The organism is Chryseobacterium sp. II3a, assembly GCF_057815135.1.
The window spans coordinates 57,672-115,342 of the sequence record NZ_JBYPZJ010000008.1 but is presented as its reverse complement, the minus strand read 5'-3'; the positions used below and the strand labels follow the sequence as shown (position 1 = coordinate 115,342).

Genomic DNA, 57,671 nt, shown 5'->3' with positions numbered 1-57,671 from the left:
GTCTAAATAAGCGAATTGAGTAGAACTTTCATCGCCCGGACGAATTCCTGCTCCTTTATTAAGTTCATAGAAATTACTTAAATTGTTTGTATTCAGAATTTCATAAACAGACTTACAGCCATTGCAGCAGAAAGTCTTTTCATCAAACAAAATTCTCTCTTTTTCTATTCCTTGACCACAATGAAAACAGTTCTCGCTCACCTCCCTAAATTATTGAACTACAAAATTATAACAATTTTTTTTGTTTATCGAGTTAAAAAGTTCTATTTTTGTGATAAATATCATATAAAATGCCGCAGGAACAACAGATAGCCATTGAAGAGAGGTTCGCCAGAGTTTTTAATGATAAATCATTTAAGGAAAGACTTTCTAGCGCAGATTTTGAAAAATATATTAACGGTAAAAAAAGATTGAGTTTTCAGAAACACGATACTATTTTCGAGGATGGAGAGACTCCAAAAGGGGTGTTCGTTCTTGAAAAAGGAGCCGCTAAACTTTCAAAATCAGGAGCATTTGGGAAAGATCAGATTTTAAGATTTATCAAAGAAGGGGATATTATCGGCTATCGTTCTTTGCTTTGCGGGGAAAATTTCCAGGCCAAAGCAGAAGCTATGACAGACATTGAATGTGTTTTCTTACCAGCAGATATCTTTATGTATCTTTTGGAGGTAGATCCGCAATTGTCTTTCGTAATGCTTCAGAAAATTTCTTACGAATTAGGAGAATCTTCCAATACCATCACGTTCCTTGCCCAGAAAACGGTAAGAGAAAGGCTGGCTGAAATATTGCTGCTTCTAGAACAGAAATTAGGGGTAGACCCGGAAGGGTTTATCAAGATCTCTTTAACCAGAGAAGAAATTGCCAACATTATTGGTACTGCTACAGAAAGTGCCATCCGTCTGATCTCAGAGTTCAAACAGGATAACCTGATAGAAGTTGACGGACGAAACATTAAGATTCTGAATCACGATAAACTCATGAAACTCGGTCACGTAGTTTTGTAAAAATCATAAAAACTTAAGTCGGCTAAATGGCCGACTTTTTAACTTTTAAAAATAGATAAATTATGTCTGTTCACTCTGAAATTAAAAAAGTTACGACTGAAACCTTGCGTAGAATGAAATTCGACAAGGAAAAAATAACAATGCTTACTGCTTATGATTTTACCACGGCAAAGATGGTAGATGCAGGTGGAGTAGATGCTATTTTGATTGGAGACTCTGCAGCCAATGTAATGGCAGGTTTTGAAACTACATTACCTATTACATTAGACCAAATGATCTACCATGCTCAAAGTGTGGTAAGAGGAACGGACAGAGCTTTAGTAGTAGCAGACCTACCATTCGGAACATATCAGAGTAACCCTGAAAAAGCCTTAGAGTCTGCTGTAAGAATGATGAAAGAAGGAGGCGCTCATGCCGTGAAAATTGAAGGCGGAAAAGAGATCTCAAAATCTATTAAAAAAATTATCAATGCTGGGATTCCGGTAATGGGACATTTAGGATTAACTCCACAGTCTATATATAAATTCGGAACGTATAAAGTAAGAGCAAAAGAAGAAGCAGAAGCTGAAAAACTGATTGCTGATGCACAGCTTTTAGAAGAACTGGGATGTTTTTCTGTAGTATTGGAAAAAATTCCTGCTGAACTTGCTAAAAAAGTGACTGAGAGTATTTCTATTCCTACTATTGGAATTGGAGCCGGAGCTGATTGTGATGGTCAAGTGTTGGTATATCATGATATGGTAGGAATGAACAAAGGTTTCAGCCCGAAATTTTTAAGAAGATACCTAGACCTTTACACAGAAATTACAGGAGCTGTTTCTCAATATGTAAAAGATGTGAAGAGCGTAGAGTTCCCTAACCAAAACGAAAGTTATTAAAATTAATTCATGCAAAATCAACAACAATCTGCCCAGGGAATATTATCTATTGCAGCATTAATCTGTCTTGCTATAGGCTGGTTCAATTTATTTTCACCTGAAATCAATCACTTGCTTTCCAGAAAAGTATTTTATGTGCTGATAGGAGCAAGTTTCTTTATTCAGGCGCCAATGCTTACCAATAAAAACTTTATGTATGCAATGTATGCAGCAGCAGGAGTTTGTGTAGTTGGAGCATTGCTTCCGGACAGTTCAATGATTGCAGGACTTAAAACAATTGGTCTTTTGGCGGGGATTATCCTTTCAATGTCAAATAGAAACAGAAATAGATAGACTGAATGAAGGAGCAGATTGTATATGAAGACAACCACCTTCTGGTAGTGAATAAGAAAGTCGGTCAGCTTGTACAAGGTGATAAGACCGGTGATGAATCACTATTGGAATCTATCAAGAATTTTATAAAAATAAGAGATGCTAAGCCGGGGAATGTTTTTCTCGGCTTGGTTCATCGTATAGATCGCCCCACTTCAGGCTTGGTGATTTATGCCAAAACTTCAAAAGCGCTTTCCCGTCTTACTCAAATGGTGAAGAATCGTGAAGTTAAAAAGACGTATTGGGCGGTAGTGGGAAAGGAGATGATTCCACAGAGCCAAAGACTCGTTCATTATTTAAAGAAGAATGAGAAGAATAATAAGGCAATTGTTTTCCCAAAAGCGACAGAAGGAGCTAAAGAAGCAATCCTGACTTATAACGTGATCAAGACTTTAGATAACTATTTGCTTCTCGAAATAGATCTTGAAACCGGAAGACATCATCAGATCCGGGCTCAGCTATCTAAGACAGGTATTCCTATCAAAGGAGACTTAAAATACGGTTCTCCACGTTCCAATCCGGATGGAGGAATTAATCTTCATGCAAGAAAATTGGAATTTATTCATCCTGTTACCAAAGAAAACATTGAAATTATAGCTCCTGTTCCACAGAATGATGCGGTTTGGAGAGCTTGCGAAGAATAAAAAAGAAAATTCTGCTGAAAAGCGGGATTTTTTGTTTCCGGAAAATTTGATTTTGCCCATTCTCAAAAAATAACTAACTTCGTCCCACACTTTAGGGGTGTCTGTTCATACAGACTGAGACTTTACCCTTTGAACCTGATCTGGATCATACCAGCGTAGGGAAAAGTAGATGACTTTTGCTGTACATTCTATTGTACAATAATGGCCATTCCTAAAGTATATTTAAATCATTAGGAATGGAACTTATAATCAACCACACCCGAAAAACATTTGATATACTTCCTGAAAATCTGGAAGCATTATTGGCTATGGAGTTACCTGGAAAGAAGAAAGGTATTGCTGTAGCCATCAACAATCGTATTATTCCGCTGTCTGCCTGGGCGGAAACTTCCCTTAATAATCTGGATTCAATTTTAATCATTACTGCCACTCAGGGCGGATAATTCTCATACTTAATACCCATATTTATGGCTCATTCAATTACATGTTCGCCATTTCCGAACTCAAAGAAAATTTATGTTGAAGGAAAAATTCATCCTATCAATGTAGCAATGCGTGAAATACAACTTAGCCCTACCAAGCTGACTAATGGAAATTTTGAAGAAAATGCTCCGGTAACCATTTATGATACGTCAGGGCCTTACACTGATGAAAATGCAACCATCGATATTCAGAAAGGACTTCCAAGAATAAGAGAGCAATGGATTCTGGACAGAGAAGATGTTGTGATTTTGGATGGAATTACCTCAGAATACGGTAAAGCACGTCTGGCAGATCCAAAACTTGATGCATTACGTTTTTCCTACGATCATAAACCTAAAGTGGCTCAGGAAGGAAAAGAGCTTACCCAGCTTTATTACGCGAAGCAAGGCATTATCACCCCTGAAATGGAATATATCGCCATCAGAGAAAACCAAAGAATAGAACAATTGCAGTCGGTTCCGAAAGAAATGGCCTGCCAGCATATTGGAAATAGCTTTGGTGCTAATACTCCTAAAAGTAAGATCACTCCGGAGTTTGTAAGAGACGAAATTGCGGCTGGAAGAGCCATTATTCCAAATAACATCAATCACCCTGAAAGTGAGCCGATGATTATTGGAAGAAACTTTTTAGTGAAAATCAATGCCAATATTGGAAACAGTGCTGTTTCTTCAAGTATTGATGAAGAAGTGGAAAAGGCAGTTTGGGCTTGCCGATGGGGAGCAGATACCATTATGGATCTTTCCACAGGAAAAAATATCCACGAAACAAGAGAGTGGATTATCAGAAACAGTCCGGTTCCCATTGGTACCGTTCCTATTTACCAGGCACTTGAAAAGGTAAAAGGAGTACCGGAAGATCTAACGTGGGAGGTTTTTAAAGACACATTGATTGAACAGGCTGAACAGGGAGTTTCTTATTTCACTATTCATGCCGGAGTTTTGCTAAGATACATTCATTTAACGGCAAACAGAGTAACAGGAATCGTATCCAGAGGAGGCTCTATTATGGCGAAATGGTGTCTTTACCATCACAAGGAAAACTTTTTATACACTCATTTTGAGGAGATTTGTGAGATCATGAAGAAATATGATGTGGCTTTCTCTTTGGGAGACGGTCTACGTCCGGGCTCTATTGCTGATGCCAATGATGCTGCACAGTTTGCAGAACTGGAAACATTAGGTGAGCTGACAAAAATTGCCTGGAAGCATAATGTACAGGTGATGATTGAAGGTCCAGGACACGTTCCGATGCACATGATTAAAGAAAACATGGAAAAACAATTGGAAGTGTGTGATGAAGCTCCTTTCTATACATTAGGGCCTTTAACCACAGATATTGCACCGGGCTATGATCATATTACATCAGGAATCGGGGCTGCTATGATCGGATGGTTCGGATGTGCAATGCTTTGCTATGTAACACCAAAAGAACATTTGGGTCTTCCGAACAAAGATGATGTGAAAGTGGGGGTAATTACTTACAAATTAGCTGCCCACGCTGCAGATTTAGCAAAAGGACATCCAGGCGCACAATACAGAGATAACGCATTAAGTAAAGCAAGATTTGAATTCAGATGGGAAGACCAGTTCAATCTTTCATTAGATCCGGATACGGCAAGAGCTTATCATGATGAAACGCTTCCTGCTGATGGAGCTAAAATCGCTCACTTCTGTTCTATGTGCGGACCAAAATTCTGTTCTATGAAGATCACTCAGGAAATCCGTGAATCTGCTGAACAGGGAATGTTCGATAAATCGCAGGAGTTTATAGAAAATGGAAAGGAAATTTATATATGATTCTCGTCATCACTCCTGAAAGTTCAGTTCCTAATGAATCAGCGATCATCAATCAGATGTTTCACGATGGGCTGGATTTGCTTCACATCAGAAAACCATGGATCAGCCGGAATGAAATGATTGAATTTATCAACAGTATTGATTCTTTATTTTATGGACAATTAGTGCTACACAGTTATTATGACCTTGGAAAAGACTATGGAATTCCAAGATTTCACTTTAGAGAAGAAGACCGAAGGGAGGGAAAATATAGACCTTTTATGAATGGAAATACAATTTCAACCTCTGTTCATGATATGACCACTTTTAATGATTTGGAAAAAGAATGGGAATATGCTTTCATAAGCCCATTCTTTCCAAGTATCTCCAAAAAAGGATATGGAATTGATTCAAAAGTGATTGAACGTTTGAAACAAAGAAACAATCCGGATGTAAAGCTGATGGCTTTAGGAGGAATTGATGTGGATCGTATTCAGGAAGTCTTTGATCTTGGAGTAGATGGTGTAGCTTTATTAGGAGCGGTTTGGGAAAGTGATGAACCTTTATCTGTTTTTAGAAAATGCAGGAGAATTATATAGAGAATAATTTTATAAATCAGCCCTCTTTATTGGGAACACATTCATAGTTAATATGGAAAAATTACAATATATCTCACAAGGAAATACGAGGCAGGAACAGGAAGTAAATATCCGAAAAGCCTTAGATCATGGGATAAAATGGGTACAGATCCGTTGGAAAAATGCCCCTGAAAATGAATTAATGAGCCTTTGTGAAGTTTCAAAACAGCTTTGTTCAGAATATCAATCAATTTGTATCATCAATGATAATGTTCAATTAGCAAAAATCATAGATGCTGATGGGGTTCATTTAGGATTAAGTGATGGTTCTACTGAAGAAGCAAGAATTATTTTAGGCGAGAGTAAAATCATTGGCGGAACAGCTAATACGATTTCAGATGTTCTTCAAAGAATGAATGAATCATGTGATTATATTGGTTTGGGACCATTAAGATATACTTCTACAAAAGAAAAGCTCAGCCCTATTCTTGGATTTGAAGGCTATCAGGAAATTATAGATCAGCTTCATGAAAAGGGAATGATGATTCCTAAAATATTTGCGATTGGAGGAGTGAGCCTTGAAGATATTCAATTGTTACAACAGATCGGAGTTTATGGAGTAGCGGTTTCAGGTCAGATTACTAACCGTCCGTCTATCATTAATGAATTTAAAAAAGCAATGATATATGCATAATCAAAAATTAATAATAGCAGACAGAACCTTTGAGTCGAGATTGTTTTTAGGAACAGGAAAATTCGGAAGTCTTGAAGATATGGCAGCCTCTGTTGTTGCTTCAGAATCTAATATGGTCACAATGGCGTTGAAGAGAATTGATGCTCAATCGGCCGAAGATGATCTGCTAGACTCGTTAAAAGGAACGAATGTTCATCTTTTACCCAATACTTCAGGGGCAAGAACAGCGAAAGAGGCAGTATTGGCAGCACAATTAGCTAGAGAAGCCTTAGAAACCAACTGGGTAAAACTGGAAATTCATCCGGATCCGAAATATTTATTACCCGATCCTATTGAAACGTTGTATGCTACCGAAGAGTTGGCCAAATTAGGTTTCGTCGTAATGCCTTACATTCATGCTGATCCGGTTTTATGCAAACGTCTTGAAGATGCGGGAACAGCTGTAGTAATGCCTTTAGGTGCGCCTATTGGAACGAATAAAGGGTTGAGAACATTAGATTTCTTAGAAATTATCATCAGCCAAAGTAATGTACCTGTTGTTGTAGATGCCGGAATTGGAGCACCATCAGATGCGGCAAAGGCAATGGAGATGGGAGCAGATGCTGTTTTGGTGAATACCGCTATTGCAGTGGCCAGGAATCCTGTAAATATGGCTGTTGCATTCAAAGAAGGTGTGATTGCCGGAAGAAGAGCCTTTGAATCAGGTTTAGGAGCTATAGCAAATCACGCCGAAGCATCAAGCCCGCTAACGTCATTTTTGTTTGAATAAAAATAAGAGTAATGAATAGTTTTAAGGAGGTTTTCGAGCAATACCAATGGGATGAAGTAAAAACCAGACTTGAAAAAGTAACCCTATCTGAAGTTCGAAATAGTCTCCAGAAGAGAAACAGAACATTGGATGACTTTCTGAATCTGCTTTCTCCGGCAGCATCACAGGAGCTGGAATTGATGGCTACTATGACAAGAGCACTCACTCAGAAACGTTTCGGGAAGACCATTCAGCTGTATGCTCCATTGTATCTAAGCAACGAATGCCAGAATATCTGCACATACTGCGGATTCAGCCTGGATAATAGCCTTAGGAGAAAAACACTTTCAGACTCTGAACTGATGATTGAAAGTGCTGTTTTAAAATCAATGGGAGTCAATCATGTACTTTTAGTAAGTGGAGAAGCCAATAAAATCGTAGGCGTTCCTTATTTTCAGAATGCTGTTCGTTTACTGAAGCCTCATTTCTCCAATATTTCCATTGAAGTGCAGCCTTTAGAGGAGGATGAGTATAAACTTCTTCATGAAGAGGGGGTTCACTCGGTGTTAGTATACCAGGAAACTTATCATCAGGAAGTATATAAAGAGTATCACCCGAAAGGTAAAAAATCCAATTTTCATTTTCGCTTAGATACGCCTGACAGAGTTGGCAGGGCCGGAATCCATAAAATGGGACTTGGTGTACTGCTTGGGCTGGAAGATTGGCGTGTAGATAGCTTTTTCAACGCTCTTCACATCGATTATCTCCAAAAGCAATATTGGAAAAGCAAATTCTCAGTATCATTTCCAAGGTTAAGACCGGCAGAAGGAATTATTGAGCCTAATTTTATTATGGAAGATAAAGACCTGCTTCAACTGATCTGTGCCTATAGAATCTGGAATGAAGATCTAGAAATATCTATCTCCACAAGAGAAAATGAAACCTTCAGAAATCATGTTGTTGCATTGGGAGCTACAACGATGAGTGCGGGTTCAAAAACCAATCCGGGAGGATATGCTGTGGATAAGGAATCTCTGGAACAGTTTGAAACCAGCGATGAAAGAAGTATGGAGGAAATTAAAGCTATGATTAAACAATCAGGATATGATCCGGTAATGAAGGATTGGGATTCTGTTTATAGTGGTGCTTAAATAATATAGTTCAAAATGCAAGAGGATATATTTAAAAGATACAGCCGCCAGATCTTTATTGATGAAATAGGATTAGAAGGACAGAAGAAAATAATGGCTTCAAAAGTTCTTGTTATAGGTGCTGGTGGATTGGGTAGTCCAGTGATTCAATATCTGGCAGCGGCTGGAGTGGGAACCATAGGCATCGCCGATTTTGATAAGGTAGAACTGCATAATCTAAACCGTCAGATCATTCATACTGAAAGTGAAGTAGGGACACTAAAAATAAAAAGTGCTGAAAGGTTTGTGAATAACCTTAATCATCAGGTGAAAGTAATTGGTATTGAACAAAAGATTGACGCTTCCAATGCCTCAGAAATACTTTCTCAATATGATATTATTGTAGATGGTTCAGATAATTTCTCAACAAGATATCTGGTGAATGATGCCTGTGTAGAATTAGGCAAAACATTGGTGTATGGAAGTATTTTAGGATTTTCCGGACAGGTTGCTGTGTTCAATCATCTAGGAAGTAAGAACCTGAGGGATATATTTCCTGAACCTCCTCATGATGAAGAAATGCCGGATTGTGACAGCTTGGGAGTTTTGGGAGCTCTTCCAGGAATTGTAGGGAGCATGATGGCACTTCAAACCTTGAAAATCATAGCAGATTTCCCTATAAATCTTAATCAGTTGACATTGATTGATACACTGAACTGGAGATTTCAAACGTTAGATTTCTAAATGGGTTAGATTTTTTCTCGCAGATCACACAGATTTCGCAGATCTTAATGTGCTATAACTCTATAAAAAAAATGCGTTATCAGCTAAAGCTGCGTGAGATATAACTTTCATTATTATAGATCAATAGAAATAAAAATGAGGCAGTAATCGTATCACTGCCTCATTTTTGGTTATTAATCATTTAAATCTATTACTGTCCTTGCTGCATAACACCGCCGTTATCCTCTTTCTTGGTTTGGTTCAGGATGTTTGGATCCTCTTTCGCTAATTTGTTTCTTGTTGGAATTTTATAATTGATGGAAATTCCAAAGTTTCTTGTGTCATATTTACTACTGATCATTACTGGTGTTCCAGATGGTGGATTAGAACGTACCTGCATCATCTGTCCGTTGAAAATATCATTGGCAAAAACTGAAACTGTCAGACGGTTGCTCATAAATTTCTTTGTCAGCGTAAGATCAAGCGAATTGTTGAATGGCTTCTCTGCGGTAAAGTAGAAATATCCTGCTTTTGGAGTCAGATAGCTATAATTAGCGGTTAGTTTGATGTCTTTAGGTAAAATAATCTGGGTCATTAGGTTAAAAATCCAGAACCCTTTATTGTTGAGGTTATCAATGTCATGTTTCTGATATCCTGCATAAATGTACATAAAATTCATTTTGTCAGGATTGAAGTTCGACTTCATAATCTCACCTATAGACTTGGTAAAAATCTGAAACGGAACAGGAAGCCCAATATTGAAATTATGGATTTTCATATTAGAGATATTAATCTGCTCATTGAAGAGTTTTCTTCCGTCCTTTCTGATAATCTGAGCTACCTGGTTGCTTGCTGAACTTACACTATACCCGATAAATGCATAATCAAATGCCGATACTTTTATTTCATAGTTATCAAAGATCGTAGGTTGTAGATTTGGGTTACCGTTTACTTCCGTACTGGGGCCGGAGAACGTTACGTTATTTGGATTCAGGGCAGAAATGCTCGGTAAACTTATTTTCCGGTTGTAGTTTGCGGCAATATAAACCTGATTCATCATGTTGTATTGTACACTGGCATTCGGGAAAAACTTAAACTTATTGAAAGGGAGTAAATTATCTTCTTTCAGTTTTTTATCTTTAATATACCTTGTTACTCCTGAAATATCATAGTTTTCAGCACGGGTACCCAATGTGAAATCAAATTTTTTCAGTTTTGCCTGAAATTCAAGATAAGTAGAAGCGGTTTGTCTCTGGTATTCAAGATTGGTTAAACCAAAACTTTCTGTATCATAATTCTGTTTCTCATACAATCCCCCAAAGCTTACTTTTCCGCCATCCAGAAGCTTGATGGGCTGTGCATAGTCTACTTTAAAATTGGCGATGTTCATTACCGATTTATTATTCAGAATATCTTTTAAACCATTAGTAGGGCTATCAAGAGGTACAGTAGGTTCAGTTACAAATATTCCATCCTGAAAGTAATTATCCTGAGAAAACTTGTTGTCTGATCTGGTGTAGCCAAATTGGAAATCAAGTTTTTGAGATTTGTCCCCAAAACGTTTCTGATAGGTTACCACTGCCTCCTGTCTCAAAGTATTAGTATGGGCAACATCTGAAGAGGTATAAAACGCTTCTTTTAAATCCTCCAGATTTCTCTTGAAAGGTAAATCTCCGTGACCGTCACTTAAAGTATAGTTGTCATTATTATTGTGATAAATATCGTAGTTTAATAATAACCTGTCCTGACCTAAATCAAAACTTAATCCTGATTTTGCAAAATATCCACGTCCATACCTGTCAGTGTGACTTGTTAAAAGCTCATCCTGCTGACCATTCAGCATGCTTTCACGGTAATTTTGTCCTACATTCAATTGCCAACCGAAATATTTATTTCTAGCATTTAAATTCACGGAATTGGTTGTTCTGCTTCTATATTGATCATAATTCGTGAAGGAATAATTTCCCGAATAGGTGGCCGTTAAATATTTATTAGCGTTTTTGTTGGTGATGATATTCATGATTGCACCTCCCGAAGTCGCAGGAAATTCAGCTCCCGGTTGGGTAATAATTTCAATTCTTTCTACAGAATTGGCAGGCATCCCCTCCAGGAAAGCGGTCAGATCATTAGACGTAATGTTTAAAGGTCTTCCGTTAAGAAATACTTCCAACATTTTTCCTTGATACATCATCCCTGCGATGTCTGTAGCTACAAGTCCCGGAAGCTTTTTAACTCCTTCCAGAACGTTCCCGTTATTAAGCTGAGGTTGTTCAGAGAAATCAAAAACAGTACGGTCTGCTTTTTGTTCAACGGCTTTTTTAGTTTTGGTGATAACGATGCCGTCAATTTGTTTTTCTTTGTTGCTGCTATTGCCTTTTTCCTGTGAAAAAACAAAGACAGAACTTATTAAAGATAAAGTGAATATAGTTTTTTTCATAATGTATTTACTACTATCTGGTTAGACGCCCAAAAAAGAATTTTGTTACAATATGTCTAATTTATAGTTGATATTTTATTTAAAAAAGAGTCTATCCATCAACTATTAATGATAGAAAAAATATTTTCTTGTTTAAAAAAATGAAAAAGAATAAAGTAAAATTAAATTGATTATCGTCTTGTACCATGTAAGAGGTTTTAGCGCTTAAACAATTGAAAATTAAAAAAGTAAATCCGGATTTACTTCATCTTACATCAGAAGAAATTAACATTTAATAAGTAACAAAAATGAACAATAAAATAAAATTTATCCTGCCGAGATTACTAGGAATCACAGTAGTAGTAGGTGCAGCAGTGTTAATCTTATCCATAGTTTTTAAACTATTGATTGCGGGATTGGTATTAGCAGGAATTGGAATGTTTGTAGCAAAAATGATGGGAAAAAGACAGGAAAAACAAATAGCATATGGAAAAGAGACAATGGAGTTTCTTCCTTATTATAATCCCCTTCAAAAACAACAAAAAATAGCCTATTCACATATGAGAAAAGAGGATTTAGCTATTATCCCAATTCATTAAATCATAACAACACTTATCAAATAATTAAAATTATGTACACACAACACAATTATACACACAATCCATTTGGGAAACAAGGTCAATGCAATGCATTTGAAAAAAGTGGCTTTGGAAAGAAATTTAAAGAACATTTTATGGGAGGAAATCACCCTTTTAAGGAAATGTTCGATAAAAAGATCAATAACTATAAACCTGTAAATATTACTGAAAATGAAGATAATTTTACAGTACAGCTTTATGCAGCAGGTTTACATAAAGAATCTTTTAAAGTAGCTATTAAGGATCAGGTTCTTACAATATCCTATACCTATGAAGAAAAGAATCCAGGCTCTAAATTAATTTATCAGGAATTTTATGAAAGTTCTTTTGAACGTCGCTTCCAATTAACAGATAAAGTTTTTGATGATCAGGTTTCGGCACTTTATGAAAATGGTATTTTAACGGTAACGTTGCCTAAAAATCCAGAAAAGAATAAACCGGAACAAAAAGTAGATATTAAATAAGCTTTTATCAAGTTAATCTCATGGGTTTTTAGACAAAAAGACGGCTTCTATGAAGCCGTCTTTTATAATTAATAGATCTAAGAATCAATTCTTATTTCTCTTGTTGTTTAATCAGATTCAGGGCAGAGCCAGCTTTGAACCAATCAATTTGTTGATCGTTGTAAGTATGGTTGGCCATGATGATATCTTTAGTTCCGTCTTTGTGAACGAATTCTAATGTCAATTGTTTTGCTGGAGCAAACTGATCAAGATCTAAGAAGTTAACCGTGTCATCTTCCAGGATTTTGTCATAATCAGCTTCATTAGCAAAAGTGATCCCCAACATTCCTTGTTTTTTAAGGTTGGTTTCATGGATTCTCGCAAATGATTTTACCAATACGGCTTTTACTCCAAGGTGTCTAGGCTCCATGGCTGCGTGCTCTCTTGAAGAGCCTTCCCCATAGTTTTGGTCTCCTACAACAATAGTTGGAACCCCTGCCGCTTTGTAAGCTCTTTGTACAGCTGGAACTTCACCATATTCACCCGTTAATTCGTTCTTAACGTGGTTGGTTTCCATATTGTAAGCGTTTACTGCTCCAATTAACATATTGTTTGAAATATTGTCAAGATGTCCTCTATATTTCAACCATGGTCCAGCCATTGAGATATGGTCGGTAGTACATTTTCCAAAAGCTTTGATCAATACTTTAGCTCCGGTAATATTTTTACCATCCCAAGCCGGGAATTCTTCTAACAACTGAAGTCTGTCTGAAGTTGGGCTTACATTCACTACTACTTTAGATCCATCCTCAGAAGGAGCCTGATATCCGTTATCATCTACAGCAAATCCTTTTGCTGGAAGTTCATATCCTTTAGGTTCGTTAAGTTTTACCTGCTCACCTGCTTCATTCGTTAAAGTATCAGTAATAGGATTGAAATCTAATCTACCGGAGATCGCAACAGCAGCTACCATTTCAGGAGAAGCTACAAATGCATGAGTATTCGGGTTACCATCCGCTCTTTTTGCAAAGTTTCTGTTGAAAGAGTGGATGATAGAGTTTTTCTCTCCTTTTTCAGCACCTTCTCTGTCCCATTGTCCGATACATGGTCCACAAGCATTGGTAAATATTCTTGCATTTTCAAATTTTCTGAAAGAATCTAAGAATCCGTCTCTTTCCGCAGTAAATTTCACCTGCTCAGAACCCGGGTTAATTCCTAAAATAGCTTTAGGTTTAACTCCTTTAGATACGGCATCTTCTACAATAGAAGCTGCTCTTGATAAATCTTCATAAGAAGAGTTGGTACAAGAACCGATCAACGCCCATTCAACTTCTAATGGCCATCCATTTGCTTCAGCTTTAGCTCTGAATTCAGCAACTGGAGTCGCTAAATCCGGAGTGAAAGGTCCGTTTAAGTGCGGAGTCAGTTCAGAAAGATTGATTTCGATTAATTGGTCGAAATATTGTTCAGGGTTGGCATATACTTCAGCGTCACCTGTTAAGTGTTCTGCAATTTTATCAGCAGCATCTACTACATCCTGTCTTCCGGTTGCGGAAAGATATCTTCTCATTGAATCATCATATCCGAATGTAGAAGTGGTAGCACCAATTTCGGCACCCATGTTACAGATGGTACCTTTTCCGGTTGCGGAAAGAGATTCTGCTCCTTCACCAAAATATTCAACGATGCATCCTGTACCTCCTTTTACGGTAAGTATTCCTGCTACTTTTAAGATCACATCTTTTGCAGAGGTCCATCCGTTCATTTTACCGGTTAATTTTACTCCGATAAGTTTAGGCATTTTAAGTTCCCATGCCATTCCAGCCATCACATCTACTGCATCAGCACCACCTACACCAATAGCAACCATTCCTAGTCCGCCGGCATTTACAGTGTGAGAGTCAGTACCAATCATCATCCCTCCAGGGAAAGCATAGTTTTCCAATACTACCTGGTGAATGATCCCTGCTCCTGGTTTCCAGAAACCAATTCCATATTTATCACATACAGAACTTAAGAAGTTGAACACCTCAGAGTTTTTGTTAATACCTTCCTGTAAATCTTTATCAGCACCTACTTTCGCCTGGATCAGGTGATCCGCGTGAGCTGTTGAAGGAACAGCTACTTTAGCTTTTCCTGCCTGCATGAACTGTAAAAGCGCCATTTGCGCTGTGGCATCCTGCATAGCTACTCTGTCCGGTGCAAAATCTACATAAGAGTTTCCTCTTTCATATTCCTGTGTAGCATTTCCTTCCCAAAGGTGGGTGTAAAGAATTTTTTCTGAAAGGGTAAGAGGTTTTCCCACGATTTGTCTTGCTGCTGCAATTCTCTCAGGGTAACGCTCATACACCTTTTTGATCATATCAATATCAAAAGTCATATCGTATTTAGTTTTGTTCTTTTTCTATTCTATTTTCCTTTTCACTTATTTGAAAAAGAAAAATCAATTTTTTATATATCAAAAAACGTTCCTATAATGCATGAATAAGGTTGATTTCGAATATAAAAGCAAGAGATTTTATCACTTTCAATTTAAGAAAAAATAGATTCTATTTTTCCGATTTCCTCAGAAAAAAATTGTATTTCACTTAAAATAGAACGATTCTAAACAAAAAATGGAAGATTTTAGTCCGTTTGGATCTAAAATCTTCCATTGATATGATTTTCAATAGTCTTACAACTTATTGATAATGCTATTAGTGAGCACTTGTACTTGTTAATTCCTTGATAGAAGGTACAAAAGTGGTCAGGTCAATTCCTTCAACAGCTGCTTTATATTCTTCAATGCTTGGAATTCTTCCGATGATTGCAGAAAGAACAACAACCGGAGTTGATGCTAATAGAGATTCTCCTTTTTTACGTTCAGAATCTTCTACAACTCTTCCTTGGAATAAACGAGTAGAAGTAGCTAAAACCGTATCTCCTTTTGCTGCTTTTTCCTGGTTACCCATACAAAGGTTACATCCAGGACGCTCAAGGTACATTACGTTTTCGTATTCTGTACGAGCTTCACCTTTTGGAGCGTTATCATTAAATTCAAAACCAGAATATTTCTCTAATAATTCCCAGTCACCTTCAGCTTTTAGCTCGTCAATGATGTTATAAGTAGGAGCAGCTACCACTAGAGGAGCGCTGAATTCTACTTTACCATTTTGCTTTTCAAGGTTTCTCAACATCTGAGAAACGATCTTAAGGTCTCCTTTGTGAACCATACAAGATCCTACGAAACCAAGGTCTACTTTTTTCTCACCACCATAGTAAGAAAGATCTCTGATGGTATCGTGAGTATATCTCTTAGAAACATCTTCGTTGTTTACGTCCGGGTCAGCAATCATAGGTTCTACGATTACATCAAGATCTACAACAACTTCAGCATAATATTTAGCGTTAGCATCTGGAGTAAGCGCTGGTTTTTCACCAGATCTGATCTCCTCAATTCTCTTATTTGCTTTATCAATTAATCCCTGAAGAACTTTGTTGTGGTTATCCATTCCTTTATCTATCATGATCTGGATTCTGCCTTTAGCAATTTCCAATGATTCAATTAGAGTATTGTCTTCAGAAATGTTGATAGACGCTTTAGCCTTCATTTCAGCAGTCCAGTCTGTAAATGTGAACGCTTGGTCAGCAGGAAGTGTTCCAATGTGAACCTCAATGATTCTTCCCTGGAATACGTTCTCTCCTCCGAATTGCTTCAACATCTGAGCCTGTGTAGCGTGAACCACATCACGGAAATCCATGTGAGGCTTCATTTCACCTTTAAAAGTTACTTTTACGGATTCTGGGATTGGCATTGAAGCTTCACCAGTAGCTAATGCAAGAGCAACCGTTCCAGAGTCAGCTCCGAAAGCAACTCCTTTAGACATTCTCGTGTGAGAGTCACCACCAATGATGATTGCCCATTCGTCTACAGTGATATCGTTAAGAACTTTGTGAATAACGTCAGTCATTGAGTGGTATTCACCTTTCGGGTCACGAGCTGTGATTAATCCGAAATCGTTCATGAATTTCATTAGCTTAGGAATGTTCGCCTGAGCTTTTTTATCCCAAACTGAGGCGGTATGACACCCTGATTGGTATGCACCGTCAACAACTGGAGAAATTACAGTAGCCGCCATTGATTCAAGCTCCTGAGAAGTCATAAGACCTGTCGTATCCTGAGATCCAACAATGTTTACCTGTACACGAACATCAGAACCAGCATGTAACACTTTTCCTGGTGTAGTTCCTACAGCATTTCTGTTGAAGATTTTTTCAACAGCTGTAAGACCTTGTCCTTCGTGAGAAATTTCTTTTGATGGAGCAAAAACAACCGGAGCTTCAACACCTAGTGTCTGCGCTGCAAATGTCTGTAACTTCTTACCAAACACGATTGCGTAAGATCCTCCAGCTTTGATGAATTCCATCTTTTGTGGAGTGAAAGACTTCGTAAGGTCAATCAGTTCCTGATCTCCGTTATATAATTTTTTTTCTTTTGTATTAATTGTTAAAACAGTTCCTGTAGCTACTGAATAAGCTTCTTCAAGAACGATATCACCATTTTCGTTACGAACAGGGTTTCCGTTTTCGTCAACTTTCTTCACCCAGTTCTTAAGGTCAACACCAATACCTCCGGTAACATCAACTGTAGTAAGGAAGATTGGAGAAATACCGTTTGTTCCTCCTACGATTGGAGCGATATTTACGAATGGTACATATGGACTTGCTTGTTTACCAGTCCATAGAGCTACGTTATTTACCCCTGACATTCTGGATGAACCTACACCCATTGTTCCTTTTTCAGCGATAAGCATAACGCTTGCATCAGGATGTTGTGCTTGTAAAGCTTTGATTTCTTCCTGAGCTTCAGGAGTAATCATACATTTACCATGAAGTTCACGGTCTGATCTTGAGTGAGCCTGGTTACCCGGAGAAAGTAAATCGGTAGAAATGTCTCCTTCACCAGCGATATAAGTAACTACTTTAATTTCTTCAGCTACTTCTGGCAGTTTAGTGAAGAATTCAGCTTTTGCATAGCTTTCTAAAATTTCTTTAGCGATTGCATTTCCGCTGTTGTATGCCTCTTTTAAACGGTTAGTGTCCGCTTCATAAAGGAAAACCTGAGTTTTAAGAACGTCTGCCGCTTGTTGAGCGATAGCAGCATCATTACCTAAAGCCAAGTCTAATAATACTTCGATAGATTTACCTCCTTTCATGTGAGATAATAATTCGAAAGCAAAAGCCGGAGAGATTTCTTCTACTACGGATTCACCCAGAATGATCTCTTTTAAAAATTTAGCCTTTACACCAGCTGCACTTGTTGTTCCCGGTAAGGTGTTGTAGATGAAAAATTTAAGAGAATCCGTTCGATCTGCATTACCTGAGTCTTTGATTTGTGCGATGATTTCGCTTAGTAATTCAGCACCATCAATTGGCTTTGGATGAAGCCCCTGGTTTTTTCTTTCTTCAATCTCTTTGATGTAATCCTTATAAATATTCATAATAGAAGGTCTTTCAATATTAAAGGTAGAGTATTTCGCTGCTTCTTTACTGGTCTGTCTAATACCGTTAATGACATTTTGAGATCTCGCATGTGATGCAACATTAACCCCAATAAGGTCAGCATAATCTACGTTTTTTTAAAAGTTTTTTAAATGATTAAACAATTCAAAATGTTCCCCAAAATTACGAAATTTTACGATTTTATGAGAATGAAATTATTTAGATTCTTTATAAATATGAATTTGATAATTTCTATTTTTGGCCGTAATATTGCAGACAAATGATGAATATGAAAAATATCTTGAATCTTTTGTGTGTTTTTATTTCGATTTCTGTTTTCTCACAGACTAAATTTGTGAAAAAACCGGCTGTGAAAAATAGCATGAAAACTACCGTGAAAAAAGAGAAAAATGCCCTCGTCAGGCATAATCCCGACTTGGTAGTTCATAACAAAGATCTTCCACTTTTGATTCCCAAAAAGAAAGGAGATAGTTTCGGGTATGTTAATCAAAACGGAAAGTACATCATTCAACCGGAATATCATATCGCAGTTTTCTTTTATGAAGACTGCAATCTTTTGAATTCACCGAATGAAAAAGTAAGAAAATTTGGGACAAAAGATTTCGCGACTGTAGAAAAGAATATGATTTCTTATAGGATAGACCATACTGGAAAAAGAGTTTATCAATTTAAAGATTCAGATTTAGGAAAATGTAAGTTTGATGAATATAAGCAACAGCTTTTCCAGGCCTATATTCTCAATGGATTCTATGGAATAATTGAAAAATCAAAATTCGTTAATGCGGCAGACTACCGCCAATACCAGATTTATCCGCAATATCAGTACCTTTATATTATGGAAGGAGATGATGTTGCAGATCCAATGATTGTTGCATCAAACAATGATAAATTTGGAGTCATAGATGTTAATAACAAAATTATTATTCCCTTCGAATATTCAAATATTAAAAGAAACTTCAGCTGGAAGCTTGGGAAAATGTTTGAAGTGACAAAAGACGGCAAAAATTACTATTACATTGATGCGAATAATAAGACCTACTAAATGATCCGTTATAAATGATAATTGATGATCGTTCGTTACTTATGACGGTTTTATAACATCTATTGAGTCTATGTTATTAACATTCTCTGTCATTCTGAATACAGACTGAAGGCCTGAGGACGTAGTTCAGGAGTGAAATGAAGAATCTCATCAAAGAGATCCCTCTTTCGTCGGAATGACATGGTATAAATAGATTTCATAACTCTAATTTTCTCAATCAATAATATATTTTATAATTGCCTTTCTGATAATCTAGTAACTCCAAATCTCGCATCCCGAAAACATCACTATCTCATATATTTTTCGTAATTTCGCGGCTGAAATAAAGGGGTGCTTTAACAGGCTGAGATTATACCCACTGAACCTGGAACAGGTAATGCTGTTTAGGGAAGTCAACTCTACTGAGGGTTGAATTTGTATAATATCTTATCGATCCCCTTTTATTCATTAAATGTCAAAGATTTATAGAATGAAAGGATTATTTTTTTTAGGGCTTAGTGTAGGCTCTGTAGCCTTTATTCAGGCTCAAAACACAGATTCTCTGAAGATCAGAGAAATAGAAGCGGTCAGCTTTACGAAAAGACTTCCTGTTGCAAAGGAAATTATCAATGTTCAGAAAGATTTGGATGGTAAAAATCTGGGACAGGATCTTCCTATTCTTTTGAAAAATCAAACCTCAATTATTTCGACCTCGGACGCTGGAAACGGAGTAGGATATACTGGTTTTAGAATTCGTGGGGTCTCTGGAACGGCCATTAATGTGATGATGAACGGAGTTCCTTATAATGATTCTGAAAGCCAGGGAACCTTTTTTGTGAATGTTCCGGATTTAACGAGCTCTGCCTCACAGATCGTAATTCAAAGAGGCGTTGGAACATCCAATAACGGAGTTTCTGCTTTTGGGGCAAGTATCAATGTGATCTCAAAGGAACCGGAAGAGAAGTTTTACTTTAAAACCGATGATAGCTATGGTTCTTTTAATACCTATAAATACTCAGCTGAGGTAGGCTCCGGAAAATTCTGGAAAAATCGTCTTTCTGTAATGGGAAGATACACGAATATTCATTCTGATGGCTATATAGACAGAGCTTCTTCTGATCTACATTCTTATAATTTTACCGCATTGTTTGAAGAAGGAAAAACCAAATTGCGTTTAATGGCTTTCGGTGGAAAAGAAAAAACCTATCAGGCCTGGAACGGAATCAGCAGGGAAATGTGGGAGACGAATCCAACATTCAATATTTCCGGTGCCCTTAAGGATACTAATGGAAATATTACAGGTTTTTATGATAACGAAACGGATAATTACAGACAGAACCACTACCAGCTGCTTTGGGAACAGAAATTCAATGACCGTTGGAATCTTGAAACAACTTTCCACTACACGAAAGGAAAAGGATATTACGAAAATTACAAACAGAGAAGTTCTTTCTCAAAATATCAACTGCCTAATATTATTGAAGGCGGACAAACCATTACAAAAACTGATTTCATCAGGAAAAAATGGCTGGATAATGATTTCTACGGAGTTGTTTCTACTTTATATGGTAAGTTTGAAAATCTTGACCTAAACTTTGGAGCAGTAGCCAATCAGTACTATGGAAGACATTACGGAAATGTTACCGGAGTTTTTTATCCACAGATCCATGAAAGTGAATATTACAGAAATCGTTCTGTAAAGAATGAAGTTTCTGGTTTTGCAAAGACCCTATACAGAATGGATAATTTTGAATTCTTTGGGGATTTGCAGCTTAGAAGTATCAACTACAATACTAAGGTCATCATGGCTGGGGACGATGACGGTACTGATCTGGATAAAAACTGGCTGTTCTTCAATCCAAAAGCGGGGGTGAATTATAAGTTAGAGGGTGGAAAGATATTCTTGTCTTATGCCCATGCTCATAGAGAACCGAGCAGAGCAGATATTATGGCCAATAATGATGTGAAGCCTGAAAAACTCCATGATTTTGAAGCAGGTTTGGAAAAACAGTTTGGGTTTTTATCTTTAACAGCGAACGTGTATTACATGTATTATGTGAATCAGTTGGTTTTGAATGGTCAGCTTAACAGTGTTGGAGCGTTTATCAGGACCAATTCAGGAAAAAGTTACAGACGCGGAGTAGAGATTGGTGCATTGGCCAAACTTTCAAAACAATGGGAAGTTTCCGGAAACTTTACAGTAAGCCAGAACAGAAATCAGGATTTTAATATAGAAGTCGGAAAAGTACCGGTAAGTCTGGGGAATACTCAGATTTCATTTTCTCCGAATATGATTGCCAACTTAGGGGTAAGATTTAACCCAAATAAAAATTTCCAGTTTGCCTTAATGAACCAATATGTTGGAAAGCAATATCTGGATAATACGGAAGATAAAAACTTAGAACTTAAAGATTATTTATTGACAGATTTTAATGCACAATACCAGTTTAAAATCGGGAACAATGATATTGCGCTAAAACTATTGGTAAATAACCTGTTCAACAAAAAATATGTGAACAATGGTTCTGTGAGTGAAGATGGAAGTCCACTTTACTTTGCACAGGCAGGAACGAACTTCATGTTTGGAATCAGTTGGAAAATTCAATAGATTGAAAGAAAGTAATTGCTGTAAATAAGTGAATTGCAAATTTATCCCGAAAGAGACCAGAGATCATGAATAGTGAACCTGTTTTAATATGAAATACACAAAAGGCTGCTTCAGCAGTCTTTTTTTATATCCGTTAAATATCTTCAAAAAGTCATGAAAAAGTTATAAATTTGCTGCCAAATGAATATTTCAGCATACATTTTAGAATATTTAAAACAATATGGAACTGTCACGGTTCCAGGCTTTGGGGTATTTTCTCTAAAAAATTCTAAGGCTATTATCAATTCCGAAAACGGAAGTATCCTGCCTCCTGCAAGTCAGATTGAATTCGCAATTGACTATGAAGTACAGGCTGAAGATCTTACTGTTTTCATTGCCCGCGAAAAACAAATGTCTGTAGAAGCTTCCAGAAGTGATCTGAAGATACAAACTGATTTTTGGAAGAAAAAACTTCAGGCAGAGCAGGTTCTTGAAATTCAAAATCTGGGAACTATCTTTATTGAAGAGGGATATACTCATTTCAAAGGAAAAAGAGTGGAAGCAGGACGTCCGGACTTCTTCGGATTGGAAGAAATCAGATTCTCTGATATTAACAATGGTGAGAAGGTAAATGCTTCCGAAAACCGTGAAAAAGACTATAAATTCAAGAAGACCATTCTCTGGTTCTTCCTGTTGATTATTCCAATTCTTGGTATTCTATACTTTGCATATACTCAACAGGAACTTCTCTTCGGTAAAAAATCTTTTAATAAAGTATCAGTACAGACTTCTACCCACAGAATTGTAAAAGATACGGTAAAAGTTATGGTACATGCTCCTGAAACTCCGGTTTCAGATTCACTGAAGAAAGATTCATTGGTAAAATCTGCCGGAAAAGCCACGAAATCAGTTCCGGCTGCTCCAAAAAACACTAAGAATAAATGGCAAAAATAAAAACAGCGTCAGAATCCCTGACTATTATGACCAATATCGTTCTTCCGAACGAGACCAACTCTCTAAGAAACCTTTTTGGTGGTGAACTTTTAGCAAAAATGGACAGATGTGCTTCCATTTCTGCGGCAAGACATTGCGAAAGGAGAGTAGTAACAGCATCTGTGAACCACGTTTCATTCAATCATCCGATTCCTGAAGGAGGAGTTGTTGTTCTGGAGTCTAAAGTTTCCAGAGCGTTCTCTACTTCTATGGAGGTGTATGTAGATGTATGGTCAGATGATCCTATCAATCAGAAAAAAATTCATACCAATTCAGGAATTTATACCTTTGTTGCAGTAGATGAATTCAATCGTCCGATTCCAATTCCGGATATGGTTCCCGAAACAGAAGAAGAAAAAGAAAGATATGCAGCTGCCTTCCGTAGAAAAGAACTTTCATTGATCCTTTCCGGAAGAATGAAGCCTTTGGAGTCTGTAGAACTTAAGAAATTATTCCAGGAGCCAGAGGAGCCGCAAAGTTCTAAGAAGGACAAAAAATAAAAAACATAAACACTAATAACACAAATATTCGGCACAAATTTTCACAAATGATTTGTGCCCGATAAGATGAAAAAATTATACAATGGATATTTCAGAAAATGATATTTCCAGACTTGTTTATGAAGCAGGTTACCAGGTTCATAAAGCTTTAGGTCCGGGACTTTTGGAAAGTGCTTATGAAGAATGCCTATTCTATGAACTGAATAAGCATGATATTCTTGTAGAAAGGCAAAAACCAGTAGCATTGGTATATGAAGAGGTGAAGTTAGATGTTGGTTACAGACTTGACTTTTTGATTGAGAAAAAGTTTGTATTAGAAATCAAATCTATAGAATCATTGAATGATATTCATTTAGCCCAAATACTTACCTACCTTAGATTAAGTAAATGTAAACTTGGAATGTTGATTAACTTCAATACCCTTCAATTTAAAAATGGAGTAAAAAGAGTTATTAACGGCACCTTATAATTTGTGTTATTTGTGAAATTCATTAGCGTTATTTGTGTTTAAACTATGAAAATTCTCCTTTTAGATAAAAATCACCCCCTTATAACCGAGCAGCTTTTAGCTAAAAACTTTATTTTGGAAGAAGATTTTACTTCCACTTATGATGAGGTTTGTGATAAGATCAAAAACTATGATGGTATTATCATCAGAAGCCGTATTCCTTTAGATAGAAACTTTCTTGAAAAAGCGCAGAACCTGAAGTTTATTGCAAGAGTAGGAGCAGGAATGGAAAATATTGATATTCCTGTGGCTGAAAAATTAGGCATTCAATTAATAAACTCTCCGGAGGGAAACAGAGACTCTGTAGCAGAGCATGTTGTTGGAATGCTATTGGTGTTGATGAACAGGTTGTTCATTGCTTCCCAGGAAGTGAAGAACGGGATCTGGAAACGTGAAGAAAACCGAGGGGATGAATTACTTGGGAAAACTGTTGGATTGATCGGATATGGAAATATGGGGAAAGCTACAGCTAAAAGACTTTCAGGATTTGGCTGTAAAGTGATCTTCCATGACATTCTTCCGGGACTTTCTGATGAGTTTGCTACTCAGGTTACACTAGAAGAACTGAAGCAGTCTGCAGAAGTATTGAGCCTGCATATTCCTTTAACTTCTGAAACTCATTATCTTATTGATGAAACATTCATTTCTGAAATGGGAAATGACTTCTATTTCGTCAATACTGCAAGAGGGAAAAATATAGAAACTAAAAGTTTAGTGGAAGCGTTGAAATCAGGGAAAGTAAAAGGAGCTTGTCTGGATGTATTGGAGTATGAAAAATCTTCTTTTGAACATCTGGAAACGGAGAATGAAGATTTGAAGTATCTGTTGGAATCAGAAAAAGCAATGGTAACGCCCCATATTGCTGGCTGGACCCATCAGAGTAAAGAAAAATTAGCTCAGTTTATTGTAGATAAGATTCTGGCTTCACATAGTTAAATAATAAATAAAGAAATTGACTGAAGGGTTGAGAATGTAATGATATAGATTACTTTCTCAACCTTTTTGCTTTTTGTCCTTTCTTTCATTTATGTTAAATTATTCATAATGTCACCTTCATATTTATAATTTAATTTCGACTTTTATTAAATTGCCGCTCATTTTTGAACCTTATGAAGATGCGTAATCTAGTACTTGCTGTAACTGTTGCTTTATTCCTTTTTTCTTGTAAAAATAAATCTGAATCCAAAGAAGCTTCAGTTGAGAATACGACTAACCTTCCGAACTATGGAAATGTAGATTTGGGAAATGTGTTTACAAAAGCTGATGGACAGCTTTCGAATAAGGAGTCATTAACAGGTTATATAGATCAGTACTATAAAAAAATATGGGAAGGTGGAGATCTTAGTGGAGGGATTCTAGTAGCTAAAGGTGATGAAATTTTATACGAAAACTATAGAGGTTTCGGGAGAGAAGGAAATCAAATGCCTATTGATAAAAATACACCTCTACATGTAGCTTCAGTTTCAAAAACATTGACGGCAATGGCCATGATGAAGCTTGTAGAAGCTGGGAAAATAAAGTTAACTGATCATCTTACTCAATTCTTCCCTGGTTTTCCTTATCCTAATGTAACAGTCCAAACTTTATTAGACCAAAGAAGCGGATTACCCAAATACGAATATTTTATTACCAAAATACAACCTGCACCGGCAGAGCTTTCCAAACAATTTATTACCAATCAGGATGTATTGAATATGATTATTAAATATAAACCGGATCTGGCAAGAGATACTGATACCGGATTTATGTATTGCAATACAAATTTTGCCTTATTGGCTTTACTGATTGAAAAAGTAACTCAAACTCCTTTTCCACAGGCAATGAAAGAAATGGTATTCACACCATTGAAAATGACGAACACTTACATCTTTCAGGAAAAAGATATACCTACAGCTTCACAATCTTTCTACTATGGTGGAAATAAATTATACCCATTGGATAGATTAGATCTGATCTACGGTGATAAAAATGTCTACACCACACCTAGAGACCTGCTTAATTTTTCAAAAGCAATGTATTCAAAGGATTTTTTGAAGCCTGAACTGATGCAGATGGTATTTACCCCTTACAGCAATGAAAAAGCTGGAATGAACAATTATGGACTTGGCTTTAGAATGAAAATATTTGATAATGGTGAAAAACTGACGTATCATAACGGATGGTGGCATGGAACAAATTCAGTATTTGCCCATCTTTTAAAATCTAAAGTTACCATCGTAGCGATCGGAAATAAATATTCAGGTAAAGTTTATACAGCACTTGCTTTGTCAGGATTATTTGAGAATTTTCCTTTACAGCAGGAGAAACTTCAGACGGTAATGAACGATAGCAAAGATAGTTTGAACAGCGGACATGAAGTTTTTGGAGAATAATGTTTACTTTTGCTTAAACATTTTCATGAAAAGGTTTCTTTTATTATTTGTTATCAGTTTTCTTGTACATTCATGTGCAAGGGTAGGATCTCCTGTTGGAGGCCCTAAAGATACGCTGGCCCCAAAATTTTTAAGTTCAAATATTGATACAACTAGGATTAATGTAAAAAGAGATATCCACGAACTGCGCCTGGATTTTGATGAATACGTAACCTTAAAGGACATCAATAAAAATCTTATCATTTCTCCGCCTATCAAGAATATCAAACGAATTCTTCCATCGAATATTGCAAATAAATTTGTTCTTATCCAATGGACTGATACGCTTCAGGCCAATACCACTTATAATTTCAATTTTGGAAATTCTATTGCGGATAATAATGAGGCCAATATTCTCAGGTATTTTAATTTTGCATTTTCTACAGGTGATAAACTGGATGATCTGTACATCAGTGGGGAAGTAAAAGATGCCATGCAGATCAAGAAGAAGACCGGCACTAATGAAAATAAGCTCGTAGTTGGGCTGTATCAGGTAAAAGATACCATGAACTACAAACAAAAACCTTATTATATTACCAAGGTAGATGACGATGGATATTACGAACTGAATTACCTTTCTCCGGGAAAATATAAGATCATTGCTTTCGAAGATGAAAATGGAAACTCAATCTACGATCCTGGAAAGGAGAAAATTGGATTTAAGAAAGAAGTGGTTGATTTTGAGAAATCAATTTCTGGTTTAAATTTAAGTATTTATCCATCAAAAAAACCTTTAAAGTATTTGGATATGAAAGAGATTTCCGGAGGGATACTTATGACATTTGAAGGCCATCCTGAAGAAGTAAATGTTCAATCACTCAATGACAAACTTAAGGATATAAAAGTAACCCATACACCAAAATCAGATTCGGTGAGAATTTGGTTTGATGCAGTGAAGAGTAATGTAGGACAGGAAACTACTGAGAAGTTATCATTTAGCCACAATATTGGTCCGAAAAAAGATACCGTATATTCTGTTTCTTTATTCTATAAATACAATAAGAAAAATGCGATGGATGTTTTCAGTGATAATGGAGGTGGATCACTACCCCCAAAAACTGATTTTAAAATTTCATCCAATTACTTTATTGATAAGATTGATCCTTCAAAATGGAAACTGGCGGTGAAAGGAGATTCTTTGAATACTATTCCATTTACAGCTAAGATTTCAGAGACTAATCCTTATCAGATTCAGGTGAATTCTGACTTTATCAGTGGTAAAGATTATCAACTTACAATCCCTAAAGAAACAGTTTCTTCTTTCTATGCAAAGAATGCCCAATCTAAGCGTTTTGATTTCAACGTTGATAAAGTAGAGCAGTTTGGAAGCCTGGAGTTTACCCTTACTAATGCTCCCGCTTCTAACTATTGGATTCAATTATTGGATTCTTCAGATAAAGTGGTATATCAGAAATATACCAAAGGAGATAAAGTAAAATTTGATCTTCTGAAACCTGAAGAATATGTTGTCAGAATATTAGTAGATAACAATAATGACAAGTATTGGGATGAAGCAGATTTTTCTACGGAAACTTTTGCAGAAGATGCCTATGTTTACTATAAAAAAGCTTTGGTAAAAGCATTATGGGAAACAAGAGAAGAATGGGATCTGAAAGATACCAGAACACTAGATAATCCTAAAGGAACAACTCCAACGGCTCCGGTACCACCTCCTGTTTCTGACGAAAAGGAAAAGGCTGTAATACAGGAAAATAAAAAAGAGCTTAAATCTGCCAATGCAGTGATAACTCCGGTAAAATAGATTTATGAAGACGGCAAAAAAAATAGTCTTATGGACTTTGGTAGTATTTGCGCTTATGCAGCTTATCCCCATTGACAGGGTGAATAAACCTGTTGATACTAAGGTGAATTTTGTTCAGATGAAGCATACTCCGGAAAAAATAAGTACACTTCTTAAAAATGCCTGTTATGACTGTCATTCAGATGAAACGGTATATCCTAACTATGCTTATGTGGCTCCTATTTCGTGGTCTGTAAAAAGCCATGTGAATGACGGACGTCAACGACTTAATTTTTCTGTCTGGGGGACCTATAATAAAGAATTAAAAGAGAATATGCTCGATAGGTCTATGGAGGCTCTTAAGCATAAAACAATGCCGCTTCCTGGTTATATTGTTTATCATAAAGAAGCTAAGCTTTCAGAAGCAGAAAGAGTTCTGCTTATTCAGTATTTTGATGAAATGCTGAAATCAAAGACTTACTAATTCATAATATAATTCCCACAAATTTCACAAATCATCACAGAGCAAAATACATCTGTGTAATTCGTGAAATCTGTGGGAAAATTATTTTCTTACCATAAAAAACTCCCGCAGATTTTACAAAATAAGCAGTGAGAAAACCCAATAATCTGCTGTATCTGCAAAATCTGCGAGAGTATATATTTACAAAAATTATTTCTTCAGATAATCCTCAAAAAATCTCTTTTGAGAATCAAATGCAATCTCATCAAGGCTCAGTTCCTGTAAAGGAATCCATATCGCTTCTGAGATCTCTGAAAGCTCAAGATTTACCTCAAACTTTTCCGAAATAGTATACTCATAAAAGAGATCAATAGTATTGTAATCAATTTCTTTATACTGATAGACATTCGGAAGGCTGGTAAGGTATTTGAGGTTAGAAATATCAATATCAAGCTGAAGTTCTTCAAAAAGCTCTCTTTTACAGGTTTCCTCTGCACTTTCTTTAGGGTCCACGAAACCTCCTGCCAGATCCAGTTTTCCTTTTTTAGGGTCTCTGTTTCTTCGGGTAAGATAAATTTCGTCACCACATCTGATCACAACCGCTACTGCGCCTGCAACATTGTTATACAGTGTAAAACCACATTCAGGACAGCTCCATTTCTTTTCACCATCCCAATGTAAGGTCTCTTTGCCACAGCTTGGGCAATATTTCAATACTTTCATTTGTCTATAATTATTCTTCAAAGGTCAAAAGACCTTTAGCATCACTGAGCAATATTAATGTTTCTCGGGTGATAACTTAAGATAACATCCCTTAGTTCTTCTGTTTTCAGGTGAGTGTAGATCTCTGTTGTTGTAATACTGGAGTGTCCCAGCATTTCCTGGATATAACGAAGATCAGCACCATTCTGCAGCAAATGCGTAGCAAAAGAATGTCTGAATGTGTGTGGAGAAATTTTCTTATTTACTCCTGCCTTATCCGTAAGTTCCTTAATAATAAGAAATACAATAACCCTTGACATGGAAGTTCCACGGCTATTCAAAAACAGTGTGTCTTCATATTTCTTATTGATTTTTCCTTTAGAACGGACCTCTTTGATATAGCTTTCCAATAATTCTGCTGTATAATCAGCTAAAGGTACAAAACGGGTTTTATTTCCCTTTCCGTGCACCTTAATATATTGCTCTTTGAAGTTGATATTAGAAATTTTCAAATCAATCAGTTCAGAAACACGGAGTCCGCAACCATACAGTACTTCTATGATACACTGGTTTCTTTTTCCGAGATCTGTATTGACTTCAATGGCAGCAATGATTTTATTAATATCTGGCAGGCTTAACGTGTCCGGCAGATATAGTCCCAGTTTAGGACCTTCAAGTAACGCCGCAGGGTTGTCTTCACGATATTCATCTTCCAGTAGAAATTTGAAGAAGGCTTTGATGGAAGATATCCACCTTGCCTGTGATCTCTCACTGAATTTCTGTTTAGAAAGATTGAAAATGTATTCCTGCAGGTTTTCGTAACCGATAGAATCTGGACCGACGTTTTCCAGATCTTCTTCTGCGTAATCTTTTAGTTTTTTAATGTCTCGAACATAGGCGTCGAGCGTGTTGTCTGAAAAATTTCTTTCGAAGCGAAGAAATATTTCAAAATCTTTGATCTTTTCATCCCAAGTCATTTGTGCTTATTTTTTTAGTTCACAGTCCGATATTTGTTCTATTTCAATGTTATGGTCTCTTAAAAACGATATCCCATCGTCATCCGAATACTCATTGATATACACCAGTCTTGCAATACCTGCCTGCAGGATTAGTTTACTGCATTCCTTGCAAGGCGACAATGTTAAATATAACGTTGCTCCTTTTGCTGATTGGGTAGAAGCCGCCAGCTTTAAAATAGCGTTGGCTTCAGCATGCAATACATACCAGTGCGTTTTTCCTTCTCCATCTTCACAGCAGTTTTCGAATCCCATAGGAGTCCCGTTGTAACCATCTGAAATAATCATCCTATCTTTTACGATAAGAGCTCCTACCTGTTTTCTCTTACAGTAGGAGAGTTGTGCCCATTCCTGGGCCATTTTTAGATAAGCTTTATCAAACTTATTCATACCGCAGCATTAGTTTTTTCGAAATAATTTGGATTAAAATCTTTTGAAAGATTAGAAGTTCGGCTTTCTTTTCTCTAGGAAAGCAGTTACTCCTTCTTTCTTATCTTCCATTTCGAAAAGTTCTCCGAAATATTTAATTTCAGTTTCAAAACCTTTCTCTGTATCAGATAAATTAACGGCGTTAATCGCCTTGGATATTGCCATTGGTGAATTATGGGCAATAGTGTTCGCTAATTCTTTCGTTTTGGTTAATAATTCTTCAATAGGGTATACTTCATTTACCAGTCCGATCTCTTTTGCTTTTTGAGCAGGGATCATTTTGGCAGAGAAGATCATTTCGTTAGCAATACCTTTTCCGACAAGTTTGGGAAGCCTTTGAGTTCCTCCGTATCCAGGAATTAATCCCAGTGTTACTTCAGGAAGCCCTAATTTGGCGTTTTCCGATGCATATCTGATATGGCATGCCATGGCAAGCTCTAATCCTCCTCCTAATGCAAAACCGTTTATCGCGGCAATGACAGGTTTGGATAGATTTTCAATTTTGTTGAACAAAATATTTTGTCCGTTTTTTGCAAGTTCCTCAGCTTTTTCCTGTCCGAAGTCGCTGAACTCCTTAATGTCAGCTCCAGCTACAAATGATTTTTCTCCACTGCCTGTAAGGATAATTACCCTGCAGGAAGTATCAGAATTAAGCTCATCTAAAGCAGTACTGATCTCCTGAATAGTCTTTGCATTCAACGCATTTAAGCTCTCAGGTCTGTTTATTGTAATGATAGATAATTTATCTTCCTTTTTTAATAATATATTTTCGTAACTCATTTTTCCACTTTAAAATATCATCCCTTGCAAATTATGAATTTTTTGCAAAAAAAAGGAAAAAATATTATTTTTTTTTCCTTTTTTTTAATTTATTGTTCAATATGATTATTTCGAATGATTCATCATATTTGCATCAATATTGATATTTAGTTGTGAAGCTACTTTCATGCCAAGCTCAATATTAGCACGGAAAAAGTGACATAATTGTCTGTTGATAATCTCTTCTCTTTTAGGCCCGGTGATTCCCTTCATACTGCCTACAATATTTTGAATTAGATTATTTCTGTCTTCAGCATTCATAGCTTTGGAATAAAGAAGCCCAGGTTGAGTATAGTGATCGCTATCGTTATCATTTCTGTTGTAATTGGCAACATGAGCGCTATCTAATTCATATTCATAGTTTTTATAAGAGGCATCCGGTTGGATGTCATCAAAACTATTGGGGTAGTAATTCGGCTTATCCTGATATTGACTGGAATCAGCCATATAACCGTCTCTTTGGTAATTGTTAATGGCAAAAGGGCATCTATTGACTTCCAATTGATGTGAGTTTACTCCCACTCTGTATCGGTGGGCGTCCGGGTAAGAGAATAATCTTCCCTGAAGCATTTTATCCGGAGAAAAACTGATTCCATTAATAAGACTGCTTGGGGAGAATGTAGATTGCTCAACATGGGCAAAATAATTGACAGGAACTTCATTAAGCTCCATTTCTCCTACTTCAATCAGTGGGAAATCATCATGGAACCAAACCTTTGTTACGTCAAAAGGATTCCATCTGAAATCTTTTGCTTGCTCTTCGGTCATCACCTGAATGTACATTGTCCATTTAGGAAAATCTCCATTTTCGATAGCGTTGCAAAGGTCTTCCTGCGCAAAATCCGGGTTTTCTCCTGCCATTTTCACAGCATCTTCATCAGTGAAGTTTTTCACTCCTTGCTTTGTTTTGAAGTGGAATTTTACCCATACTCTTTCATTTTGATCGTTAATCATGGAGAAAGTATGAGATCCGAAACCATGCATATGTCTGTAGCCATAAGGAGTTCCTCTGTCTGACATTAATATAAGAACCTGATGAAGTGATTCTGGGTTTAAGCTCCAGAAATCCCACATCATGGTAGCGCTTTTTAAATTGGTTTTTGGGAGTCTTTTTTGGGTGTGAATAAAATCCGGGAATTTTTTAGCATCCTTGATAAAGAATACTGGAGTATTATTTCCTACAAGATCCCAGTTTCCGTCTTCAGTATAAAATTTTAAGGCAAATCCTCTCGGATCTCTTGCAGTATCTGCACTTCCTTTTTCGCCACCCACTGTAGAAAAACGGGCAAACATTCTGCAGGAGTTTCCTACTTTTGAGAATAATTTAGCCTTGGTGTATTGGCTAATGTCATGAGTTACGGTAAAAGTTCCGTATGCTCCGCTTCCTTTAGCATGTACAATTCTTTCAGGGATCCTTTCCCTAACGAAGTGTGCAAGATTCTCCTGAAGAACAAAGTCTTGCAGCAATACCGGGCCTCTTGGTCCTACCGTCTGGGAATCCTGATGCTCAAAATAAGGTGCGCCGTTGCTTAACGTTAATTTTTTAGAATCCATATGTTGATGATTTGAATAGTTGTTTTCGTATTTTCTAAATCGAAGTGTAAAGGTACTAATTATCAAATTTACTTGAATTTTTAATTGCTAATAACAAAAACGTTATATCTTTGTAATAGATAATATTAATCAAATGAACATTCAACAATTGGAGTATCTTATCGCGGTTGATAAGTATAAACATTTTGGTAAAGCAGCTCAGGCGTGCTTCATTACCCAGCCTACCTTAAGTGCCATGATACAGAAATTTGAAGATGAATTGGATGTGAAGGTTTTCGACAGAACTACACACCCGATCCGTACCACAGATGTAGGTCTTCAGATCATCGATCAGGCGAAGGTGATTATAGAATCTGTCAATGAGCTGAAAAATAAAGCTAACCTGTTGAATAACATTTTAGGAGGAACCATTAATCTTGGAATTATTCCTACCGTTTCATCATTTATTTTACCTACTGAGATCTTCAAATTCCTTGAAGCGAATCCAAAGATTCAGATGAATGTAAAGGAAATGACTACGGATAATATTATTAAAGCTTTAAAAGCAGGAGAACTGGATGCGGGAATTATCTCTACTCCTTATGATACTGCGGATGAGTTTTACCAGGATTTCTTATTCAATGAGGAGTTAATGATCTACAGTTCCAATACGGAAGCGAATAAGAAGAATTCTTATATTATTCCTGAAGAACTAAATGTAGAAAAAGTTTGGCTCCTTGAAGAAGGGAACTGCCTAAGAAATCAGTTTGAAAATATCTGCCATCTGAAAGAAAACACCCTGAAACCTAAAAATTTAGATTTTCTAGCTTCTAATATCCAGACGTTGGTACACATGGTGGATAAAGTAGGAGGAATCAGTATTCTTCCTGAATTGGCATTAAGCCAGCTTTCTGAAGAGCAGAAAAAGAATGTTTTCAGATTCAAAAAGCCTTTCCCATACAGAGAGATCAGTATCATTTACTATAAGCCTACATTTAAACAAAAGATTATTGATGAATTGTCGCATTCTATCAAAAATTCTCTGGAACTTAAGTTGAATTATCACGAAAGTCCGAAAGAATTTGTAAGCATTAAGCCTCAGTAATCAAGAGGCTTTACAATGATATAAATCATTAATTTAAAGAAAATTATAATTAGTAAACAAAAATTTTGAGTATTACGAAAATAGTGCTTAAATTTGCTGACGTTTATTAACGAGGAAAAATTTGACCTGATTGCAACCTCTATAAAAAAATGCTAAAACAGTATTCTTTTTTCTGGGCAATTGTTATTCTTATTTTTCTTCATAGCTATTTTTTAATCTAAAAAACAAAGAATAATATGTCTTATTTATTTACATCTGAATCAGTTTCAGAAGGACATCCGGATAAAATTGCCGACCAAATCTCCGATGCATTAATCGATCATTTCTTAGCATACGATAAAAGTTCAAAAGTAGCATGTGAAACCCTTGTAACAACCGGACAGGTGGTATTGGCAGGAGAAGTAAAGTCTGATGCTTACCTTGATGTTCAGACGATTGCCAGAGAAGTAATCAACGGAATAGGGTATACAAAAGGTGAATATATGTTCAATGGAGATTCTTGTGGAGTAATCTCTGCAATCCATGAGCAGTCTCCGGATATCAACCAGGGTGTTGACAGAGCGGTAAATGATGAGTCATTCGAAGCTAAAGCAAATGCTCAGGGAGCTGGTGACCAGGGGATGATGTTTGGTTATGCTACCAATGAGACGGCTAACTATATGCCTCTTGCTTTGGATCTTGCACACACAATCCTTAAAGAACTTTCTGCCATCAGAAGAGAAAATAAAGAGATCGCTTATTTACGTCCTGATGCAAAAAGTCAGGTAACTATTGAGTATTCTGATGATCACAAACCAATCAGAATTGATTCTATCGTAGTTTCTACCCAGCATGATGACTTCGGAACAGAAGAAGAGATGCTGAACAAAATCCGTGAGGATATCAAGAACATCCTTGTTCCTAGAGTTGTTGCTCAGCAGACTGAGGAGATCAAAGCTCTATTCAACGATCAGATCAAATATCACATCAACCCTACAGGTAAATTCGTAATCGGTGGTCCTCACGGAGATACAGGGCTTACAGGTAGAAAGATTATCGTAGATACCTACGGTGGTAAAGGAGCTCACGGTGGTGGTGCTTTCTCTGGGAAAGATCCTTCAAAAGTAGACAGAAGTGCTGCGTATGCAACGAGACATATTGCCAAAAACCTTGTAGCAGCTGGTGTTGCTGATGAAGTTTTAGTACAGGTTTCTTACGCAATCGGGGTAGCTGAACCATGTGGTTTATACATCAATACTTACGGAACTGCAAAAGTTGATCTTCATGATGGAGATATTGCTAAAAAAGTGTCTGCCATCTTCGATTTAAGACCTTATGCTATTGAGCAGAACCTAAAGCTAAGAAATCCTATCTATCAGGAAACGGCTTCTTACGGTCACATGGGTAAAGAGCACTATGTAGCTGATAAAACATTCAACAAAGGTCATAAGAATGAACTTACGTTGGAAGGTCTTGAGTTCTTTACTTGGGAAAAACTAGACAAAGTTGACGAGATTAAAGCCGCTTTTGGAATTTAATTTTTTGTTTATACTAAAATATTATGAACTGCTTTATCTTTCGGTAAGGCAGTTTTTTTTAATTTTACACCTTAAATAAATTGAGAGATGATGAATTTTCGAACTGCAGCCGCCATTTTATCCCTGTTTTTGCTGAGTACATTGGTGAAAGCCCAGTATACGATGCATAAAATGATCAGCGTAGGATATACCTACCAAAATCAAAGCTTTGGAGAAGTGGGCGGGAAGTTGCTTTTTCTTAAAAATGATGATGTAATATACAGATTAGGAGGTTCTGCCTTAATGGGGGCAACAGACTCTAAATTTGCTATTATGCCGAAGCTGCAGGCAGATGTTTTACTTAATTTTGAAAAAAATGTGGACTTCTACCACTCATATTACTTCTTAATGGGAGCAGAAGGAACCAACAAATATATTGCTCCGAAGATAGGAGTTACTTTATTTGGTATGCTTGATCTTACCGGAGGGTATGCTTTTCCTATTGGAGATGCCCGATTAAATGGAAAAGAGATGAAAGGCTTGAATATTAATTTTACATTAAATATCCCTACTGTGTTCATTCATGATATGTTTAAGTGATTTTTTTTAAATTTTTATTGCGAAAATTTAATAATTGCTTAACAGTTATTAAAAAATTATTATATTTACGCCATAATATAATTGTACCGCCTATCGAACAGACTCTACTCTGAAGAACTGCTTTGTATATACAGCATAAACCGGATCATGTATCTGGGCGATAGCTGGGCTGCAAACATTATATTGAGAAGAGTTATGAAATCAAAATCGGATAGTTTACTAATTTCGCTTTACCAGAAGGGTGACGAAGGCGCATTATCAACCCTTATTCACCGCCATCAGAGAGAACTGTTTACATTCATTTTTTACAAAATAAATGATGAAGATTTAGCCAATGATATCTTTCAGGATACATTCATGAAAATCATTGTAATGCTAAAAGAAGGACGTTACAACGAAGAGGGTAAATTTATCCTTTGGGCCAAAAGAATCTCCCACAATCTTATTATCGATCATTTCAGAGCAAAAGCAAAGAATATCAAAGTTTCAGAAACAACTTTTGAAACGGATGAATATTCAATTTTTGACCTGATCAGAGAGCCTTCTGAGAATATCGAAGATCAGTTGGTGACCAATCAGATTCAGGAAGATCTGTTGAAAATGCTGCAATTTCTTCCATTAAATCAGCAGGAAGTCATTAAATTAAGGTTTTTTGACGGATTAAGTTTTAAGGAAATCGCCGATCATACTGATATGAGTATTAATACCACATTAGGCAGAGTAAGATATGCGCTGATCAACCTGAGAAAAATCATGGATGAAAATAACATAATATTAACCAGATAGATAATATTTTGTAAAATTTCACGTTTTTAAGGAAAACATATTACGCTTATGAAAAAAAATGACTCCTTAAAAGTGAAAACTTTGAAACCTAAAAAACAAACCATTGATTTTCTGCTCAATTTTTCTAAAAGCCTTGAAATTGTGAAAAGCAAGAGCAAGAATTATCCTATTACAAAAAATTAAAATTATTAACTTTGTGCTGTATGAAAATGCAGCACGTTTTTTTTGACCTGGACAATACACTCTGGGATCATCGCAGAAATGCCTATCTGGCAATCAAAGAACTTTTCGAAAAACAGGAAATCCATTCGAAGTATAAAATCGACTTTGAAGAGTTTCATACTGTCTACCATGATATCAACGAAGAATTATGGGAAAAGATCAGAGATGGGATTATAGGCAAAGAGTATTTGAGAGAACACCGTTTTTATGACTCCTTCATGCATTTTGGAGTAGATAATAGAGAACTTTCCCTTTATTTTGAAGAGAATTTTCTAGATAATATTGTAAGTCATAATGAATTGGTAGAAGGGGCAGAAGATGTCCTTGAATATTTGAAGTCGAAGAACTATAAACTTCATATTATTTCCAACGGCTTTCAGGAGGTAACCGAAAGAAAATGTACCCTTTCCGGTATTGCCCCGTATTTTGAAACCATCACCAGCGCAGATGCTGTAGGAGTAAGGAAACCGAATCCAAAGATTTTTGAATACTCCCTTGGGCTTTCTGAAGCAAAGAAAGAAGAAAGTATTATGATTGGTGATGACTGGATCGCTGATGCTCTTGGAGGAAGAGATTTCGGAATGGATGCTATTTTCTTTGATGTATACAAAGAGGATAAAAAAGCAGACGGATTAAAAGCTATTACCCATCTTCAACAGATTAAGGAATACTTATAAAATTTGTAAGACTATTCAGTCTCATATGAGAGCCATTAAGTTCATCTTAATGGCTTTTTTGTTTAAAAATATTCAGATAATGCAGAAGAATAGGCATCTGCTAATCTGTGGATAAAATTATACAACATTATCCACAAACTTTATTTTACATCCTGATTTTCTACAAATTAAGTTTTTCCTAATTCTTTCCTAAATTGATTTGGAACTTTGCTCCATAATAATGACAGAAAAATTAAATCTTATGAAAAATGTAAAGAAAATCACAGCAGTATTTATTTTAATCTTCTTATTAATTGGAGGTTTGATTTCAGCACAGGACAGAGCGATTAATCCTAATCAATTACCTAAGACAGCTAAGACATTTCTTGCCGGTCATTTTAAAGGAATTCCGGTTTTATCTGCTATTGAAGACAGAGAGATTTATGGAGTTGATGAATATAAAGTGTATTTCAATAACGGAATGAAGGCCGAATTTGATAGCAATGGAAATTGGAAAGAAGTGGATGGCAATCACCAAAAGATTCCTTATGGTTTCATTCCTGCTTCTATTAAAAATTACAGCAGCAGAAATTTTCCAAATACGTATATCGTTAAGATCGAAAAGAAAAGATGGTCTTACAAAGCAGAACTTTCCAATGGATTGGAACTTGAATTTGACCGAAACGGGAATTTTAAAAAAATTGATGACTAAACTTATTTAAGATTAACAATAAAATTTTAAGATTATGGTAAACTGGAGTTTAATAAACAGTGATGGAAGAAAAGCTTCTTCCGCTAAGATTAGAAAGAGTATTGTGTCTTTTATGACAAAACATCATCCATGTAGTGTGGTTGATTCTATTGAGAAAAAATATAATGCTTATAAAATCCATCTGATGAGTGGCTTATGCCTGATATTTGATGAAGATGGACGTTACATACAAACAAATTAATGATTGATGAAAGAAAGCTGGAGAGAAGAGAACAAGGAGTATGTGTACATCATTGATATACTTTGCATCATCTATCAACTGGTCCTTATTCTAACGATGTTTGGGTATTAATTAAGCCTCAGTTTCTGGACTTTCTCCGTGTTATTCTGTAATTTTATATATTTGATAGAAGTTATCCAAGCAGAAGAGCCTATGAAGATTTTAATAGTAGAAGATGAACCGGACCTAAGGGATACTGTGCAGAAATTTCTGGAAGCAGAGCAGTTTATTGTAGAATATGCAGAAAATTATAGTTCTGGGCTTGAAAAGATTATTTCCTATGAATATGACTGCATTCTTCTGGATATTATGCTGCCTGACGGAAATGGGATAGATCTCTTGCGTGAAATTAAAAAGATGCACAAAAAAGATCCCGTGATCATTCTTTCGGCTAAAGACTCTGTGGATGATAAAGTGACAGGGCTGGAAATAGGAGCTGATGATTATCTGGCAAAACCTTTTCATCTTGCAGAACTGATGGCGAGAATCCGGTCTGTGATCAGAAGGAAAAATCAGGATGGTGAGAATATTATTAGGTATAAAAACATCAGCATTGATCCGGAAAGCAGAAATGTTAAGGTAGGAAGTGAAGAGTTGATGCTTAACCGTAAAGAATATGATCTTTTGTACTACTTTGTGATTCATCCGGAAAAAACATTGCAGAAAACTACTCTTGCAGAGGCTATCTGGGGAGATTATATCGATCAGGCAGACAGTCTTGATTTTATTTATTCACAAATTAAAAATCTTCGTAAAAAACTGAAAACGCTCAATGCAAAAGCTGATTTTCAGGCTGTTTACGGAATAGGATATAAATTCGTCTGATGAAGGTTTCCTTAAAATATTACACGATAAAATACCTGATCATGATCCTGCTGCTGATTATAGCAGTTTGGGCGGGGTTGTTTTATGCTTATATTCTGGATGAAGTACACGATAATGTGGATGATGGATTAAAGGATAGAAAAATACAGATCATCAAGGCGGTGTATCTTAACCCACAGTTGTTAAAGAACAATGATTTTGGTTTTAATGAGTTTAAGATCATGCCCATTACAGCCGGAGAATATCAAAACAAAAGCAGGCTCTATAACAAGATGTATTATATGGAGTATGATGATAAAGACCAGCCTTATCGTGTATTGGAAGCGGATTTCATCGATCAGTATAAAAATCGTCAGAGGCTTGTTATCAGGACTTCAACGGTGGAAGAAGATGAACTGATTTATGACCTTACAACAGCTTTAATCGTTCTTTATATCCTTTTAGTGATAAGTATTGTTGCTGTTAACGGTTATCTTTTGAACAAAGCAATGTGGCCATTTTATCAGATTCTTGATAAATTGAAAAAATACCAATTTGGAATTCCTTTTGCTCAAACAGATCAAAACTATTCCATCAAAGAATTTGAAGAACTGAATGTGGAAATTAATGAGATGATCGATCGTAATGAACTTGTTTTCTATCAACAGAAACAGTTTATTGAAAATGCTTCTCATGAACTTCAGACGCCGCTCGCGATTGTTATTAATAAAATTGACCTTCTGATTCAGAATGAAAACCTTGATAAAAAGAATCTGACCTTTCTCACGGAAGTTAAAAATGATCTGAGGAGAATGGTAGGCTTGAATAAATCTTTATTGATGCTCTCAAAGATCGAAAATAGTCAGTTTAATGCTATATCAGATGTGGACTTTAATGCAATGCTTAATAAGCTTGTTCAGAATTATGAAGATTTTATTGCCTTTAAGAATGTAGAAGTTAATGTTATTGAGAAGGGAATATTTAAAGCCGAATTTAACCAGGACCTTGCAGATATTCTTTTGTCTAACCTTCTTAAAAATGCTGTGAAATACAATAATGAAGAAGGTACTTTAAATATCTTTATTGAGAACAACAGAATCATCTTCCAAAATAGCGGAATGAATGAAGCACTGGATAAATCCAGGATTTTTAACCGTTTTTATAAACAGAGTTCAGATCATACCTCCACAGGTTTAGGATTGTCTATTATTAAGACGATCATCAAACAGTATCCAGGTTGGGATATTACTTATGAGTTTGAAGATCAGATGCATTATTTCATCCTTACCAAAAATAAAATATCATAAAAAATAAATCGGCTGGTTCAGAATTGAGCCAGCCGATTTCTTATAGATAAAGGTTAGAATTAAAATCCTAAGCTTGTTCTTACTCTTTTTAGAGTTGCCATTGCGACAGGTCTTGTTTTTTCCGCTCCCTGCTGAAGTTTTGCTTCCAGCTCATCAAGATTGTTCATATAATAATTGAACGTTTCTCTTTCCTTTTCAAAACGAACTAAAATAAGGTCTAAAAGCTCTTTCTTAGCGTGTCCGTATCCAAAGTTACCTGCAAGATATTTTGCTCTTAATTCCTCAGTCTGTTCAGGAGTAGCAATCAATTCATAAATCTGGAATGTTTTATCTGTTGCTGGATCTTTAGGCTCTTCCAAAGACTTAGAATCAGATTCAATACTCATCACTTGTTTCTTCAATTCTTTTTCAGGTAAGAAGATGTTGATGATATTCCCCATAGATTTTGACATTTTGCGACCGTCTGTTCCAGGAACATACTTTGTGTCTTCCTGAAGTTCAGATTGTGGCAATACAAAAACTTCACCCATCTGATTGTTGAATCTTGAAGCGACATCTCTTGCAATTTCCAAATGCTGAAGCTGATCTTTCCCAACAGGAACAATCTCTGCATCATATAATAGAATATCCGCAGCCATCAAAATAGGGTAAGTAAACAAACCAGCATTTACATCCTGAAGTCTGTCAGCCTTATCCTTAAATGAATGTGCTAGTGTTAATCTTTGATAAGGGAAAAAACATGATAAATGCCAAGATAGTTCACAGGTTTCAGCGATATCACTTTGTCTGTAGAAAAATGTTTTTTCGGTATCTAATCCACAAGCAAGCCAAGCCGCAGCAATCTCGTAGGTATTCTGTCTTAAAGTCTGCGCATCTTTAATTTGGGTAAGCGTATGAAGATTCGCAATAAATAAAAATGATTCATTTCCTTCCTGCTTAGAAAGTTCAATAGCAGGAATAATAGCCCCTAATAAATTTCCAAGATGGGGTGTTCCGGTGGCTTGAATGCCGGTAAGAATTCTTGACATTTGTTTAAAATTTATATTAAAAAATTAATGAATTACAAATTTACGCAAAATTACATTCTAATTGTGTTATAGTCTCAGATTCCTACTCTTTTCTTTAATGAAGAATTCTGAATCAATAAACCTATTTCTTTAATTCAATTTTATAGATAAAAGTAAGAACCTTGAAATGCCACAGTGTTAAAGTTTGTTCTGCTGATATCATATCATTTTCGGAACCAATAATGAGACGATCACGGAAAGAACGTATAAATTGTGACCAATATTCACCTTTAGAATCTTTAAGTAAAAAATAAAAACCAGCATCACCAAATTTTTTTCCTGAAGAATCTAAAATCAGTTCTCCATTTTTTCCAACGCTTGGAATCATCAATACTGTTGCATTCCCGTTAGGTAAAGGAAATACCGCCTTTACACAAGTTTTTCGTGACGGTAAATTGCTGATGCCGTAAACTCCGGAATAGATAACTTGCCCAGTCGATTCAACAGAACGAAACCAAAACGTGTATTTTATTTCATTGGTCTTTGGGTCGGTGAGATTGATGATTTCGCTTTTTAGAGATTCTGAGCTGTGAATGTTTTCTGTAGGAATATTTAGTTGGTTAATTCTATTACTGAATAATTTATTAATTAGAATTCCAAAAAACTTGAAATAGGGATTCCATTGTATAGAAAAATTTAAGGTATGATTGGAGGTGTTTTCATAGAAGCCAATCACATTTTTGGATAAATTTGAGAACTCAGTTTCAGATAAATTAAGCTTTAACATCGAAGGAATAATACCTCTTGCTTCTGAGCCTTCATCCACAAATAAATTTTCTTTTTCTGCAAATTGATGAATAAAATCCTTACTCATTGGATTCAAATTACCAAAAGGCCCCATCAACCAGAGGGAATCTTCAGGCTTAATTTTTCTTCCACGCAGAATTACCCATTGTTGAGTTAGCCAATCCTGGAAGTTCTGTATTGGAGCAAATCTCATTTTAGTGGTTTTTGAGATTTGGAATAATGTTACGTTGCCCATTCCATTCCCCAAATTCTGAAATAGGTTTAAAGCGCAAAGTTGTAAATTCGAAATGAAAATCTTTTCGATCTCTTTCTTTCATTGCGTGGGTGTGTCTTTCTGGTTTTGGAACTTTGCTATGTCCATGAACCATATCAGTCATTTCTTTTTGATTTTTCCAAATTGAAAAAGTGGAAACGGTATTAGGGAATTTGATAGAGGCCAAAGACAAAGTTGTTGCCGGATGGTCCCGAACCAATTTTTCAACTGGTCTTCCCCAATGAATAAATCTGGGGATTTCCAAAAATTTCATTCTGGCAATGGTGACTGCAACGACTGGCGAATCCGGATTTTCAGATTCTGTGGTTTCATCAGGAATTTCAAACTTGTTGAATTTCCCCCATTTTCTCATAAAAGTTAATCTTGTGTGCCAACCTTCAGATAAAATTTTTCCTAACCGGTCTTTAGCTAAAAAATTTTCGATATCACTTTCATCTTTCCATTGTGCAAATACAGCGATTTGTCTTATCAACATTCGGGAGGGTGAAAAAATAGGAGAGCCTAAAGTCATCACCGTCATAATTTCTGCGTGAATTAATCCCGGGATATTTCTTGACTTTGGTGAAGAAAAAAGAATTCTGAGTGCAGAAAAGTAATCTGTTTTTACTAAATGATATGTGAAGACACTCATTTTTATGATTGTATTGATTTTTAATACTAAGGAATCAAAATCTTTTCTCCGCCAAATTTTGGCTGTACACCAAGGATAAGATCCCAATAAACTTTAGCTTTAGCAAGATACTCTCTCAAATTAGTCTTTAAACCTGCATATTTATTCACATCTTCTGCATTGTATCCAAAAGCCTGTATGCCATTTTTCTGGGCAAGAAAGACCGCTCTTTCGTTGTGGAATTTCTGAGAGATAATAGTAAGTTTGGTTTGCCCGAAAATATCCTTAGCTCTTACCACGGAATCCAAAGTCCGGAAACCTGCGTGATCCAGAATGATTTTATCCTGTGGAATGCCTTGCTGAACCAGTGCAAACTGCATATCTTCCGGTTCATTATAATCTTTGCTGCTATTATCACCACTTACGATGATGTACTGAATCTTCCCGCTTTTATACAAATCGGTAGCTGCCTTAATTCTGTTATAGAAATAGGCATTGGGCATTCCGTTGCTCAATGTTTTTCCTGTCCCTAACAATAAAGCTGTTTTTGCTTGAGGTACATCAGCAATATTGTAAGATACAGAAGCTGCACTTTCCTTTTTTATGCTATAATTAGCCCAGGCAATAAAAATAATTCCTGCGACTAAAAGAAGCAGGAAAAATTTAAAAATATTTTTGATTGTTTTTCTCATTAGAAATACATCTGTTAGAATTCAAGTCCGTTCGGAAATGCTTTTTTTCTAAAGATTAGAAGGAAAGCGGCTCCTACAGTAATGGCTGAATCGGCAACATTGAAAATATATTTAAAGAATTCAATATGTTTTCCACCAATGATTGGCCAGCTATCTGGGACATACCAGTCTACTACCGGGAAGTGAAGCATATCTACAACACATCCTTTCATAAAAGTAGAGTAGCCCTGTCCAAAAGGAACAAATTTTGAAACACCACCATACCCAATCCATCGGTCAGTGCTGGCATCATAAACCGTTCCGCTGTCGAAGATCATTCCGTAGAACATTCCATCAATAAGGTTTCCGATAGCGCCTGCAAAGATGATGGCCATTGGAATTAAAAGATAGTTGGAAGCACCTTCCTTCAACCATTTTTTAAACATGTAAACCATTCCTCCAATCAAGAAGATTCTTAGGATCACAAGGAAATATTTTCCAATAATTCCGCCAAAATGAAAGCCATAAGCCATTCCTGGATTTTCAACAAAGGTTTTATTGAAGAACCCTTCTATAACAGGAATGCTCTCGTTCAGCTCAAAATGAGTTTTAATGTAAATTTTTGAAGCCTGGTCTATCAATAATACCAAAAAGGTGATAGCTAAGATCTTTTTCATTACTCTCCTTTAGGTTTTGAAGGTTTTGAAGCAGGTCTTACGTTTTTATTATCGCTTGCTTTCTTAACCACTTTCTGTCCGTTATATGAACTTTTCACATGAGCTTTCTCAAACTTAATGTTCATTTCTTTCAATACGCTTTTTAATGCGCTCAATTCCATAGAGTTTTTAGGATGTACTATGATTGATTCCATTTCTTAGTATTTAATTTTTTACATTTTGGACAATTCATCAAGTCTTTTTCTATCTTTTTCAGATAAATCGTTGATTCCGTTTTTGCCCATCTTACTCAAAAGTTTGTCTATTTCTTTCTCCCGTTCGCGTTTATCAGAATTAAACTGGTCATCAATGGTGTAGTAGGTGTGCTTTTTTGGAGAAAATCTGTTTTTGATCCATTCCCTATTAAAAAAAGCCAGCACTATTGCCACAATGGTGATTAAAATGAATACTTCGCTCATGGGTATACATTAAAAATTAGGTTTATAAAGTATCCGGAGATACCATATAAACCCAATATTATTTTACAAACCTTACGGCTATTTCTGCATGTTTTTCGCTTCGATGCTTAGGGTAGCATGAGGAACGGCTAAAAGTCTTTCCTTAGGAATCAGTTTTCCTGTTACTCTACAAACACCGTAAGTCTTGTTTTCGATTCTGATTAAAGCATTCTTCAGATCACGGACGAACTTTTCCTGTCTTCCAGCAAGAATAGAGTTCTGCTCTTTGCTCAAAGTTTCTGCACCTTCCTCAAATGCTTTGAAGGTAGGTGAAGTATCATCCGTCCCGTTATTCTGGTCATTGATGAAACTTTCTCTGATAAGCTGAAGATCTTTCTCCGCCTTTTCTATTTTTTCTTTTATGATCGCTCTAAATTCCTGTAAATCAGCATCGCTGTATCTAACTCTTTCGTCTGACATATTCTTTCTCTTTTTTAATAAAATTATGAAATGGAATTTGAAATACTATAACTACATGTTAATTTTTTTCGACATTTATCTTAAAATTAACTTCATCTATTTCGATTTCGTTAAAATTTAAAAGTGAAGATACAATTTCTATTTTATTTGACAAGACCTCAGAAGAAATATATTCCTCATTTTTCTTAATATCTTCAAGGAATGGTGAGTTCTCTTCAATGGAGATATTAATTCTGTCTGTAAGTTCGAAATCTTTCTCTTTTCTCAAGTTCTGAATTCTGTTAATGAATTCTCTTGCGATCCCTTCAGATTTTAATTCATCGGTTAACGTCAAATCTAATGCCACAGTTGTTTTACCATCGGAAGTTACGGTCCATCCAGGGATATCTTTAGTAGAGATTTCTACGTCGTCAAGCGTGATTTCGTATCCTTGAACATTTAATTTTCCTTCTTTTTCAAGAGCGGCAATTTGTTCTGTGGTAAGATTGCTAATCTCGGCACCTACCACCTTCATGTCTTTTCCTAGTTTAGGACCAAGAGCTTTGAAGTTTGGTTTTATCTGTTTTACAATTAGGTGAGACGCTTCTTCAGCATTAATTAACTGTAATTCTTTTACGTTTACTTCCTGTTTGATAAGATCAGCAACAGCAAGAATCTGTTCTTCTGTTTTAGAGTCTAATACAGGAACCAATACTTTTTGTAACGGTTGACGAACTTTCACATTCTCCTTCTTTCTTAGAGAGAATACCATACTTGTGATGTTCTGAGCCAGGTGAGTTTTTTCAACCAGATCCTGATCAATTAAGCTTTCATCAGCAACCGGGAAGTCTGTAAGGTGTACAGATTCAAAGTTTTCTTTACCTGTTACTTTATTTAAGTCCTGATATAGCTGATCCATAAAGAATGGAGCAATAGGAGCAGATAATTTAGCCACTACCTCAAGACAAGTATATAAAGTCTGGTAAGCAGAGATCTTATCATCAGAATAATCTCCTTTCCAGAAGCGTCTTCTGCATAATCTTACATACCAGTTACTCAAGTTATCATTCACAAATGTGCTGATCGCTCTTGCAACTCTTGTTGGTTCGTAATCTTCATAGAATGCTTTTACTTCTTTGATCAATAAGTTCAGCTCAGAAAGAATCCATCTGTCGATTTCAGGACGATTTTCCACTTCTTTTTCTGAATAATTGAAGCCATCAACATTCGCATATAAAGAGAAGAATGAATAGGTATTGTAAAGGGTTCCGAAGAATTTTCTTCTTACCTCATCAATTCCTTCGATATCAAACTTCAGGTTTTCCCAAGGGTTTGCATTGGAGATCATATACCAACGGGTAGCATCTGGTCCGTATACAGCAAGAGTTTCGAATGGATCTACAGCATTTCCTAAACGTTTAGACATTTTTTGCCCGTTTTTATCCAAAACAAGACCGTTACTCATTACATTTTTATAAGCAACAGAATCAAAAACAGCTGTTCCGATCGCGTGAAGTGTATAGAACCATCCACGAGTCTGGTCAACACCTTCTGCGATGAAGTCGGCTGGGAATGCCTTGTTGTTATCGATCATTTCCTTATTCTCGAAAGGATAATGCAATTGTGCATATGGCATAGAACCTGAATCAAACCAAACATCGATCAGGTCGCTTTCACGCTTCATTGCTTTTCCTGAATCAGAAACTAAGACTACTTTATCCACTACATTTTTGTGAAGATCAACCAATTCATAGTTGGATTCGGCCATGTTCCCGATAATGAAACCTTTGAACGGGTTTTCTGTCATTAATCCAGCTGCAATTGATTTCTCAATTTCGTTGTAAAGCTCTTCTACAGAACCAATGATCTTTTCTTCTTTCGTATCATCTGTTCTCCAGATTGGCAACGGAATACCCCAATATCTTGATCGGGATAAGTTCCAGTCGTTTACATTTTCCAACCAGTTGGCAAAACGTCCTTCTCCGGTAGCTTTTGGCTTCCAGTTGATTTCTTTGTTCAGATTCACCAATCTGTCTTTTACAGCAGTCATCTTCACAAACCATGAATCCAATGGATAATACAATACCGGTTTGTCAGTTCTCCAGCAGTGTGGATAAGAGTGGACATATTTTTCTACTTTGAAGGCTTTGTTCTCTGTTTTCAACAAGATCGCAAGTTCTACATCCCAAGATTTCTCAGGAGCAGTTCCTTCATCGTAGTATTCATTTTTAATATACTTTCCTGAGAATACTTCCGGAACATTCTCACCCTGGATAAATTTACCCTGTAAATCTACCAATGGAACAAGATTGTCGTTCTCATCCTTTACCAACATTGGCGGGATCTCAGGCTGAGCCATTTTAGCAACTCTCGCATCATCAGCACCAAAAGTAGGAGCGGTGTGTACGATACCTGTACCATCTTCTGTTGTAACGAAATCTCCTAAGATCACTCTGAAAGCATCCTCAGGGTTGTCGTTTGGTGTAAACCAAGGAACTAATTGCTCATATCTTGTGTTAACAAGTTTTTCCCCAGTAAATTCTTTTAAAATTCTGAACGGAATTACTTTCGTTTCCGGAGTATAATTAGCAAAATCTTCATCTGTACCTTCAGCATATTTCTTACCGAATACTTTAGATAAAAGAACGCTTGATAATACAACGGTTACCGGCTCAAATGTATATTGGTTGAATGTTTTAACAACAACATATTCAATATCTCTACCTACTGTTAAAGCGGTGTTGGATGGCAACGTCCAGGGAGTTGTCGTCCATGCAAGAATATGTACATCTCCATCAACATCGTTGAATAAATCAGATGAATCTTTCTTCACTTTAAACTGAGCAACCACCGTAGTATCTGAAACATCACGATACGTTCCAGGCTGGTTCAATTCGTGAGAAGAAAGTCCTGTTCCTGCTTTTGGAGAGTAAGGCTGGATTGTATATCCCTTATACAACAAGCTTTTGTCGTATAATTGTTTCAACAGCCACCAAACAGTTTCCATATATTTTGACTTATACGTAATGTACGGATCATCAAGGTCTACCCAGTATCCGATTTTCTCCGTAAGGTTATTCCATACATCGGTATAACGCATTACAGCTTCACGACAAGCTTTATTATAATCTTCAATAGAGATTTTTTTGCCAATATCTTCCTTTGTAATTCCTAATTCTTTTTCTACACCCAGTTCCACAGGAAGACCATGCGTATCCCAGCCTGCCTTACGGAAAACTTGCTTTCCGTTTTGAGTCTGGTAACGGCAGAAAATATCCTTCAATGCTCTTGCCATTACGTGGTGAATTCCAGGCATACCGTTTGCTGAAGGCGGACCTTCATAAAAAACAAACTCAGGATTTCCCTGACGAATCTCAACACTCTTATTGAAAGTTTTATTTTGTTTCCAAAATTCCGCTACATTCTCTGCTACGTCAATAAGGTTGAGGTTTTTGTATTCTTTAAATTGGCTCATTGTAAATATCTCAATATTCGTTGATAAATTAAGTGTGCAAATTTACTAAATTTTGTCGGTTTATAAGATATGTTTTCTGTAGGTAATTTCTATTAAAAACTTCAATTTCAGAAATATAAATGAAAAGAAGCCATAAAAGTGAATAATGAAGAGCAAATGAGTGAATATTTTAGGCTTTTTGACATGAAACTCTGCTGGGCTTTTTCAAGTATTTCCAATGAGATGAAATTCAATAGAAGCGGGCTTTAGCCCGCTTGAAAAATAAAAATCAAACCATTGGCTTTAGCCAAAACTTAATATAATCTCTCGCAGATCACACAGATTTCGCAGATTGATCCATCATCATTAGTGAAAATCCGTGCCATCCGTGGCTAAAAATAGAAAACATCCAATCCGAAACACAATAGCACGATCATTGCTTGAAATCTCGTATATTTAAGTAGAACTAAACCCAAATGCTGTATGAAAATTTTCCCAAAACTGATGGTTTCTATTTGTTTTATCTGTACAATCATCACACAAGCCCAAAATAACTATCCACAAAACTATTTCCGTAATCCGCTTAATATCCCCATGCAGTTGGCTGCCAATTTTGGAGCGGTAAGAACCAATCATTTTCACATGGGGTTGGATCTGAGAACTAACAGCCAGGAAAACTTATCGGTATTGGCTGCTGCGGATGGTTATGTAAGCCGAATCAAAGTGGAACGCTATGGTTTCGGAAATGCAGTGTACATCACCCATCCAAATGGTTTTACAACAGTGTATGCCCATCTGAATAAATATTTTGATAAGCTTGATGAATATGTAAAAGAGAAGCAGTACAAGGATGAAAAATGGGAACAGGATATCACATTTCAGCCAGGGCAGTTTCCGGTTACCAAAGGTCAGCTTATTGCTTTGAGCGGAAATACGGGAGGTTCGGCGGGTCCACACTTACATTTTGAAATAAGAGACACCAAAACAGAAGAATGTCTTAACCCATTATTGTTTGGATTTAATATTCCGGATTCTGTGGCACCCATTATCAGTGGATTATATTGGTATGACCGCAGATTCAGTACCTATGAGCCCGGAGCTAATGCAATTGCTGTTAAAAAAATAGGAAATACATATGCTGCGGATGTTGTAAGAGTTAATTCTCCGATGATAAGTTTTGGAATTAAAGCCGTAGATAAAGCCAACCAGGGATTTAATCTTGGAATTTATAAGGCAGAATTATTAATGGATGGAAAGTTAATCTATGGTTTCAGTATTGATAAGGTAAGTTATGATGATACCCGTTATCTGAATGGATGGATAGATTATACCAAATTTATCAGAGATAAAGTAGGAATTCAGCATTTGTCAACATTGCCGGGAATGAAATTACAGAATTACAGTGAACCTAATCTGTCAGGAATTATCAATCTTCAGGATGAAAATGTTCATACTATTGAAATTGTTTTAAAAGATGTAAAAGGAAATACCAGCAGATTAACCACAAAAGTTCAGTTGAGTAATACAGGCAGCGGAATTCCTCCTTCCGGGAAAGTGGTTTTGCCTAATGAAGGAAAAACGTTGTCCACTGAAAATGCTGAAATCAGCTTCAGTAAAAATGCTGTGTATGACGCGGTGAATTTCAATATGTATGAAAAGAATAGTGTTGACGGAACTGCCGTTTCCAATACCATTGTTTTACAGAATCCGTACCTTCCGGTTCAAGATAATTATACTTTGAAAGTAAAACCCAACAGAAAACTTAACAAAGACGAGAAAGATAAAGTAGTGGTTCTGTTTAACTATGGAAGTGATAAAGATGCTGTAAAAGCAAAATGGAATGGCGACCAGGCAGAAGCGCAGTTCAATAGACTGGGTACAGCAGAACTTATAATGGATAACAGTTTGCCATCAGTTTCTTCAGGTTGGAAAGAAGGAGCAATAGTAAGCAGTAGTACTTTACGCTTAAAAGGCAGTACAAAAGTTGGAGATATTGTTTATTTCCGGGCAGAACTGGATGGGAAATGGCTGCGATTTGCCCGTGTGAAAAACGATTTTGTTTATTTTTTTGACGAAAAGTGCCCAAAAGGTTCAGGTTTGCATACTTTAAAGGTGATAACTACTAATAATGCCGGAAATAGCAATACACAGACCTTTACATTTCAGCGATAAATGATTGGCAGGGTATAATCTTTCGATTTTTTACTGTTTCAATCCTTTAAATTTAAATACATTTGTCCTTTAAAAAATTATAATCATTGGAATTTCATCCGCTCATCGAAAAATCAAGTCCTCAGGAAATCAAGGCTTTTCAGGAAGATAAACTTCAGCAACTTCTGGTTTATCTTGAAGGGAATTCGCCTTTTTATCAGAGGTTGTTTAAAGAGAAGAACATCAATATTGAGGAAATAAGGACCCTGGAAGATCTGCAGAAGATTCCTGTCACAACAAAGAATGATCTACAGCAGTATAATCATGATTTTTTCTGTATTTCACCAGATAGAATTGTAGACTACAGTACTACTTCCGGAACGTTGGGAGATCCTGTAACTTTTGGATTGTCTGATGCAGATCTTGAAAGATTGGCCTACAATGAAGCTATATCTTTTGCCTGTGCCGGAATTCAGAAGGGAGATGTGGTGCAGATGATTACGACCATTGATAAACGATTCATGGCAGGGCTTGCCTATTTTCTAGGATTAAGAAAAATGGGCGCAAGTGTTGTCAGAATGGGACCTGGAATTCCTGAACTGCAATGGGATTCTATTTTCAGATACAAGCCGAAATACCTGATTACTGTACCTTCATTTTTATTAAAGATGATCGATTATGCTGAAAAACATGGTCTGGATTATAAGAATTCAAGTGTTTACGGAGCAGTATGTATCGGAGAGAGTATCAAAAATCAGGACTTTACGGATAATATTCTTTCCCAGAAGATCAAAGAAAAGTGGGATATAAAGCTTTTCTCTACTTATGCCTCTACAGAAATGAGCACCGCTTTTACAGAATGTGAGTTTCAAATTGGAGGGCATCATCACCCTGAGCTCATCATTACCGAAGTTTTGGATGATGAAGGAAATATAGTAAAAGAAGGTGAGAGTGGAGAGCTTACCATTACAACTCTTGGAGTAGAGGCCATTCCTTTACTGAGGTTTAAAACCGGAGATATTGTTAAAGCCCATTACGAGCCATGCCAATGTGGGAGAAATACCATGCGTTTGGGCCCTGTGATCGGAAGAAAGCAGCAGATGATCAAATATAAAGGAACAACGCTTTATCCGCCTGCAATGAATGATATTCTGAATGATTTTAACAATATCCTGTGTTATCAGATCGTGATTCATGCTAATGAAATCGGGCTGGATGAAATTATCATCAAAGTAAGTACAGATCAGGAACATAAAAGCTTTGTGAATGAAGTAAGAGACCATTTCCGTGCAAAATTAAGAGTAAGTCCGAAAATTGAAATCATCGATTTTGATATTCTGTCTAAAACTGTTTTTAACCCCAATAGCAGAAAACCAATCACCTTTATTGATTTAAGATGAAATTAAAAATAAGAGTGAGTAAACCTCTCTTTTTATAATATCTTTGTGCACTTAATAAAAAAACTAGTAACTAAATTATGAGAAAATTATTATTGTTGGTCTTCATGGTAATGGGAGTAGTAACCTTTGCTCAGGATCAAATTAATGTTGAATCTGGAAATTTTGATTTTTTAAAGGATCAGACGGAAGTAAATGTTCAGGTGAAATTTGAAAATGTAGCTTTTCAGGTAGAGAACTACACTGAAACCCAATATCTGGAAAAAAGGAGAGCAGAAACCATCGCTAAAAAGAGTGAAGAAGCCTGGGGGAAATGGATTGGAGAATGGGATAAGTTTAAAAGCACAGAATATTTAGATTATTTTCTGAAAGGAATTAACAGAAAGTCTAAAAAAATTGCTTTCAAAAAAGATACTCATGCCAAGTATACACTAATTGTTGATGCTAAATGGATCTATGCAGGATGGCATGGTGGATTGATAGGGCAGGAAGCTAAATTAACATCTGAGCTAACTTTTGTAGAAACAGATAATCCTTCAAATGTGGTGATGAAACTTAAAGGAGATAAAGTTCTTGGAAAACCACAAAATAAGGATTTCGTTATGGAGTATGGTAGAATTGCAGGAGCTTACGAACAAACAGGAAAATATTTAGGAAAAAAAATTAAAGAAGTTATAAAATAACAAAAAACGGTCTGAATTTTCAGACCGTTTTTTTATTCCTGAGCTTGCTCTTTCTCCAATTTGATGAGGTTAGCAAGATTCTTAATCACTGTATCATGTTTTTTCACAAAAGGATTGTCTTTGTTCCAAACATATCCGGCCAATACTGCACAAATCTTTTTCTTTACATCCGGGTTTTCCGGTTGGTGGAAGAATAATTCTTGAAGATTTCCAGTGTACCATTCCTTTACATAAGTGGTGAACACATCTACACCGTATAGAATATAATCTGTGTATTCTGTCTGCCAGTCGATTTTCTCACCATTAAGTTGTCTTAAGGCTAATTTAGCAGCAAGCATTCCTGATTCTGTAGCGAAAGCCATTCCTGAAGAAAATACAGGATCAAGGAATTCAGAGGCATTTCCAGTTAAGGCAAATCCATCTCCGAAAAGACTTTTTACAGAACACGAATAGTCTTTCAGATGTCTTGGTTCAAAAAGGAATTCTACATCACCAAAACGTTTCACGTAATAATCCGAAAGAGAAATTGCTTTTCTTAAAGCTTCAGTGGTATCTCCGTTTTCGGATAATTTTTCGATATATTCAGTTGGGCCTACAATTCCTAAACTTGTATTTCCGTTAGAAAAAGGGATTACCCAAAGCCATACTTCCGTTTCAATAATATCAAAAGAAATCAAAGTTCCTTCTTCACCTGGTTCTCTGTTAAGATCTTTTACGTGAGAGAAAATAGCAGAGTGTGGAGATAATTTGGATGGCTTTTCAAGATCAAGCAAACGAGGTAAAACTCTTCCGTAACCACTTGAGTCAATCACGAACTTTGCATGGATCTCTTTCGTTTCTCCATCTTTCGTTCTTACCGTGGTGATAGAATCTGTTCCATCAAATTTGATATCAATAACTTCTGTTTCAAATTCAAGATCAACCCCTTTGTTAATGACTTCCTGAGCCAGAGTATTATCAAAGTCTGCTCTCGGAACCTGCCAGGTCCAATCCCAGCCTTCTCCGAATTTATTGCTAAAATCAAAAATGCAGACTTCTTCGCCACGAAGGAAACGGGCTCCCAGTTTTTTTTCAAAGCCCATTTTGTCCAGTGCAGGGAAAAGTCCAGCCTCGTCAAAGTGGTCCATTACTCTAGGAATTAAGCTTTCACCAACTACCAGTCGTGGGAATTTTGTCTTTTCGACAACTTTTACGCTGACGTTATTGTTCTTTAAGTAAGAAGAAGATACGCATCCGGAAGGCCCAGCTCCGATTACAAGAACGTCAACAAATTCTTTGCTCATCTTTGATTTTTTATTTTAATAATAACTTTTATCTTTGCCGCAAAATTAGTGACAAATAATTAATATTTTACAAAATTATCAACTATTACTTTTAATTGATGAAAATAAATAACTTTTTAGAACTGAAAGACTTTCAAAAAATTATTATTGAAAATGAAAAAATAGAACTGGATGAATCACTTGTATCAAGAGTGAATACAAGTTTTCAGTTTTTAAAGGAATTTTCAAAAAATAAAGTAATATATGGTGTGAATACCGGTTTTGGGCCAATGGCACAATTCAAGATCAGTGATGAGGATACCCACCAGCTTCAGTATAACCTTATCAGAAGCCACTCTTCTGGAATCGGAAATCCTTTGCCTGCTCAGGAAGTGAAAGCCTGTATGCTGGCAAGAATGAATACCTTATCATTAGGAAATTCAGGAGTGCATGAATCTGTTATTTATCTTCTTAGGGAACTGATCAACAGGGATATTATCCCATTAATTTTTGAACATGGAGGAGTAGGAGCAAGCGGTGATCTTGTTCAGCTGGCTCATCTTGCTTTGGTGCTGATTGGAGAAGGAGAAGTTTTCTATAAAGGAGAAAGAAAGTCTACCAAAGAGGTTTTTGAAACAGAAGGATTAGAGCCGATAAAGGTTGAAATTCGTGAAGGTCTTGCCCTAATGAACGGAACTTCCGTAATGTCAGGAATTGGTATTGTAAATGCTTATAAAGCAAATCAGCTGACAGATATTTCAATTAAACTTTCTTGTGCGATCAATGAGATTGTTCAGGCTTATGACGATCATTTATCAGAAGCATTAAACGGAACAAAAAGACATTACGGCCAGCAGAAAGTAGCGGAGAGAATGCGTGCCCATCTTGCTGACAGTAAGTTAATCAGAAAAAGAGCAGACCATTTATATACTCACTTTGAAGAACAGGAGAAAGTATTCAAAGAAAAAGTACAGGAATATTATTCTTTAAGATGTGTTCCTCAGATTTTAGGTCCGGTATTAGATACATTAGAGTATACAGAGAAAGTTCTTGAAAATGAGATCAACTCTGCGAATGATAACCCGATTATCAATGTTGAAGACCGACATGTTTACCACGGTGGAAACTTTCACGGAGATTATATCTCTCTGGAAATGGATAAGCTGAAAATTGTAGTAACCAAACTTACCATGCTTGCAGAAAGACAGTTGAACTATCTTTTAAATGCAAAAATCAATGAAATTTTGCCTCCTTTTGTAAATTTAGGTAAATTAGGTTTCAATTTCGGGATGCAGGGCGTACAGTTTACGGCAACTTCCACTACGGCAGAAAGTCAGATGTTATCTAATCCTATGTATGTTCACAGTATTCCGAATAATAATGATAATCAGGATATCGTAAGCATGGGAACCAATGCGGCTGTAATCTGCAGAAAGGTGATTGAAAATGCTTTTGAAGTATTGGCCATTGAAGCGATTACTATCGTTCAGGCTATTGAATATCTTGGTTTCCAAAACGAAGTTTCATCTTCTACAAAAGAATTATATGATGAAATAAGAAAAATAATTCCTGCATTCTCAGATGATATGGTAATGTATCCGTATCTGGAAGAAGTAAGGAAATATTTAAAGTCAATGTAATTATTTGTAGTAGTCAATTGTCTTTAAAAAAGAAAAACAAGGTAACTTAAAAAAACTAAAACAACATAAACACTAACGCATGAAATGTGCAATCGTAACAGGAGGCTCCAGAGGAATCGGGAGGGCAATCTGTATAAAACTGGCTGAAGAGAAGAACTATCATATACTTATTAACTACACTTCCAATGAAGCAGCAGCAAAGGAAACTTTGGCTAAAGTAGAGGAACTGGGAGCTACAGGAGAAATCCTTAAGTTTGATGTAGGAAATACTGAAGAAGTGCAGCAGGTATTAACAGCCTGGCAGGAAAATAATCCTGAGGCGATGGTAGAAGTAATCGTTAATAACGCTGGAATTACAAGAGACGGTCTTTTTATGTGGATGCAGAAAGAGGACTGGAGTAGTGTAATTAACACCAGTTTGGACGGATTTTTTAATGTTACTAATTTCTTTATTCAAAAATTACTTCGTAACAAATACGGAAGAATTATCAATATGGTTTCTGTGTCCGGAGTAAAAGGAACTGCGGGGCAAACCAATTATTCAGCAGCTAAAGGAGCATTGGTAGGAGCTACAAAAGCTCTTGCACAGGAAGTTGCGAAGAGAAATATTACTGTAAATGCAGTAGCACCAGGGTTCATTAGAACAGATATGACTCAGGAATTCAATGAAGATGAACTGAAAGCAATGATTCCTGCCAATCGATTTGGAGAAGCAGAAGAAGTGGCAGATCTGGTAGCATTTTTAGCTTCCAGAAAATCTTCATACATTACTGGAGAAGTCATTAATATTAACGGTGGAATTTACTCGTAAATAATCTAACAATATACCAATGTACCAGTGTACCAATGTTGATGGAATCTCAATGAAAATATTGTTACATTGTTAGACTGATACATTGTTAAATTCAATATGAACACATGGAAAATAGGGTTGTAATTACCGGAATGGGAATTTATTCCTGCATCGGGACGTCTTTAGAAGAGGTCAGGGAATCCCTATATCAAGGAAAATCCGGTATCGTCTTAGATCAGGATAGAAAAGAATTCGGTTTCAGATCGGGCCTTACAGGGGTAGTTCCAAAACCTGATTTAAAGAATCTCCTGAACAGACGCCAGCGCGTAAGCATGGGTGAAGAAAGTGAATATGCTTATCTGGCCACCATGGATGCTCTCAAACAGGCTAATCTTGATGAAACCTTTTTAGATACCCATGAAGTTGGGATCTTATACGGAAATGACAGTGTTTCCCAGGCAGTGGTAGAATCTATCGATATTGCAAGGGAAAAGAAAGATACTACATTGATGGGATCGGGAGCGATCTTTAAATCAATGAATTCAACAGTAACCATGAACCTTTCTACGATCTTTAAGCTGAAAGGAATCAATCTTACCATCAGTGCTGCCTGTGCAAGCGGTTCACATT

The 57,671-nt window shown here is 36.3% G+C and carries 56 protein-coding genes and 1 riboswitch (2 of these 57 cut by a window edge); of the genes, 37 read left to right on the top strand and 19 right to left on the bottom strand.

Features of this window, described 5'->3' with window-relative positions; all coding sequences use genetic code 11:
- A protein-coding gene (locus tag AC3HD6_RS17995) for a heavy metal translocating P-type ATPase (RefSeq protein ID WP_488897587.1) crosses the window boundary here: on the bottom strand, positions 1-201 show its start. Its footprint begins 2,178 nt before the window's first position; the window shows 201 of its 2,379 coding nt (coding positions 1-201); the start codon lies at positions 199-201; its stop codon lies beyond the left edge, outside the window.
- Between the two features lie 89 nt (positions 202-290).
- Between AC3HD6_RS17995 and AC3HD6_RS17990 the strand changes: the two genes are divergently transcribed.
- From AC3HD6_RS17990 to AC3HD6_RS17940, 11 genes are all read left to right on the top strand, one after another.
- The gene (locus tag AC3HD6_RS17990) at positions 291-1,004 is read left to right on the top strand and encodes a Crp/Fnr family transcriptional regulator (RefSeq protein WP_045501403.1); all 714 of its coding nucleotides are present in this window, start codon (positions 291-293) and stop codon (positions 1,002-1,004) included.
- Positions 1,005-1,066: 62 nt separating this feature from the next.
- Positions 1,067-1,882 (top strand): 3-methyl-2-oxobutanoate hydroxymethyltransferase, encoded by an 816-nt coding sequence (gene panB, locus AC3HD6_RS17985; RefSeq protein ID WP_488897586.1) that lies wholly within the window; start codon positions 1,067-1,069, stop codon positions 1,880-1,882.
- A 9-nt stretch (positions 1,883-1,891) separates the two neighbouring features.
- On the top strand, positions 1,892-2,215 hold the full coding sequence (locus AC3HD6_RS17980; RefSeq protein WP_488897585.1) for a hypothetical protein: 324 nt from the start codon (positions 1,892-1,894) through the stop codon (positions 2,213-2,215).
- 5 nt (positions 2,216-2,220) lie between these two features.
- Positions 2,221-2,898 (top strand): RluA family pseudouridine synthase, encoded by a 678-nt coding sequence (locus AC3HD6_RS17975; RefSeq protein WP_488897584.1) that lies wholly within the window; start codon positions 2,221-2,223, stop codon positions 2,896-2,898.
- 83 nt (positions 2,899-2,981) lie between these two features.
- Positions 2,982-3,077, top strand: a riboswitch (TPP riboswitch).
- A 57-nt stretch (positions 3,078-3,134) separates the two neighbouring features.
- Complete coding sequence (gene thiS, locus AC3HD6_RS17970) at positions 3,135-3,341, top strand: sulfur carrier protein ThiS (protein ID WP_488897583.1); 207 nt, start codon at positions 3,135-3,137, stop codon at positions 3,339-3,341.
- A 24-nt stretch (positions 3,342-3,365) separates the two neighbouring features.
- Positions 3,366-5,177: a phosphomethylpyrimidine synthase ThiC gene (gene thiC / locus AC3HD6_RS17965; protein ID WP_488897582.1), complete on the top strand. Its 1,812-nt coding sequence runs from the start codon at positions 3,366-3,368 to the stop codon at positions 5,175-5,177.
- Entirely contained in the window at positions 5,174-5,755 is a 582-nt protein-coding gene (locus AC3HD6_RS17960; protein ID WP_488897581.1) for a thiamine phosphate synthase, read from the top strand. Before thiC ends, AC3HD6_RS17960 begins: the two co-directional genes overlap by 4 nt.
- Before the next feature lie 52 nt (positions 5,756-5,807).
- Complete coding sequence (locus AC3HD6_RS17955) at positions 5,808-6,428, top strand: thiamine phosphate synthase (RefSeq protein WP_488897580.1); 621 nt, start codon at positions 5,808-5,810, stop codon at positions 6,426-6,428.
- Positions 6,421-7,197 (top strand): thiazole synthase, encoded by a 777-nt coding sequence (locus tag AC3HD6_RS17950; RefSeq protein WP_066695711.1) that lies wholly within the window; start codon positions 6,421-6,423, stop codon positions 7,195-7,197. Before AC3HD6_RS17955 ends, AC3HD6_RS17950 begins: the two co-directional genes overlap by 8 nt.
- 11 nt (positions 7,198-7,208) lie before the next feature.
- Positions 7,209-8,327 (top strand): 2-iminoacetate synthase ThiH, encoded by a 1,119-nt coding sequence (thiH, locus tag AC3HD6_RS17945; protein ID WP_488897579.1) that lies wholly within the window; start codon positions 7,209-7,211, stop codon positions 8,325-8,327.
- Positions 8,328-8,342: 15 nt separating this feature from the next.
- Positions 8,343-9,050, top strand: coding sequence for a HesA/MoeB/ThiF family protein (locus tag AC3HD6_RS17940; RefSeq protein WP_488897578.1), 708 nt, complete (start codon positions 8,343-8,345; stop codon positions 9,048-9,050).
- Between the two features lie 190 nt (positions 9,051-9,240).
- Here AC3HD6_RS17940 and AC3HD6_RS17935 read toward each other — a convergent pair whose 3' ends face one another.
- On the bottom strand, positions 9,241-11,466 hold the full coding sequence (locus AC3HD6_RS17935; RefSeq protein WP_488897577.1) for an outer membrane beta-barrel protein: 2,226 nt from the start codon (positions 11,464-11,466) through the stop codon (positions 9,241-9,243).
- Positions 11,467-11,753: 287 nt separating this feature from the next.
- Here AC3HD6_RS17935 and AC3HD6_RS17930 point away from each other — a divergent pair, with 287 nt between their 5' ends.
- Positions 11,754-12,044 carry a hypothetical protein gene (locus AC3HD6_RS17930; RefSeq protein ID WP_488897576.1) on the top strand — a complete coding sequence of 97 codons (291 nt, stop codon included), beginning with the start codon at positions 11,754-11,756 and terminating at the stop codon, positions 12,042-12,044.
- A gap of 32 nt (positions 12,045-12,076) precedes the next feature.
- On the top strand, positions 12,077-12,547 hold the full coding sequence (locus AC3HD6_RS17925; RefSeq protein ID WP_488897575.1) for an Hsp20/alpha crystallin family protein: 471 nt from the start codon (positions 12,077-12,079) through the stop codon (positions 12,545-12,547).
- A gap of 91 nt (positions 12,548-12,638) precedes the next feature.
- On the opposite strand, the gene AC3HD6_RS17920 is transcribed toward AC3HD6_RS17925, so the two are convergent.
- Together AC3HD6_RS17920 and AC3HD6_RS17915 are read right to left on the bottom strand one after the other, a co-directional pair.
- Positions 12,639-14,906, bottom strand: a complete 2,268-nt coding sequence (locus AC3HD6_RS17920; protein ID WP_488897574.1) for an aconitate hydratase — start codon at positions 14,904-14,906, stop codon at positions 12,639-12,641.
- A gap of 316 nt (positions 14,907-15,222) precedes the next feature.
- Positions 15,223-18,006 (bottom strand): bifunctional aconitate hydratase 2/2-methylisocitrate dehydratase, encoded by a 2,784-nt coding sequence (locus tag AC3HD6_RS17915; RefSeq protein ID WP_488897573.1) that lies wholly within the window; start codon positions 18,004-18,006, stop codon positions 15,223-15,225.
- Between the two features lie 383 nt (positions 18,007-18,389).
- On the opposite strand from AC3HD6_RS17915, the gene AC3HD6_RS17910 reads away from it, so the two are divergent.
- The 9 genes from AC3HD6_RS17910 (at position 18,390) to AC3HD6_RS17870 (ending at position 28,273) form a co-directional block, all read left to right on the top strand.
- A complete protein-coding gene (locus tag AC3HD6_RS17910) occupies positions 18,390-19,070 on the top strand; it encodes a WG repeat-containing protein (protein ID WP_488897572.1) in 681 nt (226 codons plus the stop codon).
- A gap of 469 nt (positions 19,071-19,539) precedes the next feature.
- On the top strand, positions 19,540-21,657 hold the full coding sequence (locus tag AC3HD6_RS17905; protein WP_488897571.1) for a TonB-dependent receptor: 2,118 nt from the start codon (positions 19,540-19,542) through the stop codon (positions 21,655-21,657).
- A gap of 180 nt (positions 21,658-21,837) precedes the next feature.
- Complete coding sequence (locus AC3HD6_RS17900; protein WP_488897570.1) at positions 21,838-22,590, top strand: HU domain-containing protein; 753 nt, start codon at positions 21,838-21,840, stop codon at positions 22,588-22,590.
- The gene (locus AC3HD6_RS17895; protein ID WP_488897569.1) at positions 22,578-23,129 is read left to right on the top strand and encodes an acyl-CoA thioesterase; all 552 of its coding nucleotides are present in this window, start codon (positions 22,578-22,580) and stop codon (positions 23,127-23,129) included. Before AC3HD6_RS17900 ends, AC3HD6_RS17895 begins: the two co-directional genes overlap by 13 nt.
- A gap of 82 nt (positions 23,130-23,211) precedes the next feature.
- A complete protein-coding gene (locus AC3HD6_RS17890) occupies positions 23,212-23,598 on the top strand; it encodes a GxxExxY protein (RefSeq protein WP_488897568.1) in 387 nt (128 codons plus the stop codon).
- A gap of 45 nt (positions 23,599-23,643) precedes the next feature.
- Positions 23,644-24,573 carry a 2-hydroxyacid dehydrogenase gene (locus AC3HD6_RS17885; RefSeq protein ID WP_488897567.1) on the top strand — a complete coding sequence of 310 codons (930 nt, stop codon included), beginning with the start codon at positions 23,644-23,646 and terminating at the stop codon, positions 24,571-24,573.
- Between the two features lie 173 nt (positions 24,574-24,746).
- Positions 24,747-26,009, top strand: a complete 1,263-nt coding sequence (locus AC3HD6_RS17880) for a serine hydrolase domain-containing protein (protein ID WP_488897566.1) — start codon at positions 24,747-24,749, stop codon at positions 26,007-26,009.
- Positions 26,010-26,034: 25 nt separating this feature from the next.
- Positions 26,035-27,810 (top strand): Ig-like domain-containing domain, encoded by a 1,776-nt coding sequence (locus AC3HD6_RS17875; protein ID WP_488897565.1) that lies wholly within the window; start codon positions 26,035-26,037, stop codon positions 27,808-27,810.
- A gap of 4 nt (positions 27,811-27,814) precedes the next feature.
- Complete coding sequence (locus AC3HD6_RS17870) at positions 27,815-28,273, top strand: heme-binding domain-containing protein (protein WP_488897564.1); 459 nt, start codon at positions 27,815-27,817, stop codon at positions 28,271-28,273.
- Positions 28,274-28,462: 189 nt separating this feature from the next.
- Here AC3HD6_RS17870 and AC3HD6_RS17865 read toward each other — a convergent pair whose 3' ends face one another.
- From AC3HD6_RS17865 to AC3HD6_RS17845, 5 genes are all read right to left on the bottom strand, one after another.
- The gene (locus AC3HD6_RS17865; RefSeq protein WP_488897563.1) at positions 28,463-28,975 is read right to left on the bottom strand and encodes an NUDIX hydrolase; all 513 of its coding nucleotides are present in this window, start codon (positions 28,973-28,975) and stop codon (positions 28,463-28,465) included.
- A 41-nt stretch (positions 28,976-29,016) separates the two neighbouring features.
- Positions 29,017-29,931, bottom strand: a complete 915-nt coding sequence (gene xerD / locus AC3HD6_RS17860) for a site-specific tyrosine recombinase XerD (protein WP_488897562.1) — start codon at positions 29,929-29,931, stop codon at positions 29,017-29,019.
- A 6-nt stretch (positions 29,932-29,937) separates the two neighbouring features.
- Complete coding sequence (locus AC3HD6_RS17855; protein ID WP_488897561.1) at positions 29,938-30,360, bottom strand: deoxycytidylate deaminase; 423 nt, start codon at positions 30,358-30,360, stop codon at positions 29,938-29,940.
- A 51-nt stretch (positions 30,361-30,411) separates the two neighbouring features.
- Positions 30,412-31,179 (bottom strand): enoyl-CoA hydratase-related protein, encoded by a 768-nt coding sequence (locus AC3HD6_RS17850; protein ID WP_488897560.1) that lies wholly within the window; start codon positions 31,177-31,179, stop codon positions 30,412-30,414.
- A gap of 105 nt (positions 31,180-31,284) precedes the next feature.
- On the bottom strand, positions 31,285-32,772 hold the full coding sequence (locus AC3HD6_RS17845; RefSeq protein WP_488897559.1) for a catalase: 1,488 nt from the start codon (positions 32,770-32,772) through the stop codon (positions 31,285-31,287).
- A 133-nt stretch (positions 32,773-32,905) separates the two neighbouring features.
- On the opposite strand from AC3HD6_RS17845, the gene AC3HD6_RS17840 reads away from it, so the two are divergent.
- From AC3HD6_RS17840 to AC3HD6_RS17800, 9 genes are all read left to right on the top strand, one after another.
- A complete protein-coding gene (locus AC3HD6_RS17840; RefSeq protein WP_045501350.1) occupies positions 32,906-33,856 on the top strand; it encodes a LysR substrate-binding domain-containing protein in 951 nt (316 codons plus the stop codon).
- Between the two features lie 236 nt (positions 33,857-34,092).
- Positions 34,093-35,373, top strand: a complete 1,281-nt coding sequence (gene metK / locus AC3HD6_RS17835) for a methionine adenosyltransferase (protein WP_488897558.1) — start codon at positions 34,093-34,095, stop codon at positions 35,371-35,373.
- An 87-nt stretch (positions 35,374-35,460) separates the two neighbouring features.
- Positions 35,461-35,952, top strand: a complete 492-nt coding sequence (locus AC3HD6_RS17830; RefSeq protein ID WP_488897557.1) for a hypothetical protein — start codon at positions 35,461-35,463, stop codon at positions 35,950-35,952.
- A 195-nt stretch (positions 35,953-36,147) separates the two neighbouring features.
- Complete coding sequence (locus AC3HD6_RS17825) at positions 36,148-36,738, top strand: RNA polymerase sigma factor (protein WP_488897556.1); 591 nt, start codon at positions 36,148-36,150, stop codon at positions 36,736-36,738.
- Between the two features lie 203 nt (positions 36,739-36,941).
- Positions 36,942-37,637, top strand: a complete 696-nt coding sequence (locus AC3HD6_RS17820; RefSeq protein ID WP_488897555.1) for a YjjG family noncanonical pyrimidine nucleotidase — start codon at positions 36,942-36,944, stop codon at positions 37,635-37,637.
- 241 nt (positions 37,638-37,878) lie between these two features.
- Positions 37,879-38,328 (top strand): PepSY-like domain-containing protein, encoded by a 450-nt coding sequence (locus AC3HD6_RS17815; protein WP_488897554.1) that lies wholly within the window; start codon positions 37,879-37,881, stop codon positions 38,326-38,328.
- A 34-nt stretch (positions 38,329-38,362) separates the two neighbouring features.
- Entirely contained in the window at positions 38,363-38,569 is a 207-nt protein-coding gene (locus tag AC3HD6_RS17810; RefSeq protein WP_488897553.1) for a hypothetical protein, read from the top strand.
- Between the two features lie 192 nt (positions 38,570-38,761).
- On the top strand, positions 38,762-39,433 hold the full coding sequence (locus tag AC3HD6_RS17805) for a response regulator transcription factor (RefSeq protein ID WP_488897552.1): 672 nt from the start codon (positions 38,762-38,764) through the stop codon (positions 39,431-39,433).
- The gene (locus AC3HD6_RS17800; protein WP_488897551.1) at positions 39,433-40,719 is read left to right on the top strand and encodes a sensor histidine kinase; all 1,287 of its coding nucleotides are present in this window, start codon (positions 39,433-39,435) and stop codon (positions 40,717-40,719) included. Before AC3HD6_RS17805 ends, AC3HD6_RS17800 begins: the two co-directional genes overlap by 1 nt.
- 59 nt (positions 40,720-40,778) lie before the next feature.
- Here the strand turns inward: AC3HD6_RS17800 and trpS are convergent, their stop codons facing one another.
- The 9 genes from trpS to ileS all read right to left on the bottom strand — a co-directional run bounded on the left by trpS (position 40,779) and on the right by ileS (position 49,136).
- Entirely contained in the window at positions 40,779-41,747 is a 969-nt protein-coding gene (gene trpS, locus AC3HD6_RS17795) for a tryptophan--tRNA ligase (RefSeq protein ID WP_488897550.1), read from the bottom strand.
- 121 nt (positions 41,748-41,868) lie between these two features.
- A complete protein-coding gene (locus tag AC3HD6_RS17790; RefSeq protein WP_488897549.1) occupies positions 41,869-42,726 on the bottom strand; it encodes a hypothetical protein in 858 nt (285 codons plus the stop codon).
- A 1-nt stretch (position 42,727) separates the two neighbouring features.
- Positions 42,728-43,438: a hypothetical protein gene (locus AC3HD6_RS17785; protein ID WP_488897548.1), complete on the bottom strand. Its 711-nt coding sequence runs from the start codon at positions 43,436-43,438 to the stop codon at positions 42,728-42,730.
- 26 nt (positions 43,439-43,464) lie between these two features.
- Entirely contained in the window at positions 43,465-44,109 is a 645-nt protein-coding gene (locus tag AC3HD6_RS17780; RefSeq protein WP_488897547.1) for a SanA/YdcF family protein, read from the bottom strand.
- Positions 44,110-44,123: 14 nt separating this feature from the next.
- Positions 44,124-44,765: a lipoprotein signal peptidase gene (locus AC3HD6_RS17775; RefSeq protein ID WP_209918629.1), complete on the bottom strand. Its 642-nt coding sequence runs from the start codon at positions 44,763-44,765 to the stop codon at positions 44,124-44,126.
- The gene (locus tag AC3HD6_RS17770; protein WP_160138027.1) at positions 44,765-44,959 is read right to left on the bottom strand and encodes a DUF2683 family protein; all 195 of its coding nucleotides are present in this window, start codon (positions 44,957-44,959) and stop codon (positions 44,765-44,767) included. The genes AC3HD6_RS17775 and AC3HD6_RS17770 overlap by 1 nt, the downstream gene beginning before the upstream one ends.
- 18 nt (positions 44,960-44,977) lie before the next feature.
- Complete coding sequence (locus tag AC3HD6_RS17765) at positions 44,978-45,223, bottom strand: DUF6576 domain-containing protein (RefSeq protein WP_488897546.1); 246 nt, start codon at positions 45,221-45,223, stop codon at positions 44,978-44,980.
- Between the two features lie 78 nt (positions 45,224-45,301).
- Entirely contained in the window at positions 45,302-45,682 is a 381-nt protein-coding gene (locus AC3HD6_RS17760) for a TraR/DksA family transcriptional regulator (protein ID WP_045501318.1), read from the bottom strand.
- 58 nt (positions 45,683-45,740) lie between these two features.
- Positions 45,741-49,136 (bottom strand): isoleucine--tRNA ligase, encoded by a 3,396-nt coding sequence (gene ileS, locus AC3HD6_RS17755; protein WP_488897545.1) that lies wholly within the window; start codon positions 49,134-49,136, stop codon positions 45,741-45,743.
- Between the two features lie 462 nt (positions 49,137-49,598).
- On the opposite strand from ileS, the gene AC3HD6_RS17750 reads away from it, so the two are divergent.
- The 3 genes from AC3HD6_RS17750 (at position 49,599) to AC3HD6_RS17740 (ending at position 53,346) form a co-directional block, all read left to right on the top strand.
- Positions 49,599-51,287: a M23 family metallopeptidase gene (locus AC3HD6_RS17750; RefSeq protein WP_488897544.1), complete on the top strand. Its 1,689-nt coding sequence runs from the start codon at positions 49,599-49,601 to the stop codon at positions 51,285-51,287.
- Between the two features lie 86 nt (positions 51,288-51,373).
- A complete protein-coding gene (gene flxY, locus AC3HD6_RS17745; RefSeq protein WP_488897543.1) occupies positions 51,374-52,666 on the top strand; it encodes a flexirubin biosynthesis putative acyl-CoA ligase FlxY in 1,293 nt (430 codons plus the stop codon).
- A gap of 77 nt (positions 52,667-52,743) precedes the next feature.
- The gene (locus AC3HD6_RS17740; RefSeq protein ID WP_488897542.1) at positions 52,744-53,346 is read left to right on the top strand and encodes a hypothetical protein; all 603 of its coding nucleotides are present in this window, start codon (positions 52,744-52,746) and stop codon (positions 53,344-53,346) included.
- A gap of 32 nt (positions 53,347-53,378) precedes the next feature.
- Here the strand turns inward: AC3HD6_RS17740 and AC3HD6_RS17735 are convergent, their stop codons facing one another.
- Positions 53,379-54,629, bottom strand: a complete 1,251-nt coding sequence (locus AC3HD6_RS17735; protein ID WP_488897541.1) for an NAD(P)/FAD-dependent oxidoreductase — start codon at positions 54,627-54,629, stop codon at positions 53,379-53,381.
- 98 nt (positions 54,630-54,727) lie between these two features.
- On the opposite strand from AC3HD6_RS17735, the gene flxA reads away from it, so the two are divergent.
- The 3 genes from flxA to AC3HD6_RS17720 all read left to right on the top strand — a co-directional run.
- On the top strand, positions 54,728-56,248 hold the full coding sequence (gene flxA, locus AC3HD6_RS17730; RefSeq protein ID WP_488897540.1) for a flexirubin biosynthesis tyrosine ammonia-lyase FlxA: 1,521 nt from the start codon (positions 54,728-54,730) through the stop codon (positions 56,246-56,248).
- Between the two features lie 79 nt (positions 56,249-56,327).
- The gene (gene flxB, locus AC3HD6_RS17725; protein WP_488897539.1) at positions 56,328-57,059 is read left to right on the top strand and encodes a flexirubin biosynthesis SDR family reductase FlxB; all 732 of its coding nucleotides are present in this window, start codon (positions 56,328-56,330) and stop codon (positions 57,057-57,059) included.
- 107 nt (positions 57,060-57,166) lie between these two features.
- A protein-coding gene (locus tag AC3HD6_RS17720) for a beta-ketoacyl-[acyl-carrier-protein] synthase family protein (protein ID WP_488897538.1) crosses the window boundary here: on the top strand, positions 57,167-57,671 show its beginning. 716 nt of this gene lie beyond the right edge of the window; the window shows 505 of its 1,221 coding nt (coding positions 1-505); the start codon lies at positions 57,167-57,169; its stop codon lies beyond the right edge, outside the window.

Bases quoted from the DNA above. Each gene is read 5' to 3' on its own strand.
- AC3HD6_RS17940 (WP_488897578.1), top strand. From the start codon at position 8,343: ATGCAAGAGGATATATTTAAAAGATACAGCCGCCAGATCTTTATTGAT.
- flxA (WP_488897540.1), top strand. From the start codon at position 54,728: ATGAAAATAAATAACTTTTTAGAACTGAAAGACTTTCAAAAAATTATT.
- thiC (WP_488897582.1), top strand. From the start codon at position 3,366: ATGGCTCATTCAATTACATGTTCGCCATTTCCGAACTCAAAGAAAATT.
- AC3HD6_RS17825 (WP_488897556.1), top strand. From the start codon at position 36,148: ATGAAATCAAAATCGGATAGTTTACTAATTTCGCTTTACCAGAAGGGT.
- AC3HD6_RS17785 (WP_488897548.1), bottom strand. From the start codon at position 43,438: ATGAGTGTCTTCACATATCATTTAGTAAAAACAGATTACTTTTCTGCA.
- AC3HD6_RS17950 (WP_066695711.1), top strand. From the start codon at position 6,421: ATGCATAATCAAAAATTAATAATAGCAGACAGAACCTTTGAGTCGAGA.
- thiH (WP_488897579.1), top strand. From the start codon at position 7,209: ATGAATAGTTTTAAGGAGGTTTTCGAGCAATACCAATGGGATGAAGTA.
- AC3HD6_RS17990 (WP_045501403.1), top strand. From the start codon at position 291: ATGCCGCAGGAACAACAGATAGCCATTGAAGAGAGGTTCGCCAGAGTT.
- AC3HD6_RS17735 (WP_488897541.1), bottom strand. From the start codon at position 54,629: ATGAGCAAAGAATTTGTTGACGTTCTTGTAATCGGAGCTGGGCCTTCC.
- AC3HD6_RS17890 (WP_488897568.1), top strand. From the start codon at position 23,212: ATGGATATTTCAGAAAATGATATTTCCAGACTTGTTTATGAAGCAGGT.
- AC3HD6_RS17900 (WP_488897570.1), top strand. From the start codon at position 21,838: ATGAATATTTCAGCATACATTTTAGAATATTTAAAACAATATGGAACT.
- AC3HD6_RS17915 (WP_488897573.1), bottom strand. From the start codon at position 18,006: ATGAATATTTATAAGGATTACATCAAAGAGATTGAAGAAAGAAAAAAC.
- AC3HD6_RS17790 (WP_488897549.1), bottom strand. From the start codon at position 42,726: ATGAGATTTGCTCCAATACAGAACTTCCAGGATTGGCTAACTCAACAA.
- AC3HD6_RS17850 (WP_488897560.1), bottom strand. From the start codon at position 31,179: ATGAGTTACGAAAATATATTATTAAAAAAGGAAGATAAATTATCTATC.
- AC3HD6_RS17820 (WP_488897555.1), top strand. From the start codon at position 36,942: ATGAAAATGCAGCACGTTTTTTTTGACCTGGACAATACACTCTGGGAT.
- AC3HD6_RS17925 (WP_488897575.1), top strand. From the start codon at position 12,077: ATGTACACACAACACAATTATACACACAATCCATTTGGGAAACAAGGT.
- AC3HD6_RS17780 (WP_488897547.1), bottom strand. From the start codon at position 44,109: ATGAGAAAAACAATCAAAAATATTTTTAAATTTTTCCTGCTTCTTTTA.
- AC3HD6_RS17865 (WP_488897563.1), bottom strand. From the start codon at position 28,975: ATGAAAGTATTGAAATATTGCCCAAGCTGTGGCAAAGAGACCTTACAT.
- AC3HD6_RS17845 (WP_488897559.1), bottom strand. From the start codon at position 32,772: ATGGATTCTAAAAAATTAACGTTAAGCAACGGCGCACCTTATTTTGAG.
- AC3HD6_RS17810 (WP_488897553.1), top strand. From the start codon at position 38,363: ATGGTAAACTGGAGTTTAATAAACAGTGATGGAAGAAAAGCTTCTTCC.
- AC3HD6_RS17740 (WP_488897542.1), top strand. From the start codon at position 52,744: ATGAGAAAATTATTATTGTTGGTCTTCATGGTAATGGGAGTAGTAACC.
- AC3HD6_RS17920 (WP_488897574.1), bottom strand. From the start codon at position 14,906: ATGACTTTTGATATTGATATGATCAAAAAGGTGTATGAGCGTTACCCT.
- AC3HD6_RS17775 (WP_209918629.1), bottom strand. From the start codon at position 44,765: ATGAAAAAGATCTTAGCTATCACCTTTTTGGTATTATTGATAGACCAG.
- AC3HD6_RS17910 (WP_488897572.1), top strand. From the start codon at position 18,390: ATGAAAACTACCGTGAAAAAAGAGAAAAATGCCCTCGTCAGGCATAAT.
- AC3HD6_RS17895 (WP_488897569.1), top strand. From the start codon at position 22,578: ATGGCAAAAATAAAAACAGCGTCAGAATCCCTGACTATTATGACCAAT.
- AC3HD6_RS17975 (WP_488897584.1), top strand. From the start codon at position 2,221: ATGAAGGAGCAGATTGTATATGAAGACAACCACCTTCTGGTAGTGAAT.
- AC3HD6_RS17830 (WP_488897557.1), top strand. From the start codon at position 35,461: ATGATGAATTTTCGAACTGCAGCCGCCATTTTATCCCTGTTTTTGCTG.
- flxB (WP_488897539.1), top strand. From the start codon at position 56,328: ATGAAATGTGCAATCGTAACAGGAGGCTCCAGAGGAATCGGGAGGGCA.
- trpS (WP_488897550.1), bottom strand. From the start codon at position 41,747: ATGTCAAGAATTCTTACCGGCATTCAAGCCACCGGAACACCCCATCTT.
- AC3HD6_RS17905 (WP_488897571.1), top strand. From the start codon at position 19,540: ATGAAAGGATTATTTTTTTTAGGGCTTAGTGTAGGCTCTGTAGCCTTT.
- AC3HD6_RS17935 (WP_488897577.1), bottom strand. From the start codon at position 11,466: ATGAAAAAAACTATATTCACTTTATCTTTAATAAGTTCTGTCTTTGTT.
- AC3HD6_RS17960 (WP_488897581.1), top strand. From the start codon at position 5,174: ATGATTCTCGTCATCACTCCTGAAAGTTCAGTTCCTAATGAATCAGCG.
- AC3HD6_RS17765 (WP_488897546.1), bottom strand. From the start codon at position 45,223: ATGAGCGAAGTATTCATTTTAATCACCATTGTGGCAATAGTGCTGGCT.
- ileS (WP_488897545.1), bottom strand. From the start codon at position 49,136: ATGAGCCAATTTAAAGAATACAAAAACCTCAACCTTATTGACGTAGCA.
- AC3HD6_RS17800 (WP_488897551.1), top strand. From the start codon at position 39,433: ATGAAGGTTTCCTTAAAATATTACACGATAAAATACCTGATCATGATC.
- AC3HD6_RS17980 (WP_488897585.1), top strand. From the start codon at position 1,892: ATGCAAAATCAACAACAATCTGCCCAGGGAATATTATCTATTGCAGCA.
- AC3HD6_RS17805 (WP_488897552.1), top strand. From the start codon at position 38,762: ATGAAGATTTTAATAGTAGAAGATGAACCGGACCTAAGGGATACTGTG.
- AC3HD6_RS17840 (WP_045501350.1), top strand. From the start codon at position 32,906: ATGAACATTCAACAATTGGAGTATCTTATCGCGGTTGATAAGTATAAA.
- panB (WP_488897586.1), top strand. From the start codon at position 1,067: ATGTCTGTTCACTCTGAAATTAAAAAAGTTACGACTGAAACCTTGCGT.
- AC3HD6_RS17870 (WP_488897564.1), top strand. From the start codon at position 27,815: ATGAAGACGGCAAAAAAAATAGTCTTATGGACTTTGGTAGTATTTGCG.
- AC3HD6_RS17880 (WP_488897566.1), top strand. From the start codon at position 24,747: ATGAAGATGCGTAATCTAGTACTTGCTGTAACTGTTGCTTTATTCCTT.
- AC3HD6_RS17955 (WP_488897580.1), top strand. From the start codon at position 5,808: ATGGAAAAATTACAATATATCTCACAAGGAAATACGAGGCAGGAACAG.
- AC3HD6_RS17855 (WP_488897561.1), bottom strand. From the start codon at position 30,360: ATGAATAAGTTTGATAAAGCTTATCTAAAAATGGCCCAGGAATGGGCA.
- AC3HD6_RS17885 (WP_488897567.1), top strand. From the start codon at position 23,644: ATGAAAATTCTCCTTTTAGATAAAAATCACCCCCTTATAACCGAGCAG.
- AC3HD6_RS17815 (WP_488897554.1), top strand. From the start codon at position 37,879: ATGAAAAATGTAAAGAAAATCACAGCAGTATTTATTTTAATCTTCTTA.
- AC3HD6_RS17750 (WP_488897544.1), top strand. From the start codon at position 49,599: ATGAAAATTTTCCCAAAACTGATGGTTTCTATTTGTTTTATCTGTACA.
- xerD (WP_488897562.1), bottom strand. From the start codon at position 29,931: ATGACTTGGGATGAAAAGATCAAAGATTTTGAAATATTTCTTCGCTTC.
- AC3HD6_RS17770 (WP_160138027.1), bottom strand. From the start codon at position 44,959: ATGGAATCAATCATAGTACATCCTAAAAACTCTATGGAATTGAGCGCA.
- AC3HD6_RS17875 (WP_488897565.1), top strand. From the start codon at position 26,035: ATGAAAAGGTTTCTTTTATTATTTGTTATCAGTTTTCTTGTACATTCA.
- AC3HD6_RS17760 (WP_045501318.1), bottom strand. From the start codon at position 45,682: ATGTCAGACGAAAGAGTTAGATACAGCGATGCTGATTTACAGGAATTT.
- AC3HD6_RS17930 (WP_488897576.1), top strand. From the start codon at position 11,754: ATGAACAATAAAATAAAATTTATCCTGCCGAGATTACTAGGAATCACA.
- metK (WP_488897558.1), top strand. From the start codon at position 34,093: ATGTCTTATTTATTTACATCTGAATCAGTTTCAGAAGGACATCCGGAT.
- thiS (WP_488897583.1), top strand. From the start codon at position 3,135: ATGGAACTTATAATCAACCACACCCGAAAAACATTTGATATACTTCCT.